This is a genomic window from Microcoleus sp. S36b_A4 (assembly GCF_036700645.1).
Lineage (GTDB): Bacteria > Cyanobacteriota > Cyanobacteriia > Cyanobacteriales > Microcoleaceae > Microcoleus.
Genome location: NZ_JAUBPI010000014.1, coordinates 25,111 through 66,862, shown reverse-complemented (window position 1 = coordinate 66,862; position 41,752 = coordinate 25,111). Strand labels below are relative to the sequence as shown.

General features: G+C 46.6%; 24 protein-coding genes and 1 pseudogene. 8 read left to right on the top strand and 17 right to left on the bottom strand.

Annotated elements, in window-relative coordinates; all coding sequences use genetic code 11:
* From QUA03_RS06815 to QUA03_RS06775, 9 genes are all read right to left on the bottom strand, one after another.
* The coding region (locus QUA03_RS06815; RefSeq protein WP_333210742.1) for a tetratricopeptide repeat protein at positions 1-1,594 on the bottom strand (1,594 nt) is incomplete at its 3' end.
* Positions 1,591-2,934 carry an ATP-binding protein gene (locus QUA03_RS06810; RefSeq protein WP_333210740.1) on the bottom strand — a complete coding sequence of 448 codons (1,344 nt, stop codon included), beginning with the start codon at positions 2,932-2,934 and terminating at the stop codon, positions 1,591-1,593. The genes QUA03_RS06815 and QUA03_RS06810, both read right to left, overlap by 4 nt.
* Positions 2,935-3,080: 146 nt before the next feature.
* The gene (locus tag QUA03_RS06805) at positions 3,081-3,599 is read right to left on the bottom strand and encodes a Ycf51 family protein (RefSeq protein ID WP_333082593.1); all 519 of its coding nucleotides are present in this window, start codon (positions 3,597-3,599) and stop codon (positions 3,081-3,083) included.
* A gap of 77 nt (positions 3,600-3,676) precedes the next feature.
* Complete coding sequence (locus QUA03_RS06800; RefSeq protein WP_333210738.1) at positions 3,677-4,735, bottom strand: adenylate/guanylate cyclase domain-containing protein; 1,059 nt, start codon at positions 4,733-4,735, stop codon at positions 3,677-3,679.
* Positions 4,732-5,106 carry a response regulator gene (locus tag QUA03_RS06795; protein ID WP_015177895.1) on the bottom strand — a complete coding sequence of 125 codons (375 nt, stop codon included), beginning with the start codon at positions 5,104-5,106 and terminating at the stop codon, positions 4,732-4,734. The genes QUA03_RS06800 and QUA03_RS06795 overlap by 4 nt, the downstream gene beginning before the upstream one ends.
* Positions 5,099-8,818: a response regulator gene (locus tag QUA03_RS06790; protein ID WP_333210737.1), complete on the bottom strand. Its 3,720-nt coding sequence runs from the start codon at positions 8,816-8,818 to the stop codon at positions 5,099-5,101. Before QUA03_RS06790 ends, QUA03_RS06795 begins: the two co-directional genes overlap by 8 nt.
* A 296-nt stretch (positions 8,819-9,114) precedes the next feature.
* Entirely contained in the window at positions 9,115-11,628 is a 2,514-nt protein-coding gene (locus tag QUA03_RS06785) for an MASE1 domain-containing protein (protein ID WP_333210736.1), read from the bottom strand.
* A 547-nt stretch (positions 11,629-12,175) separates the two neighbouring features.
* Positions 12,176-13,516, bottom strand: coding sequence for an ABC transporter substrate-binding protein (locus QUA03_RS06780; protein ID WP_333210735.1), 1,341 nt, complete (start codon positions 13,514-13,516; stop codon positions 12,176-12,178).
* Positions 13,517-13,581: 65 nt separating this feature from the next.
* Positions 13,582-13,842 (bottom strand): hypothetical protein, encoded by a 261-nt coding sequence (locus QUA03_RS06775; RefSeq protein WP_333210734.1) that lies wholly within the window; start codon positions 13,840-13,842, stop codon positions 13,582-13,584.
* A gap of 795 nt (positions 13,843-14,637) precedes the next feature.
* Between QUA03_RS06775 and fmt the strand changes: the two genes are divergently transcribed.
* Complete coding sequence (gene fmt / locus QUA03_RS06770) at positions 14,638-15,636, top strand: methionyl-tRNA formyltransferase (protein ID WP_333210732.1); 999 nt, start codon at positions 14,638-14,640, stop codon at positions 15,634-15,636.
* 84 nt (positions 15,637-15,720) lie between these two features.
* Here the strand turns inward: fmt and QUA03_RS06765 are convergent, their stop codons facing one another.
* The 3 genes from QUA03_RS06765 to QUA03_RS06755 all read right to left on the bottom strand — a co-directional run bounded on the left by QUA03_RS06765 (position 15,721) and on the right by QUA03_RS06755 (position 19,014).
* The gene (locus tag QUA03_RS06765) at positions 15,721-16,962 is read right to left on the bottom strand and encodes an exonuclease SbcCD subunit D (protein WP_333210730.1); all 1,242 of its coding nucleotides are present in this window, start codon (positions 16,960-16,962) and stop codon (positions 15,721-15,723) included.
* A gap of 109 nt (positions 16,963-17,071) precedes the next feature.
* Entirely contained in the window at positions 17,072-17,647 is a 576-nt protein-coding gene (locus QUA03_RS06760; RefSeq protein WP_333210728.1) for a Uma2 family endonuclease, read from the bottom strand.
* An 89-nt stretch (positions 17,648-17,736) separates the two neighbouring features.
* The gene (locus QUA03_RS06755; protein ID WP_333210726.1) at positions 17,737-19,014 is read right to left on the bottom strand and encodes an ATP-dependent DNA ligase; all 1,278 of its coding nucleotides are present in this window, start codon (positions 19,012-19,014) and stop codon (positions 17,737-17,739) included.
* An 82-nt stretch (positions 19,015-19,096) separates the two neighbouring features.
* Between QUA03_RS06755 and QUA03_RS06750 the strand changes: the two genes are divergently transcribed.
* From QUA03_RS06750 to QUA03_RS06735, 4 genes are all read left to right on the top strand, one after another.
* Positions 19,097-19,252 (top strand): hypothetical protein, encoded by a 156-nt coding sequence (locus QUA03_RS06750; protein ID WP_333210725.1) that lies wholly within the window; start codon positions 19,097-19,099, stop codon positions 19,250-19,252.
* Positions 19,253-19,342: 90 nt separating this feature from the next.
* The gene (locus QUA03_RS06745; protein WP_333210775.1) at positions 19,343-19,648 is read left to right on the top strand and encodes a glutaredoxin family protein; all 306 of its coding nucleotides are present in this window, start codon (positions 19,343-19,345) and stop codon (positions 19,646-19,648) included.
* A gap of 198 nt (positions 19,649-19,846) precedes the next feature.
* Positions 19,847-21,373 (top strand): UDP-N-acetylmuramoyl-L-alanyl-D-glutamate--2,6-diaminopimelate ligase, encoded by a 1,527-nt coding sequence (locus QUA03_RS06740; protein ID WP_333210723.1) that lies wholly within the window; start codon positions 19,847-19,849, stop codon positions 21,371-21,373.
* A 169-nt stretch (positions 21,374-21,542) separates the two neighbouring features.
* Positions 21,543-27,059 (top strand): AAA family ATPase, encoded by a 5,517-nt coding sequence (locus QUA03_RS06735; RefSeq protein WP_333210722.1) that lies wholly within the window; start codon positions 21,543-21,545, stop codon positions 27,057-27,059.
* 172 nt (positions 27,060-27,231) lie between these two features.
* Here QUA03_RS06735 and QUA03_RS06730 read toward each other — a convergent pair whose 3' ends face one another.
* Complete coding sequence (locus QUA03_RS06730) at positions 27,232-28,848, bottom strand: HAMP domain-containing sensor histidine kinase (RefSeq protein ID WP_333210720.1); 1,617 nt, start codon at positions 28,846-28,848, stop codon at positions 27,232-27,234.
* A 395-nt stretch (positions 28,849-29,243) separates the two neighbouring features.
* Here QUA03_RS06730 and QUA03_RS06725 point away from each other — a divergent pair, with 395 nt between their 5' ends.
* Positions 29,244-30,650 carry a TldD/PmbA family protein gene (locus QUA03_RS06725; RefSeq protein ID WP_333210718.1) on the top strand — a complete coding sequence of 469 codons (1,407 nt, stop codon included), beginning with the start codon at positions 29,244-29,246 and terminating at the stop codon, positions 30,648-30,650.
* A gap of 311 nt (positions 30,651-30,961) precedes the next feature.
* Here the strand turns inward: QUA03_RS06725 and patX are convergent, their stop codons facing one another.
* Positions 30,962-31,162, bottom strand: a complete 201-nt coding sequence (gene patX, locus QUA03_RS06720) for a heterocyst-inhibiting protein PatX (protein ID WP_333210716.1) — start codon at positions 31,160-31,162, stop codon at positions 30,962-30,964.
* Between the two features lie 808 nt (positions 31,163-31,970).
* Positions 31,971-32,708, bottom strand: coding sequence for a dephospho-CoA kinase (gene coaE, locus QUA03_RS06715; RefSeq protein WP_333210714.1), 738 nt, complete (start codon positions 32,706-32,708; stop codon positions 31,971-31,973).
* Positions 32,709-32,913: 205 nt separating this feature from the next.
* Here coaE and QUA03_RS06710 point away from each other — a divergent pair, with 205 nt between their 5' ends.
* Positions 32,914-38,061, top strand: coding sequence for a CHAT domain-containing protein (locus tag QUA03_RS06710; protein WP_333210713.1), 5,148 nt, complete (start codon positions 32,914-32,916; stop codon positions 38,059-38,061).
* Positions 38,062-38,551: 490 nt separating this feature from the next.
* On the opposite strand, the gene QUA03_RS06705 is transcribed toward QUA03_RS06710, so the two are convergent.
* The gene (locus QUA03_RS06705; protein WP_333210712.1) at positions 38,552-39,976 is read right to left on the bottom strand and encodes a diguanylate cyclase domain-containing protein; all 1,425 of its coding nucleotides are present in this window, start codon (positions 39,974-39,976) and stop codon (positions 38,552-38,554) included.
* Between the two features lie 419 nt (positions 39,977-40,395).
* Between QUA03_RS06705 and QUA03_RS06700 the strand changes: the two are divergent.
* Positions 40,396-40,854: pseudogene (locus QUA03_RS06700) on the top strand (hybrid sensor histidine kinase/response regulator); the annotation flags it as partial.
* Between the two features lie 196 nt (positions 40,855-41,050).
* On the opposite strand, the gene QUA03_RS06695 reads toward QUA03_RS06700, so the two are convergent.
* The coding region (locus tag QUA03_RS06695; RefSeq protein WP_333210711.1) for a tetratricopeptide repeat-containing serine protease family protein at positions 41,051-41,752 on the bottom strand (702 nt) is incomplete at its 5' end.

Genomic DNA, 41,752 nt, shown 5'->3' with positions numbered 1-41,752 from the left:
GTTTGAATTCTAAGGCTTTGTCGTAGGAGGCTATCGCTTCTTCCCATCTTCCTAAATTACGCAGTGCATAGCCCCGATTGTTCCAGGCTTCGTATGAATCTGGTTTGAATTCTAAGGCTTTGTCGTAGGAGGCTATCGCTTCTTCCCATCTTCCTAAATTACGCAGTGCATAGCCCCGACTGTTCCAGGCTTCGTATGAATCTGGTTTGAATTCTAAGGCTTTGTCGTAGGAGGCTATCGCTTCTTTCCATCTTCCTAAATTACTCAGTGCATAGCCCCGATAGTAGCAGGCTGCGTCATCATCTGGTTTGATTTCTAAGGCTTTGTCGAATGAGGCTATCGCTTCTTCCAATCTGCCTAAATTACCCAGTGCAATGCCCCGATAGTACCAGGCTTCGTCATCATCTGGTTTGATTTCTAAGGCTTTGTCAAAGGAGGATCTCGCTTCTTCCACTCTTCCTAAATTACCAAGTGCAGTGCCCCGATTGTTCCAGGCTTCGTGTAAATCTGGTTTGATTTCTAAGGCTTTGTCGTAGCAGGTGATCGCTTCTTCCAATCTTCCTAAATTATCCAGTGCAAGACCCCGATTGTACCAGGCTTCGTATGAATCTGGTTTGATTTGTAAGGCTTTGTCGAAGGAGGCTATCGCTTCTTCCAATCTTCCTAAATTACTCAGTGCAATGCCCCGATTGTTCCAGACTTCGTATGAATCTGGTTTGATTTTTAAGGCTTTGTCGTAGGAGGATCTCGCTTCTTCCCACCTGCCTAAATTACCCAGTGCATTGCCCCGATTGTTCCAGGCTTCGTGAAAATCTGGTTTGATTTCTAAGGCTTTGTCGTAGCAGGTGATCGCCTTTGCATATTCTTCAGCATAGCTATACAATAAACCTTGTTCAAAAAACAATTCAGCTTTTTGTTTGGGTATTTGCCCATCCTCATCAATTAAAGTTTGAATCCTCACCAATTCCCGTTTTCGTTCTTGGGGAGTCAAAGCTAGATAATCTTCTAGGTTCCCTCTTTCCCAACAAGCCTGCCTGGATTCCAGTTGCAGCAGTTCTTTATCCATCGACAACTTAAATAAACTCGATCGCCAATCAAAGAAATCCGGCGCCCGCTGAATAAAATAATCAATTGCAAACTTAGGCAACAGAAAAACAAAACAAATTTTAAAATTATCTCGAAATCGTTCTCGCTGCTGGTTTAAATTAATTAAAACAGGCGGCACACCCCGCCAACTGTAAGAGTAAATATCCTTACTTTCCCAGCCGATATCCTTTTTCTCTTGTTCGTATTCATAAAGTGAATATTCTAAACCCTGGACGAATAGGACATTGATGCGATCGCGATTTGGCAACTCTTCAATTAGATTGTAAAAATCATAAACCGATTCCTTCAGCCGCAAAACCTCAATTTTTTGCTGCGGAATATCTGTTTTAACTCTAGTAATCCAGCGTTCTCCCTCCGCCGGCGAACACTCAACAAACAACAAGCTAAAGCCTTTTGTCCGCTTGATACTGCGTACCAGATCTCGATATTCTTCCTCCGGTTCTGCTGGTGGTAAATCTTCGTCCCAATCAATTGCTTCTGGTTTCATGACTGAAGTATAGCGACTGCTTCCTTAAATTCCGGAATGCCTTTAATTAGCGGGTGAACATCATACCAAGACAGGATGTCTTCTTCTTCTTCCAAGTATCTGTATTCCAAAATACAGCGACTAAATAGCAAATTGCGGTGCTGTTCGTCATTCAGTATCCGACGAGAAAGAGATACTTGTGCTAAAATAGACCATTCATTTTGTCCGGCAGTTTTGCGGTAGACATCCCGCAGGTTCGCAATTGCCCTTTTCGCTGCTTTCGCAGTAATGGGCAAATTATCCGTCTTCTTGATAGCTTCTTGCATCATCAACATCAAATTCCTGACGTGGCCTCCACTCATCAAACACAGCCGTTCAAGAGTTTCTGCGGTGTCAAAAAAATCTGTTTCTAAAGATAAATGCGCGTCAACTTGTTTTACCCGCTTCTCAATCAACTCTTTCATTTTAGCAAGTCCCGGCGGGTGAACTTCACCGCTGGGTTTGCGTACCATAATCATCGGTAGCACTTGGGGAGGATTGCTATAATTATTGCTTAAATCGGCAGCGCGGTTAGAATGCACCATCGAAATCGGTACGGTGTAAACTACGTGACATTTTAAAGCTTTGAGTTGTTCGCTGCGGTCTAAGAAAATTTCATCGAGATTGCTACGTCCTCCTGGGTCTTTGGAAAACGGCACAATCCGATCTAAATTATCGGCTATCACCACCAGTTTTGAATATTTGCTGGGCAATTTATTTTTAGCATTGACAATAAACTCATTCAACGCATCAATCAGCGTTAATGTGTAGGGATTAACTTTTTCTCGAATTTTTTGGCGCAAACTCGGTTCGTTTCTCACATTCGCCGTCAGCTTGGCAAACTGAGAAATTTGCATCTCTAAGTTCAATGTTTCAAAAGATACTTCTGACAGGGCTAAATCTTTTAAATCGTTCCAGCGGCTTTCCATCCAATCGCGCAAAGGTTTTGGATCAGCATCTTTAATTGCTTCTAAAAAGTGCCTGGTGCAAGCGAGCAAAATATCTGTGTATTCTGTATCTTCGGGATTGATATCTTGTTCGTCAGCAGCGAAATAAACGACAAAATAACCTTGTTTTTTTAGATGATCCTCTAGGCGCAGCAATTCGGTTGATTTTCCCGCCCCCCGGTGTCCGGCGTATAACTGATACTGATAAGTCATCTGTTTGGAACGCTGAATGTTGCGGCCCAAGTCTAGGGTAATATTGTCATCTCCTCGCACTTCTTGACAGTCAACATATTGCGGGTCGCCTGCTGGTAAGGGATAAAATGGGTTAAAGGCATCGGTGAGGTCTGTTAGTAATTGTTCTGTATTTTGAGTCATAATTTTTTTTAGTATTTTTGGTTTTTTATAGGCTCAACCGCAGATTTAAGGCCGATGAACACGGATAAACGCAGATAATTTTAATAAGAGCGATCGAATCTATGCAAAAGGCTGGGTGCACATGGAGCACCCAACAATCACTACTTTTAGGCTTGGTATTTTTTCAAAATTGCGACTTTTTCGGGGAAGATTTCGATCGCCATTTTGTCATCATAACGAGTGGCGAGCGATCGTCTCACCTCGCCCAAAAACAGTGGCTGCGACAGCCCAGGTTCAGGATGTACCACTGTACGAACCCGGATTGTCATGTAGTCTCTGCCCCGCCCAGAGCGCCCTGGAGAGTACAAATCCGCAGCCGCTTGCTGCATCGTTGCTTCTAATTCCGATTCGGTGATCGTAGGTGGCACAGTAACTACTGTTTGAGCGCCGCCAGTATCGTAAACTAAAGAATAGCGAACTGCACCCGGAATTTCTGTACGAGAAAACAGTCCCAAACCCAGACCAAATATACTCGCAGCAATTACGCCCATAAAGCTTGTCACTCCTACCAATCGGAAGCGAAAACCCCATTTGAAGATAAATGCTATAACTGTTAAAATAGCCAAAGCTACTGTCAGAATTCCCGCCCATTGGGCGTACATTAAAAGGTTAGAATTTACGCTCATTTGATGATTTGTTGACTGTTGACTGTTGACTGTTGATATTAGTTACCGCTACTCGATGCCCAATGCCCAATGATTAATTAAGCGTTTCGGGCCACAAGCAGATAAGTCATCATATCGCCTTTCCCCTTCACGGGAATCACGCCACGCTCCTCAAAAACGTACTTACCCCGCAAGCGTTCGTAGGTAGCAACTGTCACCTGAATGCTGCCGGGGACGCCTTGAGATTCCATCCGGGAAGCTGTATTTACCGTATCTCCCCACAAATCGTAAGTAAATTTTTTAGTACCGATTACCCCAGCTTCTACCGGGCCTGTGTGGATGCCGATGCGGATGCTGAGTGGCTGACCTCCCTTGGTATGTATCTTAGTCATTGCTGCTTGAATTTCCAGCGCCATTTCGGCGATCGACTCGGCGTGATCCTCGCTGGGCGTCGGCAAACCGCCAACCACCATATAAGCATCGCCGATCGTCTTAATTTTCTCAAGTCCGTAGCGCTCGGCCAACTCGTCAAAAGCCGAAAAAATCTCGTTGAGCAACTCCACCAATTGGGCCGGCGATAAATGAGCCGAAAGCTTAGTAAAACCGACCAAATCGGCAAACATCACTGTTACCTCAGCGAAACTGTCGGCGATCGTAATTTCCCCGTGTTTGAGGCGCTGTGCGATCGCCCTCGGTAAAATATTTAACAGCAAACGCTCAGACTTTTCCTTTTCCTGCGCCAACTCATGTAAATATGCCTGTTCCTTATCCCGCAGTCGCTTCTTTTCCAGACAAGCGCTAATCCGAGCCTTAAGCAATACCGGATTGAACGGTTTAGAAAGATAATCCTCCGCGCCCAACTCTATACACCGGACGATACTGTCGATATCGTCCACCGCCGAAATCATAATCACCGGGATATGGCGCAACTTTTCATCCGCCTTCAGACTTTCGAGCACTTGATAGCCGTTCATTTGCGGCATCATAATGTCTAGCAGAACCAAATCAAAAGGCTCTGTTCGCAACATTTCCAGAGCTTGGAGACCATCTTCAGCAACAGTCACCAGATGGCCTTGACGCTGAAGTCGGCGGGCCAGCAAATCGCGGTTTACCTCATTGTCGTCAACAACCAGCACGCTGCCCTCGTCACCTTTCATGTCAGGGCCTCTTTCAGAAGAGTTTCAATTTTACCCAAAAGTCGGGGAAACTCGACCGGTTTAGTGTCATAGTCATTGCAGCCTGCAGCCAGACACTTTTCACGATCGCCCGCCATTGCGTGAGCCGTCAGCGCAATCACCGGAATCCTGCTAGTTTCAGGAGCCGCCTTAATTTGCTGCGTTGCTTGCCACCCGTCTAGAACCGGCAGACTCATATCCATCAGAATCAAATCCGGTACTTTCGCGAGCGCCATCGACACTCCCTCAGCACCGTCAACAGCAATAAAGACCTCGTGTCCCTTGCGGGCCAGACGCCTGGAAAGCATATCCCTATTCATTTCGTTATCTTCGACCAACAGGATTTTAGCCATTGGTGTTCTCCTTGCCTTTCGAGTCGTACCTGCGATCGAACCTGTCATTCACTATAGAGCGAACATCGCGCAACAAACTATCGCAACTGTAGACTCCCTTTTGTAGCACCCGCTCGACGTAGCCGTTTAGCTGCTGGCTTTCAGCCGGTGTCAAGTTTTTCCCCGTGATCACAACAATCGGTATAGGATCTCCCGAATGAGATTTGCGAATTTCGCTGAGCAACTCAAAACCATCCATTTCTGGCAACATCAAATCCAGTAATATCAGGTGCGGGCGAGCAACTTTTAGCCGATCGAGAGCAGCGCGTCCGCTGTCAGCTTCCGTTACTGCCCAGCCTTGTGTTTCTAGTACGCATCGCAGTATTTCGCGCGTGGCAACGTCGTCTTCCACAATGAGAATCTGACAGGTCAAATTGTTACTTGCAACGCCGTCTTGGTCGCGTCGGTACTTGTTCAACAAGGCAGCCAGCCGTTTGCCGTCCACTGGTTTGGTGAGGTAGTCCGAGGCACCCAATGCAAAGCCGAGGCTTTTGTTGCCCACAAAGGATAGCAGGATTACGGGAATTTCGGCAAGGTCAGGGTCTGCCTTCAGCGCTGAGAGTACCGCCCAGCCGTCCATTCCGGGCATGATCACATCCAGGGTGATGGCGTCTGGCCGTAGTTGCTTAGCGAGCCGGAGAGCTTGCTCGCCACCGCCGGCGACTTCTACGTGCAGTCCTTGGCGACTGAGGGCGCGCTCGATTAAATCCCGCGAGATCGGGTCGTCGTCAACTACCAGCACCGTGCCGACAGCGGGGGCATCGGGAGGGCTAATGCTGTCGTGGACTTTGTTGGGGATTTCCGGATGTGTGATGGCTTTGGGCAAGAGCACGGTGAAAGTGGTGCCGGAGCCCAAGGTGCTGCTGACCTCAATGCTGCCGCCCATCATTTGACAGAAGCGCTGGCTGATTGCTAGTCCCAAACCGGTGCCACCGTACTCGCGGGTAGTCGAGGCATCACCTTGGGTGAAAGGTTGGAAAACTCGCTGCAATTGCTCTTGTGTCATGCCGATGCCGGTGTCGGCGACGCGGAAACTTAAAAATTCGGAGTTGGAAATTAAAATTTCGGAAGATTCCTCTTGATTTTTCATTTTTAATTGTTCATTTTTAATTCTTTCCACTCCGATCGCAATTTTCCCGTTTTGTGTGAACTTGGCAGCGTTGCTGAGCAAATTAAGCAGCACTTGCCGCACTTTTGTCATGTCCGCGTGCATGGTGTCGAGGTTGTCTGGACAGTACACTTCTAGGGTATTACCGTTTTTCTCGACCAGCGGCCTGGCCGTGGCAACAGCACTTTCAATTAAGGTATGAATGTCGAATGTTTCTAAGTAGAGATCCATTCGGCCTGCTTCAATTTTAGAAATATCTAGGATGTCGTCAATCAGGGACAGCAGGTGTTTGCCGGCGCTGCAGATTTTTTCGAGGTCGGGGACGGATTCGCAACTGCCCAATTCTTCGGCTTCTTCTTTAAGCATTTCGCTGTAGCCGATGATGGCATTGAGGGGTGTGCGAAGTTCGTGGCTCATGTTGGCGAGAAATGTGCTTTTTGCCCGGTTGGCTGATTCTGCTGCTTCTAGGGCCAACTGCATGGCGGATTCTGCCTGTTTGCGATCGGTGATGTCTTGGACTGTGCCTTCGTAGTACAAAACGCTGCCGTTTTCGTCGCAGATACTGCGCGCGTTTTCGGAAATCCAAATCGTGCTACCGTCTCGGCGGTATATTTGGGATTCAAATTTTGACACTTGGTGGCGCGCGCCCAATAGGGCCATAAACTCGGCGCGCCGATGGGGGTTAACGTAAAATTGACGGTTGATATCGGTGAGTTCCGCGAGCATTTGGGTACAGGATTCGTAGCCGTAAATTCGGGCTAGTGCGTTATTGCCGCTGAGGTAGTGCCCGGTCGGCGTTGTCTGGAATATGCCTTCGACTGCGTTTTCAAAGATGCTGCGGTATTTTGTTTCGGATTCTCTCAAGGCTGCTTCTGCTCGCTTGCGCTCTAGGGCATTGGCGAGCATTTCTCCTACCATTTTTAGCTGTGTGGATATTGTGGATATTTCGGTGGCTCGACCTGCTGTTTGCTGTAAGCCCTCGAATCCGATAAATCCTACTAGGTTTTTACTACAAATTAGGGGAATAATTATCAAGAATTGAATATTTCTTAGCTGTTCTTTTAATTCTAAATTATTTAGGGAAGCGTCACTCGAAGGTATTAAGGCGGTTGCTGTTTGATTGATTGTTTGGGATGGGGATTCTGTCTGGAATTCGCCTGAATTGTGACCGATCAAATAGCCAATTTCGGCGATTGCTGGGGGCGGGAGTTCGCCGATTTCTGGAATATAGAGGCATTCGGCGCGATCGAGTTTTTCTGCGATCCAAGGGATTTGTGCGATCTCTATTGGTTTGTCGGTGCTGTTTTTGACTGCCGGAATGCTTTCGCCGCACCACTCGTAGGTTTTGTGGGCGCGGGTTTTGTCGAATGATAACAGGTAGATGTAACTGCGGTCAAACCCGCTCAAGGTGGAGATCGATTGCAGGGTTCGATCGATGCTTTTATCTATTTCTGATAAGGGCTGGCTGATGAAATGGGTTGACAAACGGGCAATCAACTGAGCGAATTCTATTCGATACTGCAAAGATTGTTCTACTTTTTTGAGTTTTGTAACGTCTCGAAAGCTCCAGACCCTACCGACTGTTTTCGCTCCGACTTTTGAGGGCAACGAATTTAATTCAAGAATTCTTCCGTCTTTAAATTCTAATAATTCGCTGATTTGAGTATCTGAATCTGCCGACACTTTAATCACGTTTGGGAGAAATCTTTGCGGGTATTTTAATTGTTCCCTGTCGAAGGGGAATCCTGTTTTGAGCGTGTTTTTGAGTATGGCTAAGGTCGATCGGCTCAACTTTCCTTGGCTGGAGGACAAGCCCCACATCTCTATAAATTTCTGATTATAATTACATATATTGCCGTTTCTGTCAACCGCCAGAATTCCTGCATCTGTAGATTTTAGAACTGCTTGCAGTATCGAGAGCGATTGCTTGTATTCTCTAATGTCAAAAAACATCAAGACTGATATTTCGCTGCCCTCAACTGCGGGATAGAAAAAATAGGAAACTGGTAACATCTTGCCGTCGCTACACAAAAACTCGTCGTCCCAATTGTTGCAACGTTGACTGGAAGCGATCGCCTGTTGTAAATCTAGTGTAGGTGCGATCTTCCCATCTTCAGTATTGCTGGGTGACTGTTTCGTAGCCATCAAAACTTGGGATTTGTTACCTTTCTTTTGCTTCCCGATGCGTTCTAGCAGAGAAATGCCTGCAAGTTCCGACTCTCGCCACCCCAGCAAGCGTTCTGCCTCTGGATTCACCGAGATTACACAGCCCTTCGCGTCAAGGATACATAATCCCGCTCCCAAGTTGTTGAGACTCATCGGCAGTCGATCGAATTCTGAAGCTGTTGGAGAGTCTTTAGGGGACTGGGGCGAGGAGGCAAAATCCTGCTGCGCCATCGACTGGGAACTCAAACAAGCTTGCAGCAGCGGTTCCTGCTGGCTCCGGGTTCCGTCGTAGCTACAACTTACCTGCTCTAAGAATAGCTGCCACTGCTCGGCAGTGGGAGGGGGAGACTCGCTGGCTAAACCGAGCTGTTCGAGTTGGCGCTGGAGGTCGGGATGCATAATTTCTGGCGCTTTGTAGGCAACTTTCTACAGTATATCTTTTTAATTAATAATATTATATATACGCAGCTATACAGTTAGTCGAAAGCTACGGGATCAAGCAAATCCTAGGTTTGATCGAAAAGCCTATTGAGCATCTCTGCTCTCCAAAAAACTTTAAACTGCGCTAATTATATCCTAACGGCTTTAATGATTTGGCTATATGTTTAAAATCTCGATACCTGCTAGCGAAAGAATCAGCGAATTGCGGAGGCTAATAAAACTGGCAACGCTCGAAAAGAAATGTCAATAAATTATTATTTATCAGAATTTTCGGTTAAAATTGAAAGGTCGGTGAAAATAGCTGGCAGTCGAATGATAAAGGTAGAACCTTTGTCCACCTCGCTGAATGCGGTAATGTCTCCGCCCATCATTTCGCAGAATTTCTTAGTAATCGTCAGCCCCAAACCAGTGCCGCCGTACTTCTTAGTAGTTGAGGAATCGGCTTGGGTGAAAGGCTCAAAGATTCTGGCTAACTGTTCGGGACTCATGCCAATGCCGGTATCTTTGACCGTAAAAATGATCCAATCTTGAGCGGAAGATAAGAGAGACAAGCTATTTTCAGCTTGGCCACCTCCTCTATACGCTCCCAGTTTTTTGCCTTTGTTTGCAGCGTCGGCGGGGATTTCGCCGGATCGGGTAACGGCGAAGGTAATCGCACCGGAGCAAGTAAATTTCGCGGCATTGCTGAGGAGGTTGAGCAGAGACTGCCGGAGTTTAGTCAAGTCTGTCTGCATCGAGCCAATATCCTCGGAGCATTGTATTTCTAGGATATTGCTATTTTTGTCTGCCATCGGCGCGATCGTGGCAACTACTTCCTCAACCAGAGTTGGAATGGTGAAGGTTTCGACGTGCAAGTCGGTGCGGCCTGCTTCAATTTTGGTCAAGTCGAGAATATCTTTAATCAGCGCGAGTAGGTGCTGACCGGCCGTGTTAATTCTCTGGAGGTCGTCGATGAACTCTTCGGCACCAAGGTCTCGGGCGTCTTCTTGCAGAATCTCGCTGTAGCCAATGATGGCGTTGAGGGGGGTTCTGAGTTCGTGACTCATGTTGGCGAGAAAAATGCTTTTAGATCTATTTGCAGCTTCGGCGGCTAATGCGGCCCGGCGGAATTCTTCGGAACGCAAGCGTTCGGTGATGTCGGTGGTCATGATTAAAACGCACTGAGTGCTGCCGAGGTGGATGAGTTCCACTGACAGCAGCCAGTCACGCACTTCGCCAGCTTTGGTGCGAATTTTGATTTCTTGGTTGCTGATCGAATTTTGTGATTGCAAAATCTGGGCGAGCCTCCCCCCGTCTTCTGAATTGAGAAATATACCTAAGTCGCTGGGAGTGCGGCCGATAAATTCGTGCCGCAGCCAGCCTAATGAGCGCAAAAAGCTTTCGTTGGCATCGAGGAAGCATCCATCTGTGAGGGTGCAGATGCTGATCCCGACTGGGGAGGCGTGAAAGGCCTTGGAAAATCTTTCTTCTGAAGAACGCAGCGCGGCTTCGGCTTGCTTTCTGTCTGTGATGTCTTGGACGGTGCTGGTGATGTAGAGGGAGTTGACGTCGGCTTGTTCGTAGACTGTGCGGTTGCTACCGTCGGGGAGTATGAGCCTGTAATCGATACTGTAAGGTTGTTGCTGAAATAAAGCGGCTTCGATCGAGGTTTTGACTAATTCTCTGTCTTCAGGGTGTACGTATTCCAAGAAGGCTTCCAGGCTGGGTTCAAAAGTTCCCGGTTGCTGTCCCAGGATGCGGTAAATTTCCTCTGACCACCGCAATTGCTGGCCGTTGCGGTCTAAGTCCCAGTTGCCTAGCTGGGCGATGCGCTGGGCGTTGGCGAGGCTGGCTTCGCTGGCGCGCAGGGAGGCTTCTGCTTGGTGGCGTTCGGCGACGGTGGCGGCTAAGACTAAGCCGGTGACGGCGATGACGGCGATGAAGGCTTGCAGGGATAACAGCGCTTGGGGGATACTGCTGGCGTGTTTGAGGAAGGGGCCGCTGCCTCGGGCGATACCCCAGATGGCGAAGCCGCAGAGGATGAGGTTGGAGAGGGCGGTGTAGCGCTGACCGAATCGAAAAGCAGCCCAAACTACTAGGGGAAATGGTAAGTATTCGAGGGGATAGCGGGCGTAGGCGGCGCGGGTGCGGGAGCAAAAGACGAGCCATCCGACTGCTAGTAGCAGCAGCAGCCAAATCGCTCGTTCAGCTATCTGTTTGCGATGGGTGGGGACTTTGGGCAATTGTTGCCACGTCAGCAGCAGCGGGGCGACGAGCACAATTCCCATAGCGTCTCCGACCCACCAAGTCCCCCAAATCGTGCCAAAATCGCTCCAGCTAGATATACCACTCAGGCATACGAGGATGCTGCCGATGGTGGAGCTGATCAGGGTAGATCCCAAGGCTGCTAGCCCGACTATTCCTAAAACGTCTTTGAGCCGATCGAGCCCGGCGCTAAAGTTAAGGCCTTGGAGTAGATAAGTTCCCGTCCACGCTTGCAGGCTTCTGGCGCCTGCCGAGATCAATGCCGTGACGATGTTGGCCGACGGTACGTTCATGCTGAACAGGAAGCCTCCGATCGCGATTCCCGGCCACAGTTGTCGCCCAAACAGCAGCAGGGCGACTTGGGCAATTCCTGCTGCTGGCCACATCGGGTAAATTTCTGAACTGAGGGTGAGGGTGGAAATGGCGAATTGTGATGCCCAATAGTAGACCAGGGCGATCGCGCCTACTGCGAGGAAGTACCGCCAGGAATGTCCTTTGATTGCGTTAAGGAACTTTGTCTGCATTGTCGTTTGGGGAAAAGGTGGACGGTTGTTGGGATCTCAGGATGTGGCACGGGACAGGCACAGGGTAGAGAAAATGTTTCTATTAGGTGATGGTAGGTCATGGGTGGTAGGTAGTGGGAGAAGCTTTTGAGCTAACTTTTTGTGGTGCCGTTGAGGGAGCGGTTTTTTTGTTTGATCAAATCTGCCCATGAATTTCGGGAGTATCGCTTTTTTGTAAATATATCTCTAATGGCTAAGCAATTGGTTTGTAAATTTTGGTTTTTGTTAAAAATTTATTATCGAGCGAGAGCGGGTGTCTTTTTGTATCGGGCCATCGTAACTCAATTTACCCTAACATCTTGCACCATGATCAATAATACCTAAAATACCAATAACAGCGACGTAAAATCTCTGCTTTTAGGTAAGTTTCGGGCAATAAACACGGTTTCTGATTAGAATTGCAGGCTGTAGTGATTTTCACTAGATTTTTAACCATCAATCGAGGTTTTAAGTTTTTCGATCGAATACAGTGAAAGCGGATATATTACAGGAAAAAAAATTTTTTTGTCTATTTCTCTTTGGCTGTTGCAATATCTAAGGTTAGTGTCAAACGCTCTTGAGATTCTTTAAGCGCGTCTTGGGGGTTGCGGCCGAGAAGGGTTGCCTCTATGGCGCGACCGAGGTTTTCTGACAGGCGGGAGTAACCTGATATAATGGGTCGCGCTCTGGCTGACTTCATTTGTTCTAAAAATACTCGCAAAACAGGGTTTTTTTCCACAAAGCTTTGATAAGCTTGGCTCTGTCTCGATTTTAAGTTAATGGGTAAATAACCTGTTCCCAATGCCCATGCTGTTTGGAATTCTTCACCTATAACGTATTCTAAGAATACTAGGGCTGCTCGCTCTCGTTCTGGCGAGGTTTTCATTAAAAATATGTTTTCACCCCCTACGACGGCTGCAGGGCGTTTGAGGAGCGGTAAAGGCATTGCTGCGTAGTCGATCGCGCTTTGCTGCAACTGTGCTAGCGTCCACGGCCCGGTGATTTGCATGGCGACTTTCCCGGCGATGAAATTGTCGAGTTCGTAACCGCGTTCGGGTGCTGACAATATTGCTGAACCTTCTTTTAACAAGTCGCTCCACAATTCTAAGGCGGCGTGAGAACCGGGATTATCTATTTGGGGTACAGGATTTTGAGGTATTTCGCCTTTGAGTTCGCCGCCTGCGCTGAACATGAATGGCAGCCAGGTAAATACTGTCCATTCTCCTTTGCCTAGGGGGAGCACTATGCCGTGTTGGTCTGTGCGGCCGTCTCCGTTGGTGTCGCGGGTGAGCGATCGGGCTACTTGCTTTAATTGCGCCCAATTCTGCGGCACTTTTTTGATTCCTGCTGCTGCAAATAAGCTGGGACGGTAAAATATGGCGACGTTGTTTGTGCCTAGGGGAACTGACCAAGTATGTCCGCTGAGTTCCATTGACTCGAAGAGTGCCGGGTCAATTTCGGCTTTCCGGGGCGATTTGTCGAGCCAGTTTTCTAAGGGTTCAATTGCGTCGAGTTCTGCTAGTTTTCCTGCAATTGAGGGGCCATTCCACAGCAAATCAGGCGGTGCATTTCCAACTATTGCTGTTAGTATTTTTGGTAGTTGTTGGTCGGGCTGACCGATGTAAACTGGTTTGATCTGGATATTGGGATGTGTTTTGTTGAATTGGTCTGTGAGGGTTTGAAATACGTCGCGGTTTGGCGGGGGATTGATGCCGTGCCACAGTGTGAGTTCGAGCGGCTCGCCGTTTTTTGATGCGGGTGGGATGCTGTTTTGACAGCCGCTTAATATTAGCAGATTTAAGGTAATTAAAATGCAGATCGCTAGTTTGAGTTGTCTTTTAGTTGCTTTGAATAATTTGGATAATATCATTTTTTATTTAGATTCAGGGAAGAAATTTTTTTTAACCGCAGATGAACGGGGATGGACGCGGATAGTTAGAGGTTGGTAAAAGGAGCTAAATCTTGAAAATCTGCTGGTAGCTGATTTCTTTCTCCATCGGAGGTGTTTTGAAACAAAACGGTGAAAGCTCCTGCTCCTAGTCTATCTTGCGGCCACATCCGATAGCAAGGAATTTCTGTCAGGTGCGATCGATCTTTTACTAAATGAGGAACTGTAACAGGCGGAAATTCTGGCAATTTGCTTAATAGCGATTCGCTGACTTGTTCCTGTTCTGCGCTCGAATCGTTGCAGGTCATGTAAGCACGATAACTTGGCAGCGCGACAATTTTACCAGAATTAGCTAAAATTATTATTTTTTGGGGGTGGGCATTGCTTATGATTAAAGCCTCGGGGTGCTTTGTATCCTTGGGCTAAGATTGATTGACCAGTACAAGGAGCGTCTACTATTACTAAAATAGCAGTTTTTGGGAAATTTTTCCAGAGTATTTTTGAATCGAGGTTCGGGACGACCCATGATTTAATTGAGTAGCGCCTGACGTTGAAAATCAGGATTCATGCGCTTGCCCATGACTTCGTTGCGAAAGAGTCATAAGAGTAATTCTGGGTTTAAAGTTTTCCAGGTAAATACACTTTTTTTTTTGTTTTATATAAAGAATGGATGTGAAGTGATGGGCGAAGTTAAAGCAAAGGTAAAGTTAATTAATGCAGTAGATGAAGTCCTTGTGTGTCGCGGACTGTTATCTGTTGAGTCTAGTTTACCTGAGTGTCAGTCGATTTTAGATTTTAGATTTTAGATTAAAGAATTGAAGCATTGACCCCACGGATGAATTTGGGGGCTTGTATCCTAGATGATTCCGACTTGTGCGATCACCTTTTTGCCGATCGCACAAGTCGGAACTATCGTCGATGTGTATAATTGAGGAGGAAACTACCATGATTGGAGTCCTAGACGCATTGGGAGCTATAAACCCGCTTGATTGGTAGATTTCTTGTTTTGACAATTCAAGACCGTATCTAGAGGAATCACGGTTAATTCACGCCTACACGCTCTAACTGATGACTGCTAACTACTTACTAATAACTAAAAATATATGAAAATTGTCTTTTTTGGCACTCCCGATTTTGCTGTTCCTAGTTTATCCAGTTTGCTAAGTCACCCAGAATTTGAGGTTGTGGGTGTGGTGACTCAGCCGGACAAGCGCCGGGGAAGAGGGAATCAATTGATGCCTTCACCTGTAAAAGATGTGGCTTTAAATCACAGTCTCCCGGTTTGGCAGCCGCAGCGAATCAAGAAAGATACTGAAACAATTGCCAAATTGCGAGAAGCGGAGGCGGATGTGTTTGTAGTGGTGGCTTACGGCCAAATTCTTTCTCAAGAAATACTCGATATTCCTAGTTTGGCTTGCGTTAACGTTCACGGTTCAATTTTGCCGAAGTATCGCGGTGCCGCGCCGATTCAGCGCTGTCTTTTTGACGGGGAAAAGACAACAGGAATTACTACTATGCTGATGGATGCTGGGATGGATACGGGGGCGATGCTATTGAAGGCTTTTGCTGGTATTTCGCTGTTGGATAATGCTGATTCTTTGGCGGATAGGTTGGCGGAAGTTGGGGCGGATTTGTTGATAGAAACTTTGGTAAAATTGAGAGACGATAAGGTTAAAGTTGTTGTTCAAGATGATGCTGAGGCGACTTACGCACCGATGATTAAGAGTGCGGATTATGTGTTGGATTGGTCGAAAAGTGCGATCGCCCTTCACAATCAAGTTAGGGGCTTTTTCCCGGATTGCACGACGACTTTTCGTGGCAATTCTCTGAAGGTGATAGCTACGGTGCCCGTCGGGCCGGAATATTGGCTGCAAATGCCAGCGGATTTGAGAGTTTTGGAACGCGAATGGCCTGTTTTAGCCCAGTTGTCGGGCGCAAATGGGGAAGTTGTCAAGATTGTGAAGGGGTTGGGGGCGATCGTCCAAACCGGTGATGGTTTATTATTATTGCGGGAGGTGCAGTTGGCGGGGAAAAAGGTGCAGTCTGGGGTGGATTTTGCCAATGGAACTCGGTTGGCGGTGGGTGAGATTTTTGGGAGTTAAATAGTATATTTAGGGCGGGCAAGATGCCCACCCTACAATATTTGACAGCCAAATCATTTTGTAATTAGATGCGCGATTCTTGACCTAAAATTCTACCAAAACTTCCTCCGCGCCGCCCAACAAACCCTGCGCCGCTTCCAACATACTCTCCGCAACATCTTTCAAATCTTCGCGGCTGGCCAGATAAGTTTTCAAAGCTTCTAACGGTTCTATACTATTATTAGCATTCAATTCTGGCAACCGCGGCCTCGCTAACTGACTGACTAATTCCGGCTGAATTGTGTAGCTGTGCGCTTCGCCCAGAAGTATGTGCAATTCAGCATTGTCGATTAAATCTAATTGTTCCGATCGCAATTGGTAAATCAATCTCACAACCGCATCTTGTATCTCTTTCTTGCCAATAGCTTTAACTAACTCGGCTTGCGGATTTTCCGATTCGGAAACATTCACTTTAATCGTCTGAAACACCCGCACGGGCAAAGTACAAAATTCCCACTCAGCTTTTCCCCGTTCCAAATTAACTAACACAAAACCTTTATCTTCTTTCTCTTCGCTAAAATCAACTCGTTCGATACTTCCGGGATAAATTACGGGCGGATTGTTGGAAGCATTGAGATTTTGGTGTTTGTGAACGTGGCCGAGAGCAACGTAATCAAAACAAGGGCGAGTTAGCATGGAAACGGGAATGTTAAAACCTTTGCCAACTGCTAAAAAACGTTCGGCGCCCAAACTCGCTTTATCTGCCATTAAGTGCGCTAAAAGTACGGTTGGTATGTCGGGGTTTAGGCGGCGAATTTCGCCTTCCATTGCGATCGTCAGTTTTTCGGTTAATAATTGGTTAACATCGCCCATAGACAGGCTTTCAGTCTCGGAACGTGTCATTAAGGTCGATCGAGTCAACCAAGGTAATGTTACCACCTGTACGGGCCCGCTGCGGGTTTGAATCAGGTGAGTGTCCAGGCGATCGCCTACAATAAACTTAGGTATCCCCAAAGTCCGGTAAATTCCCAAACTCGCGCCGCCTTGTCCCTGAGAATGTTGGTCGTGATTTCCTACTAGCAAAACCGTCGGAATTTGCGCGTCAACCAAGCGGCTGAATTGGCAAGCAAAAGCCTCTTTGACAAACGGTGGAGGCGTCGAATCCGGGAAAGCATCGCCGCCGAATATTACTAAATCTACGGGCTCAGAAATTGCTCTATCCATACATTTACTCAGCGTCGCCGCGAAGTCTTCCAGCCGCGTATTTAAACCGGTTTCTGGATTAATCCGGCCGTGGGAAAAACCGCTGCCCATGTGAATGTCTGAAAGGTGTAAGATTTTAATCATTGTTTTTTCTATTTGTTAGCTATCGTTTCGGTTCGTAGTGAGGACGGAAGTCCTCAGAAGAAGGACTTGCATTCCTCACTACGAAGCAAAGAAATTTTTTTGGCATACATCACAATATGATGCCGGGGACTTTTTGATAAATTTCGCTAATTGCACAACTAAAATTCGCACTAACAAATTCTACTCTATCTCCTTGTCGGTAAGTCTGAGAAATCCAATTTCCCTCAGCATTGAGTCGAAAACACTCAATTTTAATCTCAGATTGAGTGATGAGTACGTATTCTTGCAAACTCGGAGAAGTTTGGTAATCGGCAAATTTATCGCCTCTGTCAAAAGCTGCCGTTGAGGGCGACAATACCTCAACTACTAAAGATGGATATAAGATGAAATCTTCAGTAGTTGAGGTATCTCTTTCGTCACAAGTCACAGCTACGTCAGGATAGTAATAGCAATTCGCCTCTTCCAGTCGGACTTTAATATCTGATGACAGAACTAAGCATGGCGTATTCAGCAGATGATTTCCCAGCAGCCGAACTAAATTACTAGCAATAATAATGTGAGGCTTTTTTGCCCCTGTCATTGCATAAACGTGTCCGCGTCTGTATTCGTGTTTTATCGGGCTTACTCGCTCGCCTTCTAGGTACTCTTCTGGGGAGACGTAGAAATTGTTTTTGCTGATAACCATTGATTTTTAATCCGCTGATTTTATCTGATACTATGTGTTGGAACTCACATATTTGGGGAAGGAAACGGCAGTGCCGTTTCCCTACAAATTTAACAAAACTCCAGAAATCGTGCGTGCCACAGTTTGCCGCTTTCCGTCAAACCCTGCGATCGCACTTTAATTTTGACACTTTTGGGGTTAGCCTCGTAGAGTCGGGCAATTTCCTGCATTTCCTCCCCGCTAAACCCGGTTCCCACGGTTCCTACTGGGACTAATTTGCCATCGATTTCTTGCGCCACTTTGACGGCGCTAAAGGGCCGCCCCGCAACTTTTGTCGCCGTCAAACCCACAATAAACAAATCGTGTTCTTGACAGTATTTAGTCCTCACCATCGGATATTTCTTAACATCTTTTCCGCCGACATAGTGACAGTTGTGCAACACCCAAACTTCGCCTTCTTTATTTTCAGATTCCTGCTGATTTACCAGGACGAGTTTTTCGGCGGTGGTGCGAAATGTCGGTACAACTTCAAAGGCTGGGGATAAATTCGCCACCATTTCGCCAACTTCAACTCCCGCTGCAATTCGTTCGGATTCTGCTACGGTAGTTAAATCATTGCCTTTGAAAAACAAACTTTTAAAAATGGCATAAATTGCGCTGGGCTGGATTGTCGGAAAACCGCTTTCAATATTAACTGTAGCAGCTTGCGCCCCCGTGCGGTGTTCGCTGCCTGTACAGCTTTTGTAATACAGTTCACCGTCTAAAACAAAAGTGCCAATTTTAGCGGCTGTGTCGATTAATGTACGATCGATCTCAATCGATGCTTGTTGCCGCAGGTTAGTCGATCGCGATTGGTAGTATACTTTATCGGGCGTCGCGATGACAACTACTCGATTGCCGTCGCGCTTTGGCTGTCCCCAATAATCGGGATTTTCGATGTAATAAGAACGATCGCTCGGCGCGTCCACCGGCTGCATCGTGACAATCCTTCCCGGCTGTAAGTGCGGTGGTAATTCGGGAACAATCGGATTGTAAACAGTCTCTATTTTGGCAGCGGTAGTTGATTTTGCAGCAGGAGCAAGATTGGTGCTAGATTTGTTTGGAGTATTGATGGCGATCGGCTTTTCTCCAGTTTCCAATTCAAACGCTCTTTTCCAAAAGCCGATCGCCATTTCCGGGTATCCTTCTGACTCCGCACACAGTGCAAAACCAATAACTTTTGCCGTACCGATGCCGCGCCCGTAATCAGCCAAATACTGCACTGCCCCCGCTTCACCCATCAAGTGCAATCCTCGCGTCACGATGCGATTGTTCCAGCGTTCTCGAATGTCGGCGCTAATTTTTTTAGCTGCTTTTCGCTTGGCTTCTGCGTATTCGGTGCAGTCCATACTGCCTCCTTTATGTAGGGCTATTTATATACTATACTAAAGATTGATTTATTAGTCAAGGTAAAGTTTACAATTAGGTTATGTGAATAAATTTAACTTTTTCATTGGTGAACCAGATTTATTTTTTCACCGCAGAGGCGCAGAGGGCACAGAGGAAGAGAAGAAAGAGATAGTCAAGCGCGGTAATCTGTTGGCTGCCAATGCTAAGATAACTTCGATCGCGCATTGCGACCAATAAAGCCGTGAGTTGTGTCTTACTCGCGTTGAGTTCGCCCACTGCCGATCGCAGGTTTGAGAATTTAAGATCGAGTTTAATCTTACTGTTATGATGCGATTGATTTTGTACAGCAAACCCGGATGCCACTTGTGCGAAGGGTTGCAAGAAAAACTCGAACAGATTGAAAGCCTGAAGTTTCAACTCGAAGTCAGAGATATTACCGAACGCGATGACTGGTTTCAAGCTTATCAGTACGAAGTTCCAGTTTTGTTTAAAGTGCAGCCTCAGCCAACCAATTCTGTTGGCGAGGCTGCATTCTCCGCTGAAGAACTGTTACCCCGTCCTTCTCCCCGCTGTAGTGTCGCCCAATTGGAGCAAATGTTACAGAAATATTTGCAAATTGATCTGTCACAATAATACGATTTACCCAAAAACTCAGGTTTTAATCCTGACTTCGGGGTGCTAGGTGTGCAGCTTACTCTAGGCAGATAGATTTTACACCCCGCATAAAAAAACATAGGGTTTGCACCGCGCACAGCAAAAACCTGTAGATAGTGGCTCAAACAATGTGTTCCGCCAGTCATATTCAAGACATCCAAGTGAGGAGTTTTTCAGATGAAATTGAGAGAATTATTAGCAGCAGTTCCCAGCATTTCCTTTGATGCCAAACATCCCGCCCTTGATGCCAAAGTCAAGGGTTTATCCACTAATTCCCACGCTTGTCAGGCGGGCGATTTGTTTTTGGGAATGCCGGGAACTCGGGTTGATGGGGGAGATTTTTGGCAAAGTGCGATCGAATCTGGTGCAGTTGCTGCCATAATTTCCACCCAAGCAGCCGAGAAGATACCCCCCCAACCCCCCCTTGCTAAGGGGGGGCTAGAAGAGGTTCCCTGCGTCATCGCAGCAGCCGATATGGCTCAAGTTTGCGGTCAAATAGCAACTGCTTTTTACGGCAATCCAGCTAGCAAATTAAAACTTGTCGGCGTTACCGGGACTAACGGCAAAACTACAACCACTCATTTAATCGAATTTTTGCTCAATGAAACGCAGTTGCCGACGGCAATTTTCGGTACGCTTTACACTCGCTGGCCGGGCTTCCAACAAACTGCACTTTACACCACACCTTTTGCAGTTGACCTACAAAAACAATTAGCAGAAGCTGTAGCAGCCGGATGCAAACATGGCGTGATGGAAGTCAGTTCCCACGCTTTAGCGCAGCAGCGAGTTTTGGGGTGTAGTTTTGAAGTTGCTGTGTTTACAAATTTGACTCAAGATCATCTAGATTATCACCGCGATATGGAAGATTATTTTGAGGCAAAATCGCTTTTATTTGGTTCTGATTACCTCAAGAAGCGCGCTATAATTAATATTGACGATCCCTACGGGCAGCGGATAGTTGAAACCCTCAAATCTGACCTAGTTTGGAGTTACAGCACTGTTCTGAAAACCGCAGATTTGTATGCTTTTGATTTGGAGTATCAGCCCAATGGAGTTAAGGGAATGCTGCACACTCCCAAGGGCGAAACGGCTTTTGTTTTGCCTTTAGTCGGTCAGTTCAATTTATCAAATATGTTGGCTGCTGTCGGTGCTGTTTTAGAATTGGGTTTAGATTTGTCCGCAATTGTGGAGAAATTATCTCAGTTTTCGGGAGTTCCGGGACGGATGGAACGGGTGCAAATTAGTCCCGACCAAGATATTAGCGTTATTGTGGATTACGCGCACACTCCAGACAGTTTGGAGAACTTGTTGAAGGCGTCGCGGCCGTTTATTCCGGGTCAGATGATTTGTGTTTTTGGCTGCGGTGGCGATCGCGATCGCACTAAGCGGCCGATTATGGGTAAAATCGTTGCAGAATTAGCCGATTTAGCTGTTGTTACTTCCGACAATCCGCGCACTGAAAATCCCGATCGCATTTTGGAGGATGTTTTAGCAGGAATTCCCGCCGCAGTAAAGCCGATCGTGATGTGCGATCGAGCCGCTGCAATTCGCACTGCTATTATGGATGCTAAACCCGGAGATGGCGTGCTGATTGCAGGGAAAGGACACGAAGATTATCAAATTTTGGGCACAGAAAAAGTCCATTTTGACGATCGAGAACAAGCGCGAGATGCCTTGAAAGCCAGAATGAATTCAGTTAAGTAAATTCAGTTAACTGTTAACGGTTAACCGAATTCGGTTAACCGTTAACGCTTAGCTGTTCGCGGGCTGCGAAATTTGTTAGATTTTTAAGTATTAAGACGAAGCAAGAATCTGATTTGCACTAGATTATAATAGTCATACAAAATATTTTAATAGAAAAATAATTATTGTTATGATAGAACTAACTGACTATCAAATTCTCGCTCGAATTTATTCAGGCACTCGCACCCTAGTTTATCGCGGAACTCGCCTCTGCGACCAAAAACCGGTCGCCATCAAAGTCTTGCGAAACGAGTATCCCAGCTTCAGCGAGCTCTTGCATTTTCGCAATCAATACACGATCGCCAAAAACCTGAATTTGCCCGGAATCATCGAAACCTACAGCTTGGAACCCTACCGCAACGGCTATGCGTTGATTGTGGAAGACTTCGGGGGAATTTCTCTGAAGGAATGGACGGGGAAAGGAAAAACCGTGCAATCTCTGGTTGATTTTTTCCAAATTGCGATCGACCTGAGCAATACATTAGATATACTGTACCGCCACCGCATCATTCACAAAGACATTAAGCCCGCCAATATTTTAATAAATCCTGAGACTAAACAAGTCAAACTCATTGACTTTAGTATTGCATCTTTGCTGCCACGAGAAACTCAAACACTGATGAGTCCCAACGTAATCGAAGGAACACTCAGCTATATATCTCCCGAACAAACAGGAAGGATGAATCGCGGCCTTGACTACCGCACAGATTTCTATTCATTAGGTGTAACTTTTTACGAATTGCTGACAGGAAAATTGCCATTTCAATCCACCGATCCAATGGAATTGATCCACTGTCATATTGCCCAGCACCCAACATCTGTACGTGAAATTAATCCCGAAATACCCCTTGTCCTCTCGGAAATTGTCAGCAAATTGATGGCAAAAAATGCCGAAAGTCGGTATCAGAGTGCATTAGGGTTGAAAGCAGATTTAAAAACTTGTTTGCAACAACTCAATGAGACAGGTAAAATTGAGAGTTTTGCCATTGGGCGGCGGGATTTTTGCGATCGCTTTATCATACCCGAAAAACTCTACGGCAGAGCAACCGAAGTCGCTGCATTATTAGCAGCATTCGATCGAGTAGCAAACCCCTCTAAATCTCCTTCCCCAGAAGAGGCTGGAACCGATAGAAACGATGCAAAAGAAGACCTCCTCTTGATTGAGGAGGACTGGCGCTACTCGAACTTATCCCGGAGCGAAATGATGCTAGTTGCCGGATTTTCCGGCATTGGGAAAACCGCTGTAGTCAACGAAATTCACAAACCCATAGTTCGGCAACGTGGTTATTTTGTCAAAGGCAAATACGACCAATTTCAACGTAATATTCCCTTTAGTGCTTTTGTGCAAGCCTTCCGAGATTTGATGGAGCAATTAATCTCAGAAAGCGACGCTCAGCTAGAACGATGGCAAAGGAAAATTATCAAGGCTCTTGGCGAAAATGGTCAAGTTATTGTAGAAGTAATTCCTGAATTAGAACGGATTATTGGTAAACAACAGCCTGTCTCTGAACTTTCGGGAAGTGCCGCCGAAAATCGTTTCAATTTACTATTTCAAAAATTTATCTCGGTTTTTGCTACAAAAGAGCATCCCTTAGTGATTTTTTTGGATGATTTGCAATGGTCAGATTCAGCATCTCTAAAGCTTTTGCAAGTGTTGATGAGTGAAAAAGATAGTCAAAATTTGCTGGTAATTGGAGCCTATCGGGATAACGAAGTATCTCCAGCTCATCCATTTATGTTGGCAGTAGCAGAGATGGAAAAATCCCAAGTAACGGTAAATACTATTACCTTGGAACCTCTGAGTCAAGTCGATATTAACGATTTGATAGCAGATACGCTCTCGTGCGAGATCCTTCTTGCTCAGCCATTAACCGAGTTAGTTTATCAAAAAACCCAAGGCAATCCATTTTTTGCCACGCAATTTCTCAGGGCGCTACAGGAAGATGGGCTGATTGCGTTTAACCCCACCCCCCTTACCGAGGGGGGAGAGAAAGGGGTAACAGAGGGGTGGCAGTGCGATATTGCCAAAGTCAAAGCCCTAACTATTACCGATGATGTAGTGGAATTTATGGCGGTGCAATTGCAGAAGTTGCCGCCAGAAACTCAGGATGTGCTGAAGTTGGCTGCGTGCATTGGAGCGCAGTTTGATTTGAATACATTGGCGGTAGTCAGCGAGAAGTCGCCGGAAGAAACTGCTGCGGATTTGTGGAAATCCTTGCAAGAAGGATTCATCTTACCAACCAGTGAAATTTACAAGTTTTATATAGGAAAAGAAGAGCGGATCACCAGCCCCGCATTGCCAACAACAGCCGCTCAATTACCTCACTACAAGTTTCTCCACGATCGGGTTCAGCAAGCTGCTTATTCATTAATTCCTGATGACCAAAAGCAAGCCACCCATCTCAAAATAGGACAGTTACTTCTTCCGAATTTCTCAGAAGTTGAAAGAGGAGAAGAAGTGTTCGATATTATTAATCATTTTATTCTTAGTTCGGAGCTAATAACGCAGCAAGAAGAACGAACAAAGCTTGCTAAAATTAGCCTCTTTGCAGGGCAGAGAGCCAAACTATCAACAGCGTATGAATCGGCAACAAAATATCTCGCTTTCGGTTTAAGTTTCCTACCCAGCAATAAATGGCAATGTGCCTATAAATTAACATTGGCAATGTATTTAGAAAGCCTGGAATCTGAGTTTTTGGCAGGAAACTTTGAAGAAGCTGAAAGACTGATAAAAATCGCTTTTAATTCTGCCCAGTTTAGTTTAGACAGAACAAAAATTATTGCCATTCAGCTAACTCATTATCAAAATAATGCCCTGTATCAAAAGGCGATTCAGGTAGGAATTGAAGGGCTGAAACTGTTAGGCTTAGAACTGGCGATTATGCCAAATGAAGCAGAGTTAGAAGGGATGGCTCTGGAAGTTAAAAAAACCTTAAATCAGCGCGCAGTTGCACGACTAATCGACGCACCACTCATTGTCGATGAAGAACGCCAGATGCAGATCAAACTGCTAATGAACATGGTACCGCCCACTTACCTAACTAATCAGGAGTTGTTAGTGTTGGTTGTGCTACACATGACCAATCTCTGTTTGCAATACGGGAATACCAATGTGGCGGGTTTTGTTTATGTTTGGTATGGAACAATTCTCTGCCAACGCTTTCAAGACTATGAACTGGGCTATGAGTTTGGACTTTTAGGGTTGAAGGTGAATGAAAAATTTCATAACACCACCCTGAATGGCAAAATTTATATGTCGTTTGGCAACTTTATCAACCATTGGCGCAAGCACGTCAGTTCCAATCTTGTTCTGCAACAAGCTGCTTATCAGGGGGCAATGGAGGTAGGGGATTTTTCTTGGTGTCATCACAGTGCTCTGTTCAGTTTTTGGCAGCAGGCGATCGTCTCAAGCGATATTCACATTTTGCTGGCTCGACATGAAAAGTACATCAGCTTTGCGGAACGAACTGAGATTACGACAGCATTTGCCCTAATTCTTCAGTGCAAGCTCCTAGAGAACTTGCAAGGGCTAACGATAGGGAAGTATAGCCTGAGTTCTGAAACATTTGATGAAGAGTCGGCGCTAGCGACGTTCAATGAAATTGGCTATGGCTATGGCAGTAGTACATACTATTTCGCTAAAGCCTTTTTGTTTTTTACCTATGGTGAGTATGCTAAGGCTTATGAAATGTTAGTAGCCGCGACCGAGTTTTCTAATGCACTATATGGACAATTTCAACGTGTTCTGCATTGTTTTTATCAGTCTTTGACCGTCTTGCAACTTTATGGGGAAGCACCGGAAAAACAACCAAAAGATTATCAAGAAGTTGTTCAGAATAATCGGCAACAACTTCAAATTTGGGCACACAACTGTCCTGAAAACTGTTTGTCCAAATTTCTGCTTTTAGAGGCGGAGATGGCTCGTGTTGCTGAACAAAAATGGCAGGCTGCTGAGTTGTACGATCGCGCCATTCAACTGGCTAAAGACAACCAATTCCTCAACGAGGAAGCCCTCGCCCACGAACTCGCCGCTAAATTCTACCTCGGCTGGGGCAAAGAAAAAGTCGCTGCAGGCTATATGCAGGAAGCCTACTATTGTTACGCCCGCTGGGGAGCAAAAGCCAAAACCGATGACCTAGAAAAACGTTATCCCGATCTGCTGCGCCCCATCTTACAACAGTCCGGCCAACCCGTCACTATTTTAGAAACCCTATCCACCCTCACCAATCCCACCTACTCAATTCATTCGAGTACCCACCACACTACCTCAAGCACCTCGATCAACCATGCTCTAGATTTTACGACCCTGCTGCAAATCTCCCAAATGATCTCCAGCACGATCGACCTGGATGAGTTGCTCCAAATTCTGAGCCAAACCATGTTACAAAACTCCGGAGCCGATCGCTGTGCACTGATGCTATGCCAACATCAACAATGGCAAGTGCGGGCGATAGCTACGTGGGAAAACATTAGCCTGCAAACGGAGCCCCTAGAGAATAATCCCAGCGTTCCTGTTAAATTAATCCAGTATGTCAAAAACACCCTAGCAGCAGTTGTCATCGATCACGCCAAAACTGATCTACCTGTGATTGACGATTATTTAGACCACCACCAACCAGAGAGTTTGCTGGGTTTGCCAATTCTAAATCAGGGGAATTTGGTCGGCATTTTGTATCTAGAAAATCGGATAACCAGCGGGGTGTTTAGTCGCGATCGCCTCCTAGTGCTGAATTTTCTCTCTAGTCAAGCGGCGATCGCTCTGGAAAATGCCCGCCTCTATCACCAAGTGCAGCAGACTTTGAATGAACTTCAGCAAACTCAGATGCAAATGATCCAAAGTGAAAAAATGTCAGCATTAGGTAATCTAGTGGCCGGGGTTGCCCATGAAATCAACAACCCCATTGGTTTCATTGCCGGCAACATTAATGAAGCTCATGCTGGAGTCCAAGACTTAATTGATTATTTGCACCTCTATCAAGAAAAGTTTCCTCAACCCGGAGCAGAATTAATTGAGAAAGCAGAGGAAATAGACTTAGATTATCTAGTAGAAGATTTACCCAAAATGTTGAGTTCTATGAAAATAGGATGCGAGCGCATCAAAAACATCAGCACATCCCTCCGCACTTTCTCTCGTGCCGATACGGCCCATAAAGTTGAGGCCAATATCCACGAAGGTCTCAATAGCACTTTGATGATTTTACGGCATCGCCTGAAAGCGAACGACAAGCATCCTGAAATTAAAATCATTAAAGAGTACGGCAATATTCCCCAAGTAAACTGTTATTTGGGACAATTAAACCAGGTATTTATGAATTTGTTAGCAAATGCGATTGATGCCTTAGAAGAATCAAATCAAGGACGAAGTTTTGCCGAAATTAAAGCCCATCCCAATCACATCACTATTCGGACAAAAGTAGAAAGTGAAAAGGTAAAAATTTCCATCGCCGATAACGGAAAAGGAATGTCAGAAGAGGTAAAAAATCATATTTTCGACCATCTATTTACCACTAAAGATGTGGGCAAAGGAACTGGGTTGGGACTGGCGATCGCACGTCAAATTGTAGAAGAAAAACACGGGGGCAAACTGAGTTGTTTTTCTACACCGGGAGAAGGAACGGAGTTTGTCATTGAGATTTTAATTGATTAAGAATTAGTTATCAGTTGTCCGTTGTCCGTTGTCCGTTGTTGACCGATATTATTAATCTCTCTCTTCTCTTCCTCTGCGTTCTCTGCGTCCTCTGCGGTTAAATTATTCCGATGCAACCGGAATTGATATAATAACAACCGACAACTGACAACCAACTACGGACAACTGACTACTATTGCAACGGCAAAAATACCGTCATCACCTCACCCTTTTGCGGTCGCTGGCGAATTACCAACTTCCCGCCAGCAGCCCGAAATAAATTCTTAGTCACGCTCAAATTTAAACTCAAACTTCCCGTCTCCGGCTGCACCATCAACAAAGGCCCGATCGATCGCAAAGGACCATTCGCCTTAGCTGCAAAAGTCGATGCGCCATTATCTTCAGGTAGGTGTTCCGATTCCAACTGCAACTTTAACTGATTGCCCGCTAATGTCACCTCCACCTGAATGCGACTCCCGGAAGGCAAAGTTCGAGTAAAATTCTCAATCAAATTAGTTAAAACCTGATCCAGCATCGTCGGATCGCTGACTACTGCAGGCAACTTTTTCGGCACAATAACTTCCAAAGTATGGTTTCGCACAGCGGCCTGTTTTTGCCAGCGGGGAATGCTATTTTGTAGCACTTCACCGAGGGACATTGCTGTTAGCTGCACGCCAGAATTTTTAGCTTGCGACATTTCCAATTCCACGGCGCGGAAAATTAAACCGAAGCGATCGATCTGAGCGGTACACTCAGCATCAATCATTTCCAAACGCTTGATCACCACTGGTTCAAGTTTGGGACGTTTCAGCAGCAGCCGAGTCAGCGTGCGAATAGTAGCCAAAGGAGTGCGGACTTCGTGGGCGATCGCCTGTAGCAATTCCACCTCTTTAGTAGCCAGAGGCATTGGAGATTTGCAGTTGATATCTGTAGCCGATAACTTGTGATGTCTATGGTTCAAACCATCATCAATTCTTTCATCCTTGATCCTGCCTGCTTCATCTTTCCCAACCGGCAAATTATGCAACAGCAAGCGGCTGAACTGCATCACTGTTTGATAATTTGGCTCCACAGGCAAAAACTGCTGGAACAGCGCGTCTAATTTAGTAGAATTATTAGTTAATTGGCTAACTGGTAAATTGAAGCTACCGTCAGAATTGGCAAGCAAACATTCGCTTTCAGTCACCCTGCGCCGCAAAACCTCCCAAGCTTTCGCCACTACTTGCGGATCGAAAGAAAATAGAAAAGCCGGAATTCCGGCAGAATTTTCACCCAAAACCATCACCAGGCTAAAACTAGCAGTTAAAACCAAACAAAACTGCTCGTTGGCTAAGGGATCGCCACTTGCCAAAGCCAAAGCCGGGGCCGCCGCAGGCACTGATGTTTGCACATCAGCCGCCGGCATTAAAGCTAAAGTTTGTCTAGCCCGAAAAGACCACAAAGCTGCATCGTTGTCGGGAATACTGGTAAAAATCCAATTGGCAAAGCCGTTGGCCAAAGCGGGGTCAGTCAAAACCGAAGACGGGCCGGACAAAACCAATCCCTGACAGGAATTGGGGATTGTCGATCGACCATTTGCTCGATCGGCATTTGTTTTTTGTCCTGCTTTGTGCCGATCAAGCATTTGATTCAAAGCTGCGATCGCCCCGTACCATTCCTGTTCAGCTTTCAGCCGAGAAGCCCCACGGCTTACAGGACACCGATGGCGGTTGTTTTCTCCCGCCAACTTAGGATTAAAGAGACTCAGGTCATTTTCTTGGCCTTCGGAGGCTAAAATTTCGCTTATTGTCGGTAAAAAGTAAGTATTCACAGTTATAAACCCACCTTCGGAGGCATGAAGGGTGAAGTATTTATGTATAGGAAAGTTCAGGAGTTAGGAGTCAGTCGATTTTAGATTTTAGATTTTAGATTTTAGATTTACCCCACAGATAAATCTGGGAGATTGAACTTTGGTCTAAAATTTTTATCTTTCCACGACTTAAGTACGGTATCCGTTTTTGGGCTGGGTCAAGCACCAGCACGATTAAAAAATCCCGCATAATTTCTTGCGCCTTCCTCCTAACTCACAGGATATCCACATTTGTCAACTAACGATATTGGCAGAACCGTACCAATAAGTCGCAATCTCCGCGCTTGCGGCGGTATTTTGGACGATCGCCCTGACAAAAGTGCAAAATGAAGTAAGTTAAACACCGTGCTTTCCTTATGCCCACCTCGATCGCCGACTCGAAAAATCTGCTGTCAGACTTAATGGCACGCTACCGCCACCAAGTCGATTATCTGGCAATTCGACTGGAAGAAGCCGAAGGCACCGACATCCTGCTGCGGGGCGAAAAAATTGAAACCCTCAGCGAAGGAGTCTCAATTGGCGGCCAAGTCAGAGCTTGCCACAAAGGCGGTTGGGGCTTTGCCAGTTTTAACCGACTTTCCACCCTCGCCGAAAGAATCGAAGAAGCCATCGCCGCGGCAAAACTGATCGGCGAAGAAGAAACGATCCTGGCGCCAGTTACGCCAGTACAAGACATTTGCTTGCTGCCGCTGACAGGAACAGACCCCCGTCTGGTTCCCCTAATTGACAAAAAGCAATTGTGCGATCGCTACGCGGCCATTCTCCGCAGCATTGACCCCCGCATCGCCACAATCTCCGTGCGCTACGGCGACAGCACCCAGCGCATCATCCTCGCCACCTCCGAAGGCACCATGCTCGAACAAGGTTGGGCAGACATGGAAATGCGCTTTGCCGCCACAGCCCGCAGCGGGGAAACCGTACAAACTGGCCGAGAAACTACTGGTTCCCGCAAAGCTTACGAAGATTTAACCGATCTCGATATTCAAGTTCGCAGCGCCGCCCAGAGAGCCGTAGATTCTCTAGCCTTACCCCCCGTCCAAGGCAACACCTACACCGTCGTCATCGACCCAATTTTGACCGGATTATTCGTCCACGAAGCCTTCGGACACCTTTCCGAAGCCGACATGGCCTACGAAAATCCTGACATTTTGGAAATTATGACCCTCGGCCGCCAGTTCGGCCCAGAAAACTTGCAAATTTTCGACGGTGCAGCGCCAGAGGGACACCGGGGCAGCTATTTCTACGACGATGAAGGCACTCCCGCGACTACTACTCAGTTAATTAAAGACGGCGCTTTAGTCGGGCGATTGCACTCGCGGGAAACGGCGGGCAAGTTGGGAGAAACGCCTACTGGCAATGCTCGGTGTTTGAATTATCATTATCCGCCGATCGTCCGCATGACGAATACTTGGATCGAACGCGGTGACACGCCAGTTGCTGACTTATTTTCTGGTATCAAAGAAGGAGTTTATGCGCGCAATTGGCAAGGCGGCATGACTAACGGCGAAATGTTTACTTTCAGTGCCGGCGAAGCTTGGATGATCCGCGACGGAAAATTAGACAATCCGGTGCGGGATGTTACTCTTTCGGGTAATGTTTTCAGCACTTTAGCTGATATTGAGGCGATCGGCGACGATTTCTACTGGGATGAATCCGGTGGCTGCGGCAAGGCAGGGCAAAGCGGTTTGCCCGTGGGCTGCGGCGGTCCGAGTTTGCGGATTCGCGATGTGGTTGTTGGTGGCGAAGCTGCAGAAGAAGATTAAAGCTGCAAAAGTTTAAAAAAGAAAGGTAAAGCGCCACATTCCTACTCGCGCTTTACCTTTCTTTTTTTTTTGAGTGCAACATTTCGCGCCCGTTGGTGGTGTCTGATATCTTGAGGACGCTTGGCCAAAAAACCGGAATAGCGAACAATTATGCTTTGAGTCGTCAAGTACCGCTAAAAAAGCGGTTTTTTGCTACGCAGTACGTAAGTCCGCAATTAATGGCTCGAAATCTTCAATTTTTATCTTCTTATCCCAATTTTCTCTTCTCCCATTCTCCCCCTAATTCCAGACAATTATCGCTTTTTTCGGCTTTATCTCCCATCACCTCGTCCTGGCGCCGTATCTTTCTCGTTATCGTACAAGCTCTGAGTTTCAGGTAGAGCGGTTAAAATTTCTGAAGCAGAGTTGTCTTGAGCAGAAAAGGTCGATCGAGTTTCTAAGCTTTGAGCATTAACTGCGGTACTACTCAGTAACAGGCTTGACATCAGGATGGAAGAGTAAACGCGCATCATAAATTTTGGTGTTTGTATTTTCCCCTTCTTGATACGCAGTCTGTACTCTGCTATCAGGATAAAAAAAATAATTGTGGCGAAGTCATCAATTAGTAAGTGAGGGAACCTACAATTTTTTTGAGTTTTGGTTAAAAGCGGGTTAAATCCATCCTCTAGCTCCCTTGTTCGCGGACAATTTCTAGTTATCTGCTACTTACGGGCAACCAGCATAATTCAAGACCATGTTCAAAAAAATCATGCTACTCTTATATGCCCGTCTTGCCAACCCTGGTAGTTATAAATCATTCCCCAATCTAAAATCTAAAATCTAAAAGGGTATCGCCCCTGGAAACCTCTTGAAACAGTCTTCCAACAAGGAAATAAAACGCCAATTGTAAAGTTTTACTACTTTTATGATTAACTTCATAATTTATTGAGGTGAAGCGGCAACCCTAGGATGAAAGACACAACAAGAGAGTACCGAGGCGCTCCATCCGCACGTTACATATAAATATCTTGTTGAATAATGAGATTCCTTAAAGCGGGCAAGGCTTAATTTTCACATTAACTTCATAAATGGTTGCTATTGTATGTTTAAATAAATTGTGAACCTTTGATTTTTTATGATTTTTTCTGATCTTTTTTGATCTTGCTTTGTGACAAGAGGGCTTACGCGCCACTTTGAAGGAGGAGTCGAAAGCGGTTGGGAAAAAAGCCCGTTGACAAAATCGTGGATTCAATCTCAAATCTCAACTCTCAAATCGAACTGGCGCGCAAAAAGTAAAAAAACCTGGTTTTAAAACCCATATCGCGGATTCAATCTCAAATCTCAAATCTCAACGCGATTGACTTGCACATCTACCTGCTGGAATAGCGAGTCGAGCGTTGACGAGTTGTCCAAAATAACATCAGCTTGTTGACACTTTTGAGCCAGCGGCAACTGGGCGTTAATGCGGGCATTAGCTCGATCGTAACTCAAGCAGTCTCGCTGCATTAGTCGTTCTAACTGCACTTCGTGTGAACAGTACACTACCCAAATTTCGGTACACAAGTCAGTCATGTTAGCTTCAAACAGCAGCGGCACTACCAAAACCAAAGTCAACGTGTCAGCCGGCGCGCTGAAACCGGGTTTTTTTTCAACAATACTTCGTTCTAGCTTTTGATGAGGGTGAAAAAAGCCGGTTTCTTGAGTCTTTGTACCTAAATCCTGTGTGCCTTGGGATACCAAACTCGATGCAGCAATGCAGCTTTGAGTTTCCTCAACTAATCGGCGGCGCACGTAAGGGTGAATCTGTTGTTCCAACCACTGCCGCTCGTCTGCGTTACAAAAAATAATACTTCCCAACTCTGGCCGATTTAAATTGCCATCCGGGAGCACAATACCGGCACCGTATCGTTTTACAATAGAGTCAAGTATTGGCGAACCGGGGTTCACAGCTTCGCGGGCGTAAATATCGGCATCTAAAATCGGAAATCCACAGGCATCTCTCAGATAATTAGATATAGCGGTTTTACCGGTGGCGATGCCCCCAGTTAAACCAATCAGACGGACAATGCGATCGTTCATAATTTTCTCTGTTTAAACTTCCTGTGTTTCGACACTTACTGTCAGTCTTTGCTATGTTGGTGACACAATCAAATTTAGACTTAAATTTTAAGATTTGCGATCGAGAGTTCGCGTTAGGAAGTGTCAGCGTTGGGGTGCGATCGGCTCTTTTTTACCTAAAATCTCAATTTTAAACTCGAATTAAGGTCTAGACCGAGGCAAACTTATGAATGCTCAACGTGCTGTGCGGTCGATTCTGGCAGCAATTCCCCTTGCTGGATTTTTGATAGTAGATTTTTTACCCAACCTGGTTTTCCTCAAGGAAAACAGCAGCGGATGGGTACTCGTGGCAATTTATCCCCAATCTCAAATTGCTGCGGCACAATCTATTACTCCAGCCCCAGACCGCACCGGAACCGCTGTCACCGGCCCAGGTACAGGGTCGCCTCCTCGCTACGACATTAAAGGCGGCACTCCCTCCAGAGACGGAGCAAATTTGTTCCACAGTTTTACTCGGTTTAATCTGAATCCTGGCGAAACTGCCAATTTCATCTCCAACCCAAGCGTTAAAAATATCCTCGGTCGTGTTGTCGGCGGGGATGCTTCCTTAATTAACGGTTTAATTCAAGTTAGTGGCGGCAATTCTAATTTGTTGCTGATGAATCCCGCAGGGATTATTTTTGGAACGAATGCCCGACTCGATGTGTCCGGGTCTTTTTTTGCTACCACTGCTAGCGGTATCGGTTTTGACAACGGCTGGTTCAACGGTACTGGGGCGATCGACTACGCCGCCCTAGTCGGAACGCCGAATGCTTTTGTTTTTGGCTCACAGCCCGGAAGTATTGTCAATGCCGGTAACTTGGCTGTCGGAACCGGGCAAAATTTGACTTTGCTGGGCGGTACGGTCATCAGTACAGGGCAACTTTCAGCCCCAGGCGGTCAAATTACTGTGGCGGCTGTCCATGGTGAAAATCTGGTGCGGTTGAGTCAAAACGGACTTTTGCTGAGTTTAGAAGTTTCTCCAGCAGCCGGAGTGTGGGGTTCCGAAGCGGTTCCCTTCTCTCCGCTGACTTTACCTCGGCTGCTTTCGGGCCCCGGCGTGGCTAACGCTACGGGTATAACTACGAACGCTCAAGGTGAAGTCGTACTCACAGGCAGCCAAACAGTGCCTGCAGGTGCTGGAACTGCGCTGGTAGCGGGTTCTGCGGACGTGTCTGCCAGGGGGGGCGCGGGAGGCAGCGTCAACGTGTTGGGTGACAAGGTAGGGCTCTTGGGAGCGAAGATTGAGGCTTCGGGGCCCGACGGCGGCGGAACGGTGCGGATCGGGGGAGATTACCGAGGCGAGGGAACTGTGCCGAATGCCAGGATGACTTACGTGGATGGCAAAAGTTCGATCGCAGCCAACGCAACTGAATCAGGCAATGGCGGCAGAGTTTTTGTCTGGGCTGACAACACAACAGCATTTTTGGGCAGCATTAGCGCAAATGGCGTTTCTGCAACGGGAACCGCAGGTGTTGGCGGGTTTGTGGAAGTTTCGGGCAAGCAAAGATTGATTTTTAACGGTACTGTTGATACCTCTGGAACAAACGGTTTGGGGACTTTGCTGTTAGATCCAGAAAATATTTTAATTACAGATTCCCCAGAAGCTGCGGGCGATGCGGCAATAATTGCCAACAATAATATTTTGTCAACAGGAACGGTACCAGGACAGGAAAACAATTCTGAGCCTTCGCTGACAATTTCGGCTACAGCTTTGGAAAGTATGTCGGCGACGGCAAATGTGGTTCTCGAAGCGCTCAATGATATTACAATTGCTGATTTGGCGGACAATCTGTTGAGCTTTCAGGCAACTACTGGTTCGGTAACATTTAGAGCGGATGCCGATCGCAGTGGTGCGGGTGTTTTTTCGATGAATTCTGGAGATACAATTAGCACGGCTGGCGGTGCGCTCGCCATTTCGGGAAGTCAAATTACGGCAGGCAATTTGTCGAGTAACGGCGGAAATATTAGTTTGATTAGTTCGGGAACAACCGTTGCAAACAATATTTCTTCATCCAATCCTAGCACCGGCATCAGCGGGAATATTTTGCTTGAAGGCCTGAACGTAACGGCCCAAAAAATTGATGCCAGCGGCTCCAAAGCGACGGGAAATGTAACTGCGACGGCTCGGAATGTTTTGGGAGTGAGCATCGTCGCTGCTGGTTCGGGAAACATTACTTTGACGGGTGATGAAATTAATTTTAAAGGCGACAAAAATTCAGTCAGCGGTACTGGCTTTTTGGTACTGCAACCTTGGAGTCCCGGTCAAAATATTGCGATCGGCGGTTCTGGAGATGTCGGTACTAATATTTATTTGAATCTGACGGCAAGCGACCTCGGAAGTTTGGAAAATGGGTTTGCTGGAATTACGATCGGGCGCAGCAACGGTATCGGTTCAATTCTGATTGCCAACGATTTCACATTTTATGATCCGCTAATTATTCAATCGCCAGCGGGTTTGGGAACAATCACTACCACAAATTCTTTGACAGCGGCCGACAATGCCTCTATTACTCTCAAAGCTGACGGCAATATCAGAACCGGAAATATCACTACCAACAATCAGGAAATTCGCATCGCCAGCACCGCAGGCAATGTCACAACCGGTCAGCTACTTACTGGAACTGCCCGCACCATCAACACTTCTGTCAATCCTTCCGAAGATATAGGCAATTCGGCGGGAGATGTTAGCGTTACCGCACAGGGTACGGTGACTGCAGGGGCGATCGACACGAGGGGCGATCGCGCGGGGAAGGTAACGCTGACGGGGCGCAATGGAGTCACTGCCGGGGCGATCGAAGCTGGTGGCTCGAAAACACCGGGAAATATTACTTTAACCGGCAACGAAATTGACTTGACGGGTGACAAAAATTCGATCGCCAGCAACGGCAATCTGGTGCTGCAACCGGCTGATCCTAGTCAAAATATTATAATTCAAGGTTCTGGCGATACAGAAGCTCTGAACTTGACTGCTGCTGAATTGAACACTTTTCGGAATGGGTTTGCTTCGATCACGATCGGGCGCGCTGACGGTAGCGGTGCGATCTCGATTGGTTCTCCAACGCCAGATTCAACGCCAAATTCAACGCCACTGGCGTTGACATTTCAAGATCCGACGACGATCCGATCGCCCAATGGCGCAGGCGCGATCGTGGGAACGGGTGCGATCGTCGGCACTGATAACGCCACGATCTCTCTGATGGGCGGTACTGTAGCCGTCGGAGACGTTACCTCGATTGCGGGGATTAACATCAATAGCACCCAAGGCAAGTTGACTGCTGGTACGGTTTCATCTCGCTCAACTTCCGGGGTGGCGGGCCCTATCAATATTCGCAGCGCCGGTGCGGTAGAAACTGGCAACATCGATGCTTTTGGTGCCAGAAGCGGGGGAGATATTTCGATTGCGGCGCCGGGCCGGATCGTTACAGGGGTGATCAACTCGAGTTCGCAATCGGGAAGTGCCGGTTCGAGCCAAATTATTGGACAGAAAGATGTTGAAGTTGTTTCGATCAAAGCTCGTGGCAATACGGGCGGCGATGTGGCAATCGAGGCTGGGGGAGCGTTTCGGGCTGCGGGAACAGGAACTAATGCTGAGCGCGCCCAGGTCAGCATTTCTACAGACGGGCTGGCTCAATCGGGTTCACAGACGTTGCTGCAAAGCACTTGCTCGTCGGGAACCTGCACGGTGGCGACTGTTGGGGCTGGAAACTCGAAGTCGAACACTGCCACCTCCTCAACTGCGATCGGGCCGCTGGCGATCGTGCCGAGTCCGGCACCAACTACCAGCGTGGAACTGCAAACTACAGACAATTCTCAACAAATTGTGACTCAGGTGATTCTCGGTCCCACAGCGTCTGCGGCAAAGATCAGTACCACAAATGTCTCGCCAGAACCTGCTGCTGCGCCTGTTGAGGCTCAGTCTAACCAGACTGCTGCGGGCCCGGTACTGCTGTCGCCGTCGGTGTTAAAAGGCAATTTGGGTACGCCTGTGGCGACAGAAAACGCCAGTGTGGCAACAACTCCACAGAAGCCGGCGAGTGCGGTGACAGCAGAAAGTATGGGGAATGTGAGGGTTCCTGAGATTTCTCGATCAAACTCGATCGCGCAAATAAATCCGATCGACGCAGTGCAGCAAAGGGATAGAACTCAGGGCCGGGAATTTGAACGTTACTTTGGGGGGACTGTCACTGAAAAGTCAGTTACGCAGAAAAGTATTCGAGATACTCTCAACAGCGTCAATCAGTTGACTGGGGTTAAACCCGCCATCCTTTACGTATGGGCAAAAGACAAACATTTAGAACTTGTGTTGTTATTGCCAGACGGCAAAAATGTTTTTAAAAGTGTGCCTGCAAGCCGCGAGACAGTCTTGCAAGTTGCTAAAGAATTCACTAATGCTATCAGAACTCCCAGGAGATTGAATGCTGCTGACTACAAGCAACCTGCCGAGGAACTTTACCAGTGGTTAATTGCACCGCTGCAACCGGAATTGGAGGCTAACAAGATTGACACTTTGGTGTTTTCTATGGATGTCGGTTTGCGAACTTTGCCTTTGGCTGCTCTTTACGACGGCAAGCAGTTTTTGGTAGAAAAGTACAGTTTGGGGCTGATTCCGAGTTTGAGTTTAACTGATACTCGCTATGCCGATGTTAAGGGTTCTGAAGTGTTAGCGATGGGTGCGTCGAATTTTCCCGCTAAATACGATCAAAATCCTTTGCCTGCGGTGCCTTTGGAAATATCGACAATTGTGGGCAAGATTTGGCCAGGTTCGTCTTTTCTCAATGAAGCTTTTACTTTGGCAAATTTGAAGCAGAAGCGCAATCAATCGCAATACAAAATTATTCATTTAGCTACTCACGGCGATTTTCAACCTGGGGGTGCCCAAAATTCTTACATTCAGTTTTGGGATACTAAGTTGCGGTTGAATCAGTTGGATCAGTTGAAGTTATCTAACCCGCAGGTGGAGTTGTTGGTTTTGAGTGCGTGTACTACGGCGGTGGGAGACGAACAAGCTGAGTTGGGGTTTGCGGGGTTGGCGGTGCACGCGGGGGTAAAATCGGCTTTGGCGAGTTTGTGGTATGTCAGCGATGTCGGTACTTTGGGGCTGATGACTGAGTTTTACCAGCAGTTGCGTACAGCGCCGATTAAGGCGGAGGCTTTGCGGCAAGCGCAGTTGGCGATGTTGCGAGGTGAAGTGCGGCTGCAAGATGGTTATTTGGTACGATCGGGCAACAATCAAGCTCTGCCTTTGCCGTCGGAGTTGGCCGCCCGGGGCGATCGAAATTTGTCGCATCCTTATTATTGGGCTGCTTTTACCATGATCGGTTCGCCGTGGTAATTCTGAAGGAAGAGGGTGCGATCACCTAAAAAAACGGGAGAGAACAAGTCGCAAAACTCGGAGGATTGGAATACCTAAAAAAGTGCGGTAACTCACACTAGAAACCGCGACCTCAACATCGAAAACGGGATAAAATGGAACAAGAAGAATAAAAAAAAACTCGACTGCTAGCGCCGAAAATATTGATTGTAGACAAGTGTTTACTAAAAACTTTTAGCCCAGATAAATTAGGATAATTTAATCAAAAAGTTTCGCTTGTGCAACAACAATAGCTCTTGGTTATCAAGCCATAACGCTCGGCGGTGAGAATAAACTCATTGGGAGCAACGCTTTCTCCGTTTTGGTCAAGCATTCTTAACAAAATTTCATAATGCTCTAATGATGGGTTACGAGGTAATAGAGCGAATCTTTGGAGAGTAGAGACAAAAACGATTGGTTTCTAACGCACGGCGGATGTTGGAAATCTACTGCCTCTCACCACATTGTCTAATTATATTAGTTCGCCATCATCTAAACGATAAACATGAACACAGTTGCGACCTTTGCCTTTGGCAGCATAACAAGCTGAATCAGCCGCCCCCATAACCTCCATCAAGTCATGGCTGTCTTGGTTAATGGCAACAACTCCAATACTGACCCCGATGATAAAGGTTTTGCTATCCCAAATAAACCGAAACTGATGCACTATATCTTTGAGGTTTTCCGCAATTAGAGTGGCTTTAGAGAGGGAACATTTAGTAAGCAAAAGACCAAATTCATCACCTCCCAAGCGAGCCAGTGTGTCATTAGCGCGGACTCCCTTTTGTAAAAGTCTAGTGATTTGGCGCAGTAGCTCATCGCCAGCAATATGACCAGCGGTATCGTTAACGACTTTGAACTTATCTAAATCTAAATAACAGAGAGCGTGCTGCTGATTGCTATCTTGAACAGAGGCGATCGCCTCCATTAGTCGCTGCTCAAATCCTCGACGGTTGATTAAACCCGTCAGAGCATCGTGACTAGCTTCCCAAGAGAGTTGACGAGCAAAATTGCGCGCTTCGGTAACATCATGAAAGACGATGACTGCCCCGATAATTTGACCTTGGCAGTCTCGAATCGGTGCTGCTGAGTTGTCAATGGCATACTCCGTCCCATCGCGCGCAATCAGTATAGTATGGTTAGCTAAGCCCACAATTCGCTTCTCCAACAGAGCCTTGTTGATCGGATTCTGTACTGGCTTTCGCGTTACTTCATTGACAATTTCAAAGACTGTAGACAGGGGGAGTCCCTTAGCCTCATAAGCCTTCCAGCCTGTCAGTTGCTCAGCGATAGGATTGAAAAATCGCACATTACCTTGAGCATTGGTAGTAATAACTGCATCACCAATCGATTGTAGAGTCACTTGAGCGAGTTCTTTTTCGGCAAAGAGGGATGCTTCGAGACGTTGGCGTTCTTCCATTTCTCTCAAGAGACGTAAGTTCTGCTCTTGGAGGCTTTGTTGCAACCGTCGGATGGTTAGGTGAGTTTCGACACGAGCTAATACTTCTTCGATTTGAAACGGCTTAGCAATATAATCTACGCCACCAACAGCCAGCCCCTGAACCTTATTGAAAGTTTCATTGAGAACACTCAAAAAAATTATCGGAATGCTTGTGGTTTGCTCGTTAGATTTTAATTGTTTACAAACTTCATAGCCATCTAAATCCGGCAATTTAATGTCTAGTAAAATTAGTTCCGTCCATGGCGATTGGGCGGCTCGGATCGCCTTTTCACCTGTTGTGGCACAGCGAACTTTATAACCATGTCTCCTCAAACTACGGCTCAGAAGACGCAGGTTGTCAGGCAGATCGTCAACAATTAAAATATTGCCGCGGTAGTTGGTAGCTGGATCGCTCACTCTATCGCTAGTTCTATCGAGAATCCTACTCCTTTCCATAGTTTCTTGCCAGAGGACTACAAGCCTATGAATAAGAGTATAGTTGAATTATTAGGTTATAAACTCACTTTACGCAGGAAGAAATCCTGCGATCGCAGAGTTCGAGGAATGGCACGCTGCCACAGCCCCTACAAAATCTGACTTGTTGAGGTAGGGATAATCCCTCCGTAGTTGCCCTTCTTCGTTTCGGTTAACATTAGGAAAACATTTTTTCAACGCAATCTGCTGTATGAACAAGCACATTTCTGAAAGGGCAAGTCTACTCGTCATTGCAATCGGATGTCTCGTGCTGCTAGGTTGGCCACTTGACATCTCTCTACTCACAAGTGGTTTTCCCGGTAAGACTTAGACTATGAAGCGGGCAATGGCAGAACTCAATCGATCAGCACTTCAGCACTCATGAATAATGCAGGTTAGATATGATTACACAATTTTTTGAAAGTGGAGGATTCATTCCTCATGGTCACTGCTATCTCTGGCAAACAAACTTAGTAGGATTACATATTTTATCCGATGGTTTAATCGCGCTCGCTTACTATTCCATCCCCATCATGCTAATCTATTTTGTGCGACAGCGCCAAGATACTCCATTTCAGAAAGTATTTTTTCTGTTTGGCGCCTTCATAATTGCCTGTGGTACAACTCATATTATGGAAATTTGGACGCTTTGGTTTCCTACTTATTGGCTTTCGGGGGGACTTAAAGCTATTACTGCTCTGATTTCTATATATACTGAATCTGAGCTAGTCTTGTTAATTCCATCAGCCTTAGCTTTACCTAGTCCAGCTCAACTTATTGTGGCAAATCAAGCATTAAAGAAGGAGATCAAGGAGCGCAAGCGGGCTGAAAACGAACGCAAACAAATTGAGGCGGCTTTACGAAACAGTGAAGAGCTGTTTCGCAATGCGTTTGAAAATGCGGCGTTGCTGATTTAAGGTATGAAAGGCTAAATATGCAGGTCATAGAAACCAATATTCACAAAACTTCAGGATTTTTAAGTGATTTTTTTCATACCCGGATTAAGCAAAGCCATGGGATTACTCATTTTTAATTTTTAATTATTAACTTCTCATTTTACTGAAATTGTTTGATTCTGTTGAGCGCGTCTTGATAGGCGCTGGTTCTGCCGCCTTGCTTGTAAAGTTCTGCTGCTTTTTGAAAGTCGGCAATTGCTTGGGGTTGGTCTTTGTTGTCCAGGTAAGCTAAAGCTCGGTTGTAGTAAGCGTCGGCAAAACCGGGATTGGCTTGGATCGCCCGCGTGTATGCTTCAATAGCGCTAATAGCGCTAATAGCGCTAATAGGCCTGGGCCCGCGGGTTGTTTCGAGGCTGGCGATGAAAGTGCGGGCATTGCCGATATTAAAATACAATTCAGGGGTGTATTTGGGCTTGAAAGCGAGTGCTCTGTTGAAATCGGCGATCGCCTCCCAAGCATCTCCTTGATCTAACAGCGAAAGTCCTCGAAAATAATACGCTTGGGCGTCTTGCGGATTGGCGGTGGATACCGGGCCGCTGGTTGCGGGAGTATTGTCTACTTTCAACTCGGATTTGTTTATTCCCGCCGCCACTAGCTTCGCGATAAATGTATTGATGGGAACTGCTGCATTAAATCCGGTTTTAATCGGGGCGACTTCGCCGGAACTCGTTTGCGCGAAACCAAATTCCCCTTGTCCGTGTAAACCGATGACTCGCGCTTCGGAGTCAAAAACTGGGCCGCCACTCATGCCACTCCAAGTTACGGCCTGATACCGCAAAGTGTAACCTTCCGGGCGGTTGCG

Bases quoted from the DNA above. Each gene is read 5' to 3' on its own strand.
- coaE (WP_333210714.1), bottom strand. From the start codon at position 32,708: ATGAACGATCGCATTGTCCGTCTGATTGGTTTAACTGGGGGCATCGCC.
- QUA03_RS06775 (WP_333210734.1), bottom strand. From the start codon at position 13,842: ATGACCTGCAACGATTCGAGCGCAGAACAGGAACAAGTCAGCGAATCG.
- QUA03_RS06725 (WP_333210718.1), top strand. From the start codon at position 29,244: ATGCCCACCTCGATCGCCGACTCGAAAAATCTGCTGTCAGACTTAATG.
- QUA03_RS06805 (WP_333082593.1), bottom strand. From the start codon at position 3,599: ATGAGCGTAAATTCTAACCTTTTAATGTACGCCCAATGGGCGGGAATT.
- patX (WP_333210716.1), bottom strand. From the start codon at position 31,162: ATGATGCGCGTTTACTCTTCCATCCTGATGTCAAGCCTGTTACTGAGT.
- QUA03_RS06800 (WP_333210738.1), bottom strand. From the start codon at position 4,735: ATGAAAGGTGACGAGGGCAGCGTGCTGGTTGTTGACGACAATGAGGTA.
- QUA03_RS06795 (WP_015177895.1), bottom strand. From the start codon at position 5,106: ATGGCTAAAATCCTGTTGGTCGAAGATAACGAAATGAATAGGGATATG.
- QUA03_RS06740 (WP_333210723.1), top strand. From the start codon at position 19,847: ATGAAATTGAGAGAATTATTAGCAGCAGTTCCCAGCATTTCCTTTGAT.
- QUA03_RS06780 (WP_333210735.1), bottom strand. From the start codon at position 13,516: ATGATATTATCCAAATTATTCAAAGCAACTAAAAGACAACTCAAACTA.
- QUA03_RS06735 (WP_333210722.1), top strand. From the start codon at position 21,543: ATGATAGAACTAACTGACTATCAAATTCTCGCTCGAATTTATTCAGGC.
- QUA03_RS06745 (WP_333210775.1), top strand. From the start codon at position 19,343: ATGCGATTGATTTTGTACAGCAAACCCGGATGCCACTTGTGCGAAGGG.
- fmt (WP_333210732.1), top strand. From the start codon at position 14,638: ATGAAAATTGTCTTTTTTGGCACTCCCGATTTTGCTGTTCCTAGTTTA.
- QUA03_RS06765 (WP_333210730.1), bottom strand. From the start codon at position 16,962: ATGATTAAAATCTTACACCTTTCAGACATTCACATGGGCAGCGGTTTT.
- QUA03_RS06755 (WP_333210726.1), bottom strand. From the start codon at position 19,014: ATGGACTGCACCGAATACGCAGAAGCCAAGCGAAAAGCAGCTAAAAAA.
- QUA03_RS06785 (WP_333210736.1), bottom strand. From the start codon at position 11,628: ATGCAGACAAAGTTCCTTAACGCAATCAAAGGACATTCCTGGCGGTAC.
- QUA03_RS06705 (WP_333210712.1), bottom strand. From the start codon at position 39,976: ATGGAAAGGAGTAGGATTCTCGATAGAACTAGCGATAGAGTGAGCGAT.
- QUA03_RS06810 (WP_333210740.1), bottom strand. From the start codon at position 2,934: ATGACTCAAAATACAGAACAATTACTAACAGACCTCACCGATGCCTTT.
- QUA03_RS06760 (WP_333210728.1), bottom strand. From the start codon at position 17,647: ATGGTTATCAGCAAAAACAATTTCTACGTCTCCCCAGAAGAGTACCTA.
- QUA03_RS06710 (WP_333210713.1), top strand. From the start codon at position 32,914: ATGAATGCTCAACGTGCTGTGCGGTCGATTCTGGCAGCAATTCCCCTT.
- QUA03_RS06790 (WP_333210737.1), bottom strand. From the start codon at position 8,818: ATGCATCCCGACCTCCAGCGCCAACTCGAACAGCTCGGTTTAGCCAGC.